This window comes from Streptomyces sp. CA-181903 (assembly GCF_050937075.1).
Taxonomy (GTDB): domain Bacteria; phylum Actinomycetota; class Actinomycetes; order Streptomycetales; family Streptomycetaceae; genus Streptomyces.
On sequence record NZ_JBNJLY010000001.1, the window covers coordinates 3,264,445 to 3,322,115 of the forward strand.

Consider the following 57,671-nt stretch of genomic DNA (forward strand, 5'->3'; position numbering starts at 1 on the left):
GGCACGATCCGATGGGCGGACTCGTGGCGCACGCCGTGATGGACGTCCAGAACGGCGTCGGGGCGCAGCCGCGCCGGCCCGCGGCAGCGGCCGTGGCCGGCGGCGGGAACGGCGGTTCGGGCCGCCGGACGGCGGCCGTCCGCAGCGGTGTGGCACCTGCTGAAACCGTTCCTCAGCAAGCGGCCCACCACGGCGGGGTGATGGCGCGCGCGGCGGCCTCGTGACGCCGCGGCAGGACTCGGGAGCACCGGACGGGCGACGCGGCGTACGGCGGCGACACCCGGCACGGTGAACGCCGGGCGGCGGTGGCCGCCGGCACGACCACCGACGGCCACCGCGACCCCGGTCGGCGCGTCCCAGCCATCGCGTCCCGGCCGGCGTGATCCCGGTCGGCGGACGGCGGCAGACACCGCGTCACCTCATGTGCGCGCCGGCGCGGAGCACACCCGCACCGGCGTCACCGGGTCCGGTCGCTTCCCTACCGGTGGGCATCCGCCGTGACGGAGCCGCCACCACGCCGTAAGGCCGCCGTGGCGGAGCCGCACCAGCCGTAAGGTCGCCGTACCGACGCCGCCGCCACGCCGTGAGGTCGCCGTGGCGACATCGCGACCGCGCCGCAGCGGCACCGCACCGCCGCCCGACCGGGCCGCACGGCACCGGCGGCGCGGCGGAGCGGTCAACTCCGGTCACGGAGACGGCGATCACGGTGAGGTGACGGCCCCGACGCAGGGCTGACCGCACCATCGGGCACGCCGCGCACAGGCGTCACGCACGAGCGCAACGCACCACACCCCCCGGCCGCGGAACCGGAAGGGACCGCGGCCGCCGCGGGGGCCACGGGGCGGCAACCCCCCGGACCCCACAGGGAACGCCGAAACGGAATCGCGGCCTACGGCGTGACCGACCGCCCCGGCGCACCCCGGGGCACAGTGGGCGCACCGCCGGACGCTTCCGGCGGGGATGTCGCCGTCGTGACCACGGTCACCGTGAGCGAGATCCTGTGTCGGCGTTTTCCAGCGCCGCCCCGGCCGGTGGTGGCAGGCTGCGGGAGCAGGAGACAGCAGCATGACGGAGCCGGAGGTGCGTCCCGTGGCGTCCAGTGTCAATCCCACCGTAAGGCGGCGCCGCTTGGGGCAGGAGCTGCGCAAGCTCCGTGAGCTCAAGGGGATGACGGCGGAGGAGGTCGCCGAACGGCTGCTGGTGTCGCAGTCGAAGATCAGCCGGCTGGAGAACGGCCGCCGCAGCATCAGCCAGCGCGACGTCCGCGACCTCTGCGGGGTGTACGGGGTCGAGGACCACCGCATCGTCGATTCGCTGATGCAGATGGCCAAGGAGTCGCGCCAGCAGGGCTGGTGGCACGCGTTCGGCGACATCCCGTACAGCGTCTACATCGGCCTGGAGACGGACGCGGCCTCGCTGCGCATCTACGAGGCGTCGCTCGTCCCCGGCCTGCTCCAGACGCCCGGTTACGCCGGCGCCGTCACCGAGGGTTCCTGGCCGGAGGCCACGGCGGCGGAGGTCGAACGCCGGGTGCAGGTACGGATGCGGCGGCAGGAGCGCATCAGCGACCCCGACAACCCGCTGCGCCTGTGGGCGGTCATCGACGAGGCGGCGCTGCGCCGGGTGGTGGGCAGCCGGGCCGTGATGTGCGAACAGCTGGAGCACCTGGTGGAGTTCAGTCTCCAGCCGCACATCACCGTGCAGGTGCTGCCGTACGACGTGGGCGCGCACCCGGGCATGTACGGCAAGTTCTGCATCCTGGAGTTCCACGACCCGCAGGACGCGAGCACGGTGTACCTGGAGGGGATCACCAGCGACCTCTACCTGGAGAAGCCGAACGACGTCCAGGCGTACAGCGTGATGTACGAGCATTTGCGGATGCAGGCACTGAACGCCGAGCACTCACGGCAGTTCATGCTCCGCGTCGCGGAGGAGTACCGGGCCGCCGACGGCGCCCGCGCGTAGCCCCTGCCGCAACCCCCGCCACGCGGGAGGCGGAACGGTACACCTGCCGCCACCTCCGCGGAAGGGGTGCCTGGAATATGCCATCCGGTCGGGTGAACAGCCAGCTCAGCATCTGATGTTGGCGCGTACCGTCGATTCCACCTCGGGAAACCGGCGTTTCTGACCACAGGCAGTACTCACAGGCAACGGAGCAACACCATGGCCATTCAGCAGGGCAAGTCCACCTGGCGGAAGTCCTCCTACTCGCTGGCGCACGGCGACTGTGTGGAGGTCGCCTCCCCCCTTCCCCGCGCCATCGCCGTCCGCGACTCCAAGGACCCGCAGAGCCCGGTGCTCGGTTTCACCCCCGAGGCGTGGAGCGCGTTCACCGCGACGGTCACGGACGGCGAGTGAGGCGACGCGTGGCCTGACCGCCCGAGGGCGTGGCGGCGCGCGAGGCCCGGCCCGGTGCCGGGCGGCACCCGGGGGCCACACCCCTCCGAGGTCCTCGGGTGCTCGCCGCCGTCGTGCCGCGGGCCGGGCCATGCGCGGTCATCGCCCGGCCGGCCCCCGCTCGACGCCCGGCCGGCGTTCGCTCAAGGCTCACTCAACGCCCGCTCAGTGCGCGCTCAATGCGCGGCGGCCGGACGGACCGTCTGCATGATCTTGTCGATCTGCGCCTCGGACAGCGCGTCCGGGACGCCCTGGTCCGCGTAGATCACCCAGCCGTGGAAAGTGCCGTCCGGCAGCTTCTGCGCGATGCTCTTCACGATCGCGGTGGGCGGCACACAGGCGCTCGGCCGGTGGGTCACCTTGACCTTCGCGGTGGCGGTGTAGCCCTCGATGCCGTTGTGCTTCCACGGCGTCGCCTGGCCGACCTCGATCTTCGGCTTGTTGGCGCCGGTGCCGCCGTAGGCCATGACGCCCCAGTTCCCCGCCCAGTTACGGGCGTTGGTCTGGAGGTCGCCGTCCTTGCCGCCGCCGGTGGTGCCGACGGTGGCGAGCTGGCCCTTGCCGGCCTCGCCGAAGGTGTCGGGGTTGGGATTCGACGAGCAGCCGCCCTCATGGAAGTCGGCGGTGCCCGACATGGCGACGACCGGCTTGCCGTCGGCGGTGTACGAGATCATCGTGTCGCCGGGCAGGACCTTCCACTTCTCGCCCTTGCCGGGGACGTCGTAGGCGAAGCCGTGCCGCTCGTAGACCTGCGTCTGCCAGCCCGCGGGGGCCTTCCCGCCGCCGTCCGCGGCGGGCGCCGAAGCCGACGCCGACGCCTGCGGGGCGGACGGGTCCTTGGGCGCGGTGGACGCCGCCCCCTTGGCCTCCTCCTTCTTGTCCTTGTCGTCGTTCCCGGACCCGCCCTTGACCGCGAACGCGATGCCGCCGCCGATGACCGCCAGGGCGACGACGCCGCCGACGATGGCGAGCACCTTCTTGTTCCCGCGTCGCGGCGGCGGTGTGGGCGCGGGCATGGGTGCCATGCCGGGCCCCGCGCCGTACGGGCCGGGCGCCCCGCCCCCGTACGGCCCCGGAGCGCCGCCGGGCACCGGGCCGGGCGGGGGCGGTACGGAACCGTGGGCCGGTGGCGGGGGCGGTACGGAGCCGTGACCCGGTGGCGGCGCCGGTACGGCCGGCTGGCCGCCGACCATCGTCGGCTGGGCATGGCCCGTGCCCTCCGGGCCCCAGGTGGGCGGCGGGCCTCCGAAGCCGCCGCCCTGCGGGGCTTGCGGGGGCGGGGGCCCTGGTGGTGCGGCTGCTGGGGCTGGTGGGGGTTCTGGGGCGTAGACATGCGGCACACCCTATGCGCGGGAGTGTTGCCGTCCGATCGAGTGTGTGCGACAGGTCGGCAACACGCGGGGGCCCCTGCGGGGGGCTGTGCCCCGGTCCCTCCCCCAGAGGGGGCACCCCCATTCACCGTTTCTTGCGGGGGCAAGCCCCCGCACCCCCGAAGCGCCCTGCGGGCGCTGTCCTCAATCGCCGGACGGGCTGTGGGGCGTCCCCAACACCGGCAGCAGCCGCGGCAGATGCCCGTCCGAAGCCGCCGCGGCGGCCCGCCGCTCCTCCGGCACCTCCCCGTAAAGCGTCGTCCGCGCCCGCGACGGCCGCCCCGCCTCGTCCGCGATGGCGACGAGGTCGCGCACCGAGCGGTACGAGCCGTACGAGGAGCCCGCCATCCGCGAGATGGTCTCCTCCATCAGCGTGCCCCCCAGATCGTTGGCACCCGACCGCAGCATTTCGGCGGCGCCCTCGGTGCCCAGTTTCACCCAGCTCGTCTGGATGTTGGTGATGTGGGGGTGGAGCAGCACCCGGGCCATGGCCGTCACCGCCCGGTTGTCCCGCATCGTCGGCCCGGGGCGGGCGATGCCGGCGAGGTAGACGGGGGCGTTGGTGTGGATGAAGGGCAGGGTCACGAACTCCGTGAAGCCGCCCGTCTCCTTCTGGATCTCCACCAGCTTCCGGAAGTGGCCGAGCCAGTGCCGGGGCTGGTCCACGTGCCCGTACATCATCGTGGACGAGCTGCGGATGCCGAGCGAGTGGGCGGTGGTGACGACCTCCACCCAGTCCTTCGTCGGCAGCTTGCCCTTGGTGAGCACCCAGCGGACCTCGTCGTCGAGGATCTCGGCGGCCGTGCCGGGGATGCTGTCGAGGCCGGCCTCCTTGGCAGCGGCGAGCCAGTCGCGGATCGAAAGCCCGGTCCGGGAGGCGCCGTTGACGACCTCCATCGGCGAGAAGGCGTGCACGTGCATCCCAGGCACCCGCTCCTTCACCGCCCGCGCGATGTCGAAGTAGGCGGTGCCGGGCAGGTCGGGGTGGATGCCGCCCTGCATGCAGACCTCGACGGCGCCGACCTCCCACGCCTGCTGGGCGCGGTCCGCGACCTGGTCCAGCGAGAGCGTGTAGGCGTCGGCGTCGGTGCGGCGCTGCGCGAAGGCGCAGAAGCGGCAGCCGGTGTAGCAGACGTTGGTGAAGTTGATGTTGCGCGTGACGATGTAGGTGACGTCGTCGCCGACCGTCGCCCGCCGCAGGTCGTCGGCGATGCCGCAGAGGGCGTCCAGGGCAGGCCCGTCGGCGTGCAGGAGCGCGAGTGCTTCGGCGTCCGTCAGGCGCGTGGGGTCGTCCGCGGCCTGCCGCAGCGCCGCGCGGACGTCGCCGTCCAGCCGCTCGGGCACCATGCCGGGGGCCGCCGCCTCGCGGAGCGCCTCCCAGTCGCCGTACACCTCGTCGAAGTCGGCGCGCCGGTCGCCGGTGCGGCCCTCGCTGTCGATGGTGCGGTGGAGGTCGGTGCGGCCGGTGGGGACGAACACCTCCTCCGGCTCCTGCCAGGGGCGGCCCTCCACGACGGCGTCTTCACGTGCCAGCCCGGTCTCCGGGTCGGCCAGCGCGCGCACGTGCGGGAGGATGCGCGGGTCCAGCCACGGTTCTCCGCGCCGGATGAACTCCGGGTAGACGGCGAGACGTTCCTTCAGTTCGAAGCCCTCGGCGGCGGACCGCGCGGCGAGCTCGTCGATCTGCGGCCAGGGCCGCTCGGGGTTGACGTGGTCGGGGGTGAGCGGCGAGACGCCGCCCCAGTCGTCGACGCCCGCCCGGATCAGCCGGCCGAACTCCTCGTCCACCAGGTTCGGCGGCGCCTGGAGGCAGGCGGAGGGGCCCATGATGTGCCGGGCGACGGCGACCGTGGCCACGAGGTCGTCCAGTTCGGCGTCGGGCATCCCGCGCATCGCCGTGTCCGGCTTGGCGCGGAAGTTCTGCAGGATGAGCTCCTGGATGCCGTGGTACGCGCGGGAGACGCGGCGGAGCGCGAACAGCGAGTCGGCGCGCTCCTCCACCGTCTCCCCGATCCCCAGCAGCAGTCCGCTGGTGAGCGGTACGGAGCTGCGGCCCGCGTCCTCCAGGTGCCGCAGCCGGACGGCGGGTTCCTTGTCGGGCGAGCCGTGGTGCGGGCCGCCCGGCTCGCTCCACAGCCGCTCCGCGGTGGTCTCCAGCATCAGGCCCATGGACGGTGAGACGGGCTTGAGCCGCTGGAAGTCGGTCCAGGACATGACGCCCGGGTTGAGGTGGGGCAGCAGCCCGGTCTCCTCCAGGATGCGGATGGAGATCGCCCGGACGTAGGCGAGGGTGTCGTCGTAGCCGTGCGCGTCCAGCCACTCGCGCGCCTCGGGCCAGCGGTCCTCGGGCTTGTCGCCGAGGGTGATCAGGACTTCCTTGCAGCCCATCGCGGCGCCCCGGCGGGCGACGGCCAGCACCTCGTCCGGGGACATGAACATCCCCTCGCCCGCCCGGCGCAGCTTGCCGGGGACGGTGGCGAAGGTGCAGTAGTGGCAGCGGTCGCGGCAGAGGCGGGTGAGGGGGATGAAGACGCTCTTGGAGTAGGTGATGACCCCGGGCCGCCCGGCGGCCTCCAGCCCCGCGTCCCGGACGCGGGCGGCCGAGGCGCACAGGTCCTCCAGGTCGTCCCCGCGCGCCTGGAGCAGCACGGCCGCCTCGGTGACGTCCAGCGCGACGCCGTCCCGGGCCCGTTTGAGCGCGCGTCGCATCGCGTTGGCGGTCGGCGGTGACGAGACGGGCCGTTGTGCGCTCGAAGTCATCCCCCGAGCATACGAGGGCGGTGCGGTGCGGCCAGGGGGCATTCCGCCAGGGATTTTGTGCCGATGCTCACGGTCCGTGAGGTAGGGGTTCGCCCCGGTCCCGCCCTTTCTCCCCCAGCTACCGCCGGGAGGTGCCCCCAGTTTCTTGCGGGGGCGAGCCCCCGCACCCCCGGACGGGCTGACTGTCCAGCCCGTCCGGCGATTGAGGACGAGCGGCGAAGCCGCGACAAGGGGGTCTGGGGCACAGCCCCAGGAAGCGGCGAAGGGGAGGGACCGGGGCACCCCACCCCTCACAAGAACTCCGCATGCGCGTCCAGCGCCCGCAGTACCTCCCCCTCCCCCGCCGCCGGCAGCCCCACCACGACTTCCTCGATGCCCAGCTCGGCGAGGTGCGCGAGCTTGCCCGCCGACGGATGGACGGCGTACGGCACCACGGCCGGCTCCCCCGGCCGGCCCGCGTCCGCCCACGCCTGCCGCAGCCGGGGCAGCGCCTCGCGCAGCCCGCCGGCGCCGATGGGCAGCCAGCCGTCCGCGTACTCCGCGACGGCCGCGAACAGCCCGGGCCCGGCGGACCCGCCGATCAGCGTCCTCGGCCCGACGAGCGGCGGCGCGCCGACCCGCTGCCGCGCCGGCAGCAGCGGCTTGGGGTATGCCCAACTGGCCCGCACGGACGCGAACTCGCCCTCGTACGCCGTCGGTTCCTCCTGCCACAGCGCCCGCATCAGCGCCATCCGGTCCCTGACCAGCCGACGCCGCGTCCGCCACTCGACGCCGTGGTCAGCGGCCTCCTCGACGTTCCAGCCGTAGCCGATGCCGAGGGTGAAGCGGCCGCCGCTGAGGTGGTCCAGGGTGGCGGCCTGCTTGGCGAGGACGACGGGGTCCTGCTGGGCGACGAGGGCGACGCCCGTCCCCACGGTGATCCGGTGGGTGACGGCGGCGGCCTGCGCCAGCGCGACGAACGGGTCGTAGGCCCGCCCGTACTCGCGCGGCAGCGGGTCGCCCATGGGCGCGGGCGTCGTCCGCTCGACCGGGATGTGGGTGTGCTGGGGCAGGTAGAGACCCGAGAAGCCGCGTTGTTCGAGCTCTCGGGCGAGCCGGACCGGGGTGATCGTCTCGTCCGTGAGGAAGACCGTGGTCGCGATCCGCATGCGGGAGAACCTCCGTCTGTCGCCTGTACCCACGGTAATCCCTGGGCGGCCGCGCGTGACCCATGTCGAACGGGCGACACACGACCGTCATCCGCCGTCCGTCGCACCGTCCGTTCCGCGGGGCGCGCGGGTGGCGTAGAACGGTGGGATCCGGTCCGCGGAGGGCGGGCCCGGGGCGGGGCGCGGGCCCGGGGCAGGGCGCGGGGACGGGGCGGGGCGCGGGGACGGCACGGCACGAGGTCTGCACGGCACGACGACTGCACGGCACGAGGTCTGCACGGCGTGAGGACTGCACGGCACGAGACGACGGCACCGGAGGTCTTGCGTGGAGCGGCGGATGGGACGACGGGGTGTCCTGAAACTGACGGCTGTCGCGGGGGCGGCGGGTGCCCTTACGCTCGACGGCGTGACGTTCGCTCACGCCGCCGGCCCACCGGGGCGCGGCGGTGACGGCACGACGGAGACGCGCAAGGTGACCGGCAGCCTGCCGGCCGGCGCGCCCGACTTCGTCCACCTCCCCGTGGAAGTACCGCGCGGCGTCCGCGAGATCGCGGTCTCGTACACCTACGACCGGCCGCCCGTCCCGCCCGGGGTGCCGGGCAACGCCTGCGACATCGGGATCTTCGACGAGCGCGGCACCGGCCCCGACGGCTTCCGGGGCTGGTCGGGCGGCGCCCGTACGGAGTTCGCGATCAGCGCCGAACGGGCCACCCCCGGCTATCTGCCCGGTCCCGTCCGGCCCGGCACCTGGCACGTCGTCCTCGGCCCGTACACGGTGGCGCCGGCGGGGATGACGTACGAGGTGACGGTGACCCTCCGGTACGGTCCGCCGGGAACCACGCCGAAGCCGGTCTACCCGCCGCGGCGGGCGAAGGGCCGCGGCCGGGCCTGGTACCGCGGCGACGGGCACCTGCACAGCGTCCACTCGGACGGCCTCCGCACCCCGGCCGCGATCGCGGCGGCGGCCCGCGCCGCCGGGCTCGACTGGATCGTCACCACCGAGCACAACACCACGTCCGGCCACGCCGCCTGGCAGGGCCTGTGGGGCGACGACCTGCTGATCCTCACCGGCGAGGAGGTCACCACCCGCAACGGCCACGTCCTGGCCCTGGGCACCGACCCCGGTACGTTCGTCGACTGGCGTTACCGCGTCCGGGACGACGCGTTCGGCCGGCACGCGCGGGCGATCCGGCGCGCCAGCGGCCTGGTCGTCCCGGCGCACCCGTACGGCACGTGCGTCGGCTGCTCCTGGAAGTTCGGCTACGAGCACGCGGACGCCGTGGAGGTGTGGAACGGCCCGTTCACCCCGGACGACGAGATGGCCGTCGCCACCTGGGACGCCCTGCTCGCCGGCGCGGCCCGGGAGGGCGGCCGGTGGCTGCCCGCCATGGGGAACAGCGACGCCCACCGCGAGCCGCAGACCGTCGGCCTCCCCCAGACGGTCGTCCTCGCCGACGAGCTGTCCCACGACGCCGTCCTGGCGGGCATCCGGGCGGGGCGGAGCTGGATCGCCGAGTCCTCGGCGATCGGCCTCTCCTTCGCCGCCACGACCGGCGGCGGCGCCCACGCGGGCATCGGCGGCCGCCTCCCGGCCGGGTCCGGCACCGAGGTGACGGTCCGCCTGGCGGTCACCGGGGCGCCGGCGGGCTGCACGGCGGCGTTCGTGACGGACCAGGGCACGGTGCTGTCCGTACCGCTCCCGGCGGACGGCCGGGTGGAATGGCGGACGACGCCGGCGCGGGCCGCGTACGTACGGGCGGAGGTCCGCCGCCCGGCCACGGTGCGGGAGTTGCCGGGGTGATGGTGGCGATGACCAATCCGGTGTTCTTGGGGCGGGTTGGGCGCTGAGGGGTGCAGGGGGTGAGGTGAGTGTTGAGGGGTGGGAGGGAGGTGGGGGGTGGAGTGGGGAGGGTTGCGCGTGTGGCACGGAGATGGGCGAGTCGAGCGCTGAGACGCCGACACGGGCGAACCGAGCGCGCGGGAGCGGACCGTACGCGGGACGGTCGAACGCCGGTAAGGAACGGACCGTACGCGGGACGGCCGAACGCCCGGTAGGAACGGACCGTACGCGGGGCGGTCGAACGACCGGTAAGGAGCGGACCGCGCGAGCGGCCGGCACCGGTTCGGCAGGGGCGGACGAGCCGACCGGGACGCGTGCGGCGAGCGGCGGCTCCACCGCAACCCCCGCTTCACCGGCGGTGATTACCACCCGCATCAACACGCTCACCCTGCACCCGCGCCACATCCGGCCCACCAGTCAAACGGAATCCCGCCCGCATCTCTCGGCCGGGCGGGGGCGGCGTGTTAGCGTGCACGGCACGTCAAGCACGCGGCGTCGTTCACCCTTTTCGGAAGAAGCGGCTCCGTGCCGTGCTCAACGAAGGGGGATCGGTGAACGGCGACCCGTTCGCGGACTTGCACCAGGCCCGGGAGCACATCCTGGGCATCCAACGGCTGATGGCGGACATGCGGGAACAGGTACCGCGGGAGGTCACCGGCAGTGACCCCCAAGGCGCCGTCACCGTGAGGCTCGCCGGCGACGGACTGCCCGAGCGCGTCGCCTTCGCCACGGACTGGCAGCGGCGGCAGGCGCCCGACGCCCTGGACGCCGCCGTCACCGCGGCCTACGAATCCGCGCTGCGGGAACGGCTGGAGGGCTGGTCGCGGTCGCTGGAGGGCACGGACTGGGAGCGCCGGGCCGAACGGCTCGACGCCGCCTCACCGTTCACCGCCGCCGCCCCCGGGGGCGCGGCGGAATCCGCCGGGGCGCCGCCCGAGTTGCCGGAGCTCGACCTCCGGCACGTCCTCCCGCGCCGCCTCGACGAGGTGGCCGAGGAGATGCTGTCCCTGTTCGACCTGGACGCGATCACCGGGCCGGCCGCGGCCGAGCCGGAGACGTTCACCGGCAGGTCGGCCGGCGGTCAGGTGTCCGTCACCGTGGCCCAGGGTTCGCTGGTCTCCTGTTCCGTGGACCCCGCGTGGGCGGACGGCCGGTCCGCCGTGCGGCTGAACCAGGCGCTCGCCGAGGCCCTGGCCGACGCCCGCGACCGCCTCGCCGCCGGGGCCTCGCGGGGGCCGTCCGCACCTCAGTTGGACGGCCTGTTCAAGGAGGCCATGGCCATCCTCGCCGATCCGGCGCGGTTCGCCGACTGAACCGGCTGGGCCGACCGGGTCGGCTGGGCCGACCCGCCAACCGGCCAACCGGCCAACCGGGCCGACTGAACCGGCGCAGCCGACCGCGCCGTCCAGCCGGACCGAACCGTCCGCGCCGACCAACCGGCCGCGCCATCCAGCCGGCCGAGCCGGCTTCGGTCGCGCGCGGATCCGTCCCGACCGGCCGCGTCCGCAGCGGCCGAACACCACCGGAGGCAGCAGCCCATGGGCGACACCGACCTCAAGGTCATCACCGACGGCATCCGCACCGACGCGCGGATGTGGGACAAGCAGAGCACCACGCTGGCCGGCATCCACAACACCGTGGAGGGCCTGCGTATGACCCGTCTGGAGGCCGGCCTGTTCCAGATCCTCGTCTCCGCCTATATGGACGCGGTGAACCAGATCTCCTCCCGGACCTCCGAGGGCCGGGACCGCACGAAGGAGGTCGCGGACGCGCTGGCGGTCAACGCCCGCGCGTACGACGACCACGAGGTGGAGACCACGAAGAGCGTCACCAAGGCGTACTGAACCACGGCACGGGCACAGCGGCACAGCGGCACAGCGGACACGGCAGTACGCCTGGCACGGCAAGCGCAACAGGCATGGCAGGCACGGCAAGCACGGCAACAACAGGGGGAATCGTGGCATTCAACGCCGCGCAGTACACGGCGACCGTCGACAAGCTGAACTCCGGGCTGACCACCCTGACGGCGAAGCTCAACCAGGTGGGCCCGAAAGCGGAGTCGACCGCCAACAAGTGGTACGTACCCGAGATCATCGGCAAGGCGCTGATCTGGTGCGCCAACAAGCTGATCGAACTGGGCAAGTGGATCCTGAACAAGATCGGTGAGCTCCTCAAGGGGCCGCCGTCCCCGTCACCGCCTTCAAGGACGCGTACACCTGGCAGCACGACGTCCGCGGGCACGCCACCGACGTGGCCGGCAACGTCGCCGCCGACGCGCTCCGGGCCCCCAAGCAGTGGAAGGGCGAGGGCGCGACCGCCTACACCTCGGCCGTGAAGCTCCAGCCCACGGCGGCGACGCAGATCGCCACCAGCGCCGACAAGATCGCCACGGCGCTCACCCTCTCCGCCGTCGCGGGCCTCGCCTTCTACGTGGCCCTCGGCGTCATCCTGGTGAAGTTCATCGCCGCCATCATCGCCGCCATCGCCGCGCTCGGCTCGGTGGTGTTCTCGGCGGCCGGCGCGGCCATCATCGTGGAGGAGGCCGGCGTCAACACCGCCCTCATCATCACCGCCGTCACCACGCTCGTCGCCGCGCTCGGCGCCCAGGCGCAGCAGATGACGGCCGTGGAGGGCGAGGCGAAGGACAACCGGGCGTTCCCGGGCGGGCAGTGGCCGGTGGCGACGGCCTGAACGGCTAGGGTCCGAGCGACCGCGCTGCGGAGCGGCGGCCGCGGCCGCCCTGTTCAGCACCGCACGACACAGGAGGCACTCCGCCCATGCACCTTCCCCGCCTGGCCCTGTGGTGCGGCGCGGCCGTCGCCTTCGTCCTGGCCGTCGTCGCCTACGCCGCCCACGCCTTCTGGGCCCTCGCCCTCTGCGCCGCGCTCGGCACCGTCCTCGCCGGCACGGCGGAGGCGTACGCGGACCGCCGCAGGCGACGCGACTGGTACACCCGGACCTTCGCCTCCTTCGACGAACTCCGCGCCGCCGTCGACGCCCCCGCCCTGCGCCGGATCCGCGACGAGCGGGGCGTGGCGGCGGCGGTACGGGCGGTCCGGGGCACATACCCGTCGCTGCCGCTGGCGGAGGCGGCGCGGCTGGTCAAGACGCTGTGAGGGCCGCCGCCCCCGTTTCTCGGCCCCTCTCAGACTCTCCGGCCCGAGAGCCGCAGGAAGCGGCGCACCCACAGCACGGCCAGGGCCACCGGCAGGGCGACGACGGGCACGGACCAGGGCAGCACTCCGAACGCCGTCAGGGCGCAGCAGGCGGGGAGGGCGAGGAGGAGAAGCGGAAGGAGGGGGACCAAGGCGCGGACGTGCGCGCTGAAATCCCTTTCATGGACGCGGACTTGACGACGCCTACCGGCACGGCGGCTCATCCGTCCACTCCCCGCCGGGCGGCGTCCAGATAGGCGGACAGGTCACGCCAGTCGTCCGCCGGGGCGTCCGGGTCGCCGGACAGGGCGGCGGGGTCCGCGTCCCACGCCCGCCGCACCCCCGCCGAGACCTCGCGGTCGCCGCCGGTGAACAGCGTGCTCAGCTCGTCCATGCGGGCGGCCAGCCGCCGCACCCGGGCATCGGCCGGCGGCACCCCGTCCACGCGCAGCCGCTCCGCGCGGCGGTAGAGCTCGGGCCACTCGACCTCCAGCAGATAGTGCGCGGCGGGGCCGAGACCGGCGGCGCGAGTGCCCAGGACGTCGATGCCGTCGGCGTCCACGTGCCGCCGGAGCACCCGCTCGCCGTGGCCGGCGGCGCCGCCGGTCGCGCGCAGGGCGTCGAGCAGCGGACCGATCGGGGACGGCGGCCGGCCCGGTCCGTCCGCGACCCCGGGCCCGTCCGGCGCACCCTCCGGCCCTTCCAGCGCGTCCCCGGGCCCTTCCAGCGCGTCCCGCAGCCGGGCGAGCCGCTGCCGCAGGGTGCCGAGCCGCGCGAGTGACGCCTCCACCTCGGCCAGGTGGTCCCGGACGACGCGGGCGGGGTCGACGCCGGAGTCGAGGCACAGGCCGATGGTCTCCAGGCCCAGACCGAGGCCGCGCAGCGCGAGCACCTGGTAGAGGCGGACGACGTCGGTCTCCGTGTACTCCCGGTGGCCGCCGGCGGTGCGCCGGGACGGGCTCAGCAGCCCGATGTCGTCCCAGTGGTGGAGGGTGCGCACGGTCAAGCCACTGGCCTCGGCCAGTGGGCCCACGCGCCAGGTCGTGGAAGGGGAAGCGATCACCGCTCCACCTTGCCTCCTCACGGGACGTGAGGTTCAAGCCGCGCTGCCGAAAGGCGGAGTCCGGCGTGCCGCGGGCCCGGCCCCGAAAGAGTGGTGACGGCCGGAACCAGCGGCCGACAAGCGGAGTTCGCGATGCGAGGCGCCAGGAAGCACGGGAACGGCGGAGGACGCGGGCGCGGCGGCGCCGCCGGGCGACGGCGCCGGGTGGTGGCCGCGGCGCCCACGGTGGCCACCGCGTGCGCCGCCGTTTCCTGGTCCGGCCCCACCGACCGTTCCCGTCCGCGACGTCACCCGTCCGGCCCACGCCGTTCGCCGCCCACCGCCGTGCGCGCCTACGTTCATGAGGACGGGCCGGACGTGCCGGGCATGCCGGCTGGGACGGCCGGGACGTCCGAGGACCGACGAACCGAGGAGAGCGCCATGGCCGGTCTCATGCGGAAGGGTTTCGACGCCCCGGAGGAGGTCCGGCCGTTCGAGGACGGCAAGGGGCGGCTGGAGCTGGTGAGCCTGAGCACCGGGCCGGTGGGCCGGGCGACGTTCGAGCCGGGGTGGCGGTGGTCCACGCACGTCGGGCCGATCGCCGGCACCGACAGCTGCCAGGCCGCGCACACGTCGTACGTCGTGTCGGGCCGCCTCAAGGTCGTGATGGACGACGGGCAGGAGGAGGAGTTCGGCCCCGGCGACGTCATGTCCTGCCCGCCGGGCCACGACGCCTGGGTCGTGGGCGACGAGGCGTGCGTGCTCGTCGACTGGCAGGGGTTCACGGACTACGCGAAGCGGTGACGGGGGACGGTGACACGGCACGCCGACATCGGCCGGTGACGCGGGCCGACGGCGCGGGACGGCGACGTCAGGCGGGACGCACGGCAGTGACGCGGCACGACGACACCAGACGCTGACCTACAGCAGCGGCACGGCACAACAACACCAGACGCCGGCACACGGCAGCGACGCGGCACGACAACGCCGGACACTGACACACAGCAGCGACGCGGCACGACAACGTCGGCCGGTGACACGGTGCGACGACGCACCAACCCCCTCCACTCCGCCCTCCACTCCCCCACGCGCCCCACACACCCCACCCTCCCCCTGCGACTCTCGTCACCCTCCGGTTCCGGCCCCCTGGAGCATCCGACGGCGACATCCAGCCGTACGACGCGTCCCGCGAAAGCCCCCGAAACCGCTCCGCGCCACCAAGCGAACCGGCACCCGGCTCCGCCACGCCCCCGCCGAGGCACCACCGGTCCGGCCCCGCCGTACGGCCTAAGCCCCTGCCCACGGCGGGAGTTGACGAGTCCGACCCTCCCCGCTCTCCCTGTTCACGTCGCTGCCGGCCCGCGCCCCACCCCCCGTACCCCCGCCCGCCGCGACGGCGGCCCGGCGGACTCCGTGCCTCCGCCGGAGCGCCGCGCGGCCCCCGGACTCCCCCCGCCGGGGCCCGTCCACAGCGTTTGAAGGCCCTGTGGAGAGGGCCGGACCGGTGCTGACGCCGGGGCCCCGGACAGGGCAGACTGGCCGGTGCCACCGAGCAGGACGAGCAGGGGGTCACGATGGCCGGCGACACAGGGCACGGACAGCGACTGCGCTTCGCCGTGCTCGGGCCCGTCCGCGCCTGGCGCGGCGGCGAGGAACTGCGGACCGGTTCGCCCCAGCAACGGGCCCTGCTCGCCGCACTGCTGCTGCGCGGCGGCCGGACGGCCACGGCCGCGGAGCTCGTGGACGCGCTCTGGGGCGACGACCCCCCGCACGCGGCGCTCGCCGCGCTGCGCACCTACGCGTCCCGGCTCCGCAAGGCGTTCGGTCCGGACGCGGACGTGCTGGCGAGCGAGGCGGGCGGGTACGCGCTCCGGGCGGGTGTGGGCTGCCTGGACATCGACTCCGCGGAACGCCTCGCCGCCGAGGCCGAGAAGGCCCGCGCCGCGGGCAACGGCACCCGGGCCAGGGCGCTCATCAGCGAGGCCCTGGCCGTCTGGGACGGCGAGCCGCTCGCGCACGTCCCCGGCCCGTACGCCGACACCCAGCGCGCCCGCCTGGAGGAGTGGCGGCTCGGCCTGGTGGAGACCCGGCTCGACCTGGACCTGGAGCTCGGCCACCACGCGGAGGCGGTGTCGGAGCTGACCGCGCTCACCGCCGCGCACCCGCTGCGCGAGCGGCTGCGCGAACTCCTGATGCTGGCCCTGTACCGCAGCGGCCGGCAGGCCGAGGCGCTGGCCGTGTACACCGACACCCGGCGGCTGCTCGACGACGAACTGGGCGTCGAGCCGTGCGCGGAGCTCTCCGAGCTCCAGCAGCGCATCCTGCGCGGCGACGCCGACCTCGCGCCGCACCCGTCGGGCGACCGCGGCGGCACGGGCCCGTCGTTCGTCCGGCCCGCCCAGCTCCCGGCCACCGTCCCCGACTTCACCGGCCGGGACGCGTTCGTCCAAGAGCTCAGCCACCAGCTGGCGACGGCCGAGGGGCGGGTGATGGCGGTGTCCGCGGTGGCGGGCATCGGGGGCGTCGGCAAGACGACGCTGGCGGTGCACGTCGCGCACGCGGCCCGCGAGCACTTCCCCGACGGGCAGCTGTACGTCGACCTCCAGGGCACCGGACCCGTCGTCGCCGAACCCGAGGCCGTCCTCGGCGCGTTCCTGCGCGCCCTCGGCGTCGCCGACTCGGCGATACCCGAGGGCCTCCAGGAGCGCTCCGCCCTCTTCCGCTCCACCCTCGACGGCCGCCGCGTCCTCGCCCTCCTCGACAACGCGCGCGACGCCGCCCAGATCCGCCCGCTGCTCCCGGGCACGGAGGGCTGCGCGGCCCTCGTCACCAGCCGCACCCGCATGGTCGACCTGGCCGGCGCGCACCTCGTGGACCTGGACGTGATGAGCCCCGAGGAGGCCCTCGTCCTGTTCACCCGCATCGTCGGCACCGAACGCGTCGCCGCCGAACGCGACGCGGCCATGGACACCGTCGCCGCCTGCGGCTTCCTGCCGCTCGCCATCCGCATCGCGGCGTCCCGCCTCGCCGCCCGCCGCACCTGGACGGTCTCCGTCCTCGCCCGCAAGCTCGGCGACGAACGCCGCCGCCTCGACGAACTCCGCGCCGGCGACCTCGCCGTCAAGGCCACCTTCGAACTCGGCTACGGCCAGCTCGAACCGGCCCAGGCCCGCGCCTTCCGCCTCCTCGGCCTCCCCGACGGCCCGGACATCTCCCTCCCGGCCGCCGCGGCCGTCCTCGACCTGGACGTCGACACCACGGAAGAACTCCTCGAAACCCTCGTCGACGCCTCCCTCCTCGAATCCGCCGCCCCCGGCCGCTACCGCTTCCACGACCTCCTCCGCCTCTACGCCCGCTCCTGCGCCGAACGCGACGAACAGCCCCCGGCGGAGCGCGAGGCGGCGATGTCGCGGCTGCTCGACTTCTACCTGTCGACGGCGGCGGGGGTGTACGTGCTGGAGCGGCCGGGGGAGCAGTTACTGAAACACCTGACACCCACCCGTCACCCCGGCCTTGTCTTCACCGACAGCGAGAGGGCGAGCGACTGGCTGTACGCCGAGGCACCCTCGCTTCTGGCATGCGCATGGCAATACGCCGACAGTCGCGGCGACTCCCTGCGCCGCGCGGTCGATCTGCTGCGGGCGGCCAAGGACCTGACCGAGTCGGGGGCCCACTCGCGGCAGTACCGCCAAGTGGCCACCGCCCTGCTCTCTGCCGCGCAGGCCGCCGGCGACACCTGGGCCGAGGGGCGCGCGCGTACCGTGCTGGCGCACGTCCACAGCCTCGCCGGGCAGTTCGACGCCGCGGACGAGCAGGCCATGCACGCCGTCCGGCTGGGGCTCGCCAACGACGACGCCCTGCCCTGCTGCTACGCCTCGAACATCCGCGGCATCACGGCCGTCTACCAGCACCGCCTGGAAGACGCCGAGCGGTACATCGAGCAGGCCCTGGAGTGGTTCCGCAAGGACGGCAACCGGCCCGGCGAGGCCAGCGCCCTGAGCAACCTCTCACGGGTCCACGCCGACACCGGGCGCACCGGCACGGCCGTCGGGCTCGCCGAGCAGAGCCTGGCCATCTACCGCGAGACGAACGGGACCTGGCGCATCGCGAACGCCCTCTACACGTACGCCTTGATCCTCGCCACGGCGGGGAACCACGCGCACGCCCTGCGCGTGTACATGGAGGCGCTCGAAATCTTCCGTACCCACCGCCAGCGCATGTGGGAAGGCTGGACGCTCTACCGCATGGCCGAGCTGTACTGCGAGACCGGGGACTCCGCGCGCGGCGCGTCCCATGCCGAACAGGCGCTGGTCCAGGTGCGGGGGATCGGAGGCGAGTGGCGGCGGGGCAGCATCCTGGCGGTGCTCGGCCGGTGCCTCGCCGCGCTCGGGCAGCCGGAACGCGCCCGCGCGTGCTGGACGGAGGCGCTGGCGATCTTCCGGCAGCGAGGTGCCCGTACGGAAGCCGCGGAGGTGCACCGGCTGCTCGACAACGTGTCCGCCTGAAGCCTCCGGCGCCCTCGCGGGCCGGCGGACGCGGCACAGCGCACCGAACGGCGTCTCAGCTGGCCGTTCATCGATCGTTTATCCGGGTGCGCCACTCTTATTGCATCGATCCGTCGCGTCGGGGGGCAGGCGGGTCGTAGCAAGGGTTAGGCCTCACTTTCGGAGACATCCGAAACCCCGCCCGTCCGGCAGCCCTCGGGGGAGTTGCCGGGCGGGCTCTTCAGTCCTCCGTTGCACCACTACGACTCGCACCTCATCACGGAGTTGAGAACCATGACCGATCAGAACAACCTCGCGCACGTCCCACCAGCCCCACAGGACGAGCACGTGGGCACCCCTGCCACCGTGACCGCGTCCGTCACCGCCACGGGGGACAAGGGCAAGGGCGCGCCGGTCGTCGTGCAGGACGAGCACGTGGGCTCCGAGCCCGTCTGAGCGCACCACTGGACCACAGGACGCCGGTACCGGGCACCCGCCCGGCCGGCACGGGGGTTCCGGCTCCGGAAGGACGGAGCCCCCGCTCCTGAAGAGAACGGGTCCGCGGCTCCCCGGGGGACATGAGGGCAGCCGTGGTCCGCGGCGGAGGAGCCGGTGTCGGCGGCGCGGAGGGGGATTCGCCGGCACCGGCTCCTGTGGCGAGCGAACGGGCAGCGATGCCCGGCCCGCCGGCCACATCCGCTGTCACACGCCGCGGCGGCGCGGATGCCACACCACCACCCATAGGAGACACGATGACCCGCTCCATATCGCACCGGCTCCGCGCAGCCGCGATCGTCCTGACTGCCGCGGGCGCGCTCACCGGGCTGGGGTCACTCGCCGCATCGGCCGACGAGCACGTCGCCGGCACCGCGAGCGTCCGGTCGGCGGGGGTGGGGAAGTACGTCGACATCGCGCAGGACGAGCACCTGGGCAGCACCGACGTCTGACACGTCTCACTTCCGTGTGCCGCGCCGTCCCGTCTCGTCACGCCGCCCTCGGTCGCCCGACAGGCGTGCCGCCTCCGTGCGGCAGGCGTGCGCACGGCCCGGGTGCCCCACCCGGTCCAGGGCGTCCGCCAGGACGGAGAGCACTTCGCCTTCCTTGTGGTCCGTGCCCAAGAGCCTCAACAACGAGAGGGCCAGCTCCGCATGGCGTGCGGCCTGGGCCGGGAGCCCACCGAGGAGATGTGCTCGGGCGATACGCCAATGGGACCAGGCCTGCCAGCGCGTCTTCCGGGATTCTCGGAAAATGTCCAGAGCGGCCGTGAGGTCGTGGACGGCTTCCCCGAACCGGTCCAGTTCGATAAGGGCGCAGCCCCGTGTGTAAAGGCTGTTGGCACGACGCCATGAAGGGCTGCCTGGCTCGCTGTGAATGGCCAGAGCCTGCTCCGCCAGAGTCAACGCGAGGGCACCGTCGCCGCTTTGGGAATGGGCGATCGAGAGGTTGTTGAGAACACTGGCCTCGCCGGGGCGGTCTCCTTCCGCGCGGAATGCGTCCAGCGCTTCCGCGAACCACCGCAGGTGCTCGCCGGAAGTCCCGCGGTAATGCCAGATGATGCCCCGCACATTCGCCGCGCGGGATCGGGTCAGCATGTCCCCTTCCGAGAGGGAAAGCGCGATGGACCGGTCCGCGTGCTCCGCCGCCGCGTCGAAGTCTCCCTTGATCGATAAATGACCGGCGATCACCAGGCGGACCCGCCCCTCGGCGAAAGCGTCCTGTTCCTTGAGAGCGGCTTCGAGGGCAACCATGGCCGTCTCCTCATAAGCGCGTTGTCCCGGACCGGACTCGGATATGTCCCGTGCCGTGTAAAGAAGGTCCACCGCTCTTCTCAGGGTGGCGCCCCGAGCCAGTGACCGGACACACGACAAGAGGCAGTCCGTCTCGGTGATGAGCCACTCCGCCGCGGTCGCCAGATCCGCGGGGGCCGAGTCGGGCACCGGTGCCGCGGCCACGTGATCACCCAGGCGGTCCCCCGGCCGTCCCAGCAGGTACACGTGCAGGGCCATCCCCTGGTAGAAGTCCAGCAGCCGGGAGAGCGCCGCCGTGCGCTCCGCCGCCGGTTCGTCCCGCTCGGCCCGGGCCCGGGCGTACAGCCGCACCAGGTCGTGGAAGTGGTAGCGCCCCGCCTTGGCGGACACCAGCAGCGAGGCGTCGACGAGGGACTCCAGCACGGCTTCCGCGGCATGCGCCGACAGCTTCAGCAGGGCGGCTGCCGCGGCCAGGGAGACGTCCGGGCCGTCGGCCAGGGCGAGCAGGCGGAACGCGCGGGCCTGCGCGGCGTCGAGGTGGGCGTACGACATGCCGAAGGCCGCGGCGACGGCCATGTCGCCCACGTGCAGCTCGTCCAGCCGGCGGTGCTCGTCGCCGAGGCGGCCGGCGAGGAAGCCGATGTCCCAGGTGGGGCGGGAGGCCAGCCGTGCGGCGGCGATGCGCAGGGCGAGGGGCAGCCGGCCGCAGGCGGCCACCACGTCCCACGCCTCGGTGCGCTCCGCCGCGGTCCGTGCCTCGCCGACGATACGGGTGAAGAGGCCGAACGCCTCGCCGTGCCCCATGACGTCCAGGTCGACGAGGTGCGCGTCCTCCAGGTCGACGAGACGGGCACGGCTGGTCACGAGCACCGCGCTCTTCTCGGCACCCGGCAGCAGCGGCCGCACCTGCGCGGCGTCCCGTGCGTTGTCGAGCAGGACCAGTACGCGACGGCGGGCCAGCAGGGACCGGTAGAGCGCCGCCCTCTCGTCCATGCCGCCGGGGATGGCCGCGTCGGGCATCCCGAGGGCGCGGAGGAAGGCCCCGAGCACCGTGTGGGGATCCGCCGGATCGTTCCCGGCGCCGCGGAGGTCGGTGTGGAGCTGCCCGTCGGGAAAGCACTCGCGCACGCCCCGCGCGGCGTACAGCGCCAGGGCCGTCTTCCCCACGCCGCCCACGCCGGAGACGGCGCACAAGCCGGTCCCGTCCGCGGCGGTCAGGTGTTTCCTGATCTCGGCCGCCACCGGCTCGCGGCCGGTGAAGTGCGCTGTGACCGCCGGAAGTTGCGCCGGCCGGACATGCGGTACGACCTCCGAGGGCCCCCTGGGTCCGGGTCCGGCCGGCTCGGGGCCGGCGGCGAGCACGCGGCGACGCAGCTCTGTCAGCCCCGGCCCCGGCTCGACACCCAGTTCCCCGACGAGGAGGCGCCGGGCGTCGGTGAAGACCGCCAGCGCCTCGCACCGGCGGCCGCTGCGGTGGAGGGCGAGCATCAAGAGCTCGCGGAACCGCTCGCGGTAGGGGTGCTCGGCCACGAGGAGCGTCAACTCGGAGACGGTGTCGGCGCATCGGCCCGCTGCGACGTCCAGTTCCAGGCGGGACTCCAGGAGCGTGAGCCTCCACTCCTCCAGCCGGGCGCGCTGCGCCGCGGCGTACGGTCCCGGCACGCCCGCCAGCGTCTCGCCCGTCCATGCGGACAGCGCGGCGGTGAACAGCTCGCGTGCCTCGGCCGGCTTTCCGGCGCGGCCCGCGCGCCGGGCCGCGGCGGCCGCCTCCTCGGCGCGGTGGAGGTCGACGAGCCCGCGCCGGACGGGCAGCGAGTAGCCCCCCGAATCGCTGAGCAGCACCGACGTCCGGCCCAGTACTTTGCGCAGCCCCGACGCGTGGGTCCGGAGCGCCGTGACGGCGGACGGAGGAGGGTGCGCGCCCCAGAGGTCACCGACGAGCTCCGCCGGGGTGGCGCTGCGGCCGTCCCGCAGCAGGAGCGCGGCCAGCAGGGCGCACCGCTGCGGCGGGCCGACGGGCGCCCACGCGGCGCCCCGGCGGTACCGGACCGGGCCGAGTACCGCCAGCAGGGGCCCGTCGTCCCGGCCGCTCTCCGCATCACCGGCCACGGACTCGGCCGGGGAACCGTACGCCACGGGCGGCGCCGCCGCGTCCTCGCTCCTCACGGCCGCGGCATGCAGCGCCCGCGCTCTTCGCCACAGCCGCTCCTTCGCGCGGGCGTCGGGCACCTCGCCGTCGAGCACCTTCCGCAGGAGCGGAAGGGGAATCGTCCGGGCCCCGGATCGGTACTCGCCCCAGGCCGTTTTGCCCGCCGCGTATCGGGCGGCCAATTGGCGTACCGTCAGGTGATCGGTGGCGCTCCTCAACAGTGCGGCGAGTTCATTGGCTTCCGTGCTCCTTCCCTTCGGACCTTCCTGCGGGCGCCCGGGCCTTCCCACCTTCCGCCTCCTTGGGGCGACTGTCCTGGGGCACATCTGCATTGTCCGTCAATCGAACACCGATGACATGCGGTTGAGCACATTCGTACTGGCGGACAAAAGCCTGTCCGGCGAGAGTCCTGTCCGGCCGTCCACCGACCGCAGAAAGGAGTCACGCCGTGCGGCATTCCGCAGCACACTTCCCGATCGGCGCCGCGGCCTTCACCATTCTGCTCACCCTCTGCTCGAGGGCGAGCGGAGGCCGGCGCCGTCGTCTCAGGACGCTGCGCCGGGCCCCCAGGTGGTTATGAACTGCACCGTACTACCGCGCAGTTGACATCGCCTTCCTATATTGGCCGGCGATCTTGCCTCTCGCGACGCGAGAATCCGGGCGCCGCTCACCGGCAGACCGAAAACCCCACGTGCTCGTCACTGCCGCTACCGCGTACGGCCTCGCACCGCACGGCATTCTTCGTCATCCTGTTCCACCGCATCATGCTGCCCCCGCTCCAGTTGCACGCCGGGCCCTGGCATCCCGCGTCCGCCCACACCGAAGTCGCCTGTCCGCGCAGGCGTGAGGAGGGGATGCGAGACGTCGGCCCGGAACCGATGACCAGTACCCCCATCATGAGGGCCACCACTGACATCGGTCCTCTCCATTAAGCCGAGCAGGAAGGAGTCCCATGGACCAAAGCCGTCACGGGACACGGTTTCACGGGGCATAACGATGAAGACCCCCGGAGAACACCGGTGCCGGGACGGCACGCCGGCACCATGCCCGGTTCATGCGGGCGCCCGGCACACCCTCGCTTCCCCGCGGCGTCGCCGGGCGCCCGGAGTACGGCAGTACCGCCGCGCCGTACCGGGTGGACCGACGGCGGGTGGGGCCGCCCCCATGGAAGGGCCGACCCCACCCGCCGATCCGTAAGCCGCGTGCCGGAGCGGCGCTCACCTCACCGCCGCGCCTGCCCCGTCCCCTTCGCCGCGTCCAGGGCGTAGACGCAGCGGTCCTTGCTGCAGGCGTAGACCACGCCACCGGACGCCAGGGGGGTGCCGGTGATCTCGCCGCCGGTGGCGAGTTTCCAGCGGAGTTGGCCGCCGGTGGCGTCGAGGGCGTAGAGGCAGTGGTCGGCGGAGCCGAAGTGGACGCGGCCGTCGGCGACGACGGGGGAGCCGACGATGTCGCCGCCGGCGGCGAAGCGCCAGCGGGGGGTGCCGGTGACGGCGTCGAGGGTGTAGAGGGCGCCGCCGCTGCCGAGGTGGACGAGGCCGTTGGAGACGAGGACGGGCTCGGTGGACTGGCGGGCCTCGGTGGCGATGCGCCAGCGCTCCTGGCCGCCGGCGGCGTCGAGGGCGTAGACGGTGCCGAGGTAGTCGGCCGCGTAGACGCCGCCGTTGCCGACGGCGGGCGGGCTGAGGAAGACCGCGGGGGCCTCGAAGCGCCAGCGGACGTCGCCGCGGGCGGTGTCGACGGCGAGCAGGCGGGTGCCGGCGGCGACGTAGACGACGCCGTCGGGGGCGACGTGCAGCCGGACGGGGACGCCGCCGCAGGAGCCGGTGTCGCCGACGGGGTAGCTCCAGCGCTCGGTGCCGGAGCGGGCGTCGAGGGCGCGCAGCCGGGCGTCGGACCAGAGGAAGACCGTGCCGTCCTGGACGACCGGACCGCAGTCGGGGGTCTCGAAGTCGGTCTGGAGGCCGGAGGTCTCCCAGAGGAGTTCGCCGGTGGCCGCCTCCCATGCCTGGGCGCCGCCGCCGCGGGTGCCGGTGACGACCGTGCCCCGGTCGACGCCGAGCGAGTACACCCAACCGTCGGTGGACAGCCGCCAGCGCTCGCCGCCGTCGGCGGCGTCGAGGGCGTAGAGCGTCGGGCCGTCGGAGGCGTGTATGCGGCCGTCGGCGACGGACATGGCCCAGGCGACGTCGCGCGTCTTGAACTGCCGCCGCCCGCTGGCCACATCGAGCGCGTGCACCTCGAAGGAGGTGACGTACACCAGGTCGCCGGCGACGACGGGCGTGCCCCAGACGTCGTTGGACATCCGGAACCGCCACGGCCGCCAACGGGCCGGGTCCACCGTGGCGTTGGGGACCGGGTCGGGTGCCGCGGGGGCCGCGGTGCCGCCGGGCGGGCGGACCCAGCCGGTGGCGGTGCCGGCCGCCGAGGGCGCGTACGGCTCGCGGGCGTCGGCGACGCGCGGTCCGGGGCCGATCGGCAGCTGCGCGCCGGAGAGCCGTACCGAGCCGTCGTCGGCGTAGGCGGGCGCGGGCGCGGCGGCGTGCCGGCCCTGCGCCGGGGCCGGGACGGGCGCGGAGACGGGGACGGGAACGGGCGCGGGGGCCACGGCCGACGCCCCGCGCGGGTCGGGCGCCCCGGCGGGCCGCCCGTGCTGCGGGCCCGTCGCCCGGGCGTCGCTCCAGCTCGGCGGCTGGGCGGCGCGGGACGGGTCGTACGGGGGCTCGGCCGGCGGCCGGGCCGGGGGCGGCGGGACGGCGGAACGGCCGGAGCGCCCCCGGGCGGGGGGCGCGGCGGGCCGCTGTCCGGCGCGGCGGCGCTCGATGAGCGAGACGGCGTCGGGCGGCAGCCAGGCGGACGCCGTGCCGCTGTCGTCGCCCCCGCCGGAGGCGAAGAGGTGCGGGCCGAGCTGGGCCTGGAGGTCGGCCGGGCTGGGCCGGTGCTCGGCCGCCATCTGCATGCAGGAGTCGATGAGCGGGCGCAGCTCGTCGGGCAGGCCGGAGAGGTCCGGGCCCTCCCGGAGCAGCATGAAGACCGTCTCGACCGGGTTCGCGCCGTGGAAGGGGGCGTGGCCGGTGGCGGCGAAGACGAGGGTGGAGCCGAGCGAGAAGACGTCGCTGGCGCCGGTGACGCTGCGCGAGTCCCTGGCCTGTTCGGGGGACATGTACGCGGGCGTGCCGACGGCCACGTTGGTCATGGTCAGCCGGGTGTTGGAGACGCCGGAGGCGATGCCGAAGTCGATGACGCGCGGCCCGTCCTCGACCACCAGCACGTTGGACGGCTTGAGGTCGCGGTGGACGAGCCCGGCGCCGTGGATGGACTGGAGCGCCTCCGCGATGCCGGCCGCCAGCCAGCGCACCGCCTGGGCCGGGAGCGGCCCGCACTCGTTGATGATCTCTTCCAGGGAGGGCGCGGGGACGTACGCGGTGGCCAGCCAGGGCACGGCGGCGCGCGGGTCGGCGTCCACGACGGCGGCCGTGTAGAAGCCGCTGACCGCCCGGGCCGCTTCCACCTCACGGGTGAAGCGGACGCGGAAGAGCTGGTCCTCGGCCAGTTCCGTACGGACCGTCTTGATCGCGACCCGTCGGCCCGACGCCGAGCGGGCGAGATAGACCAGTCCCATGCCGCCGGCCCCGAGCCGGCCGAGCACCTCGAACGGGCCGATCCGTCTCGGGTCGTGCTGTGTGAGCTGCTCCAACTGGCCTGCCACCTCCCCGTGGGGGCTCGAAAGGATTGTTCCGGCCCCGTGCAGCGTCTCACCGCGAATTATCCCGGGGTACGCCCTCTGATTCTCCCTGGCCGGGGCGGTGGTGGCGAACCCGGGTCGTGCTTCGGCGTGTCCATGCCGAAAGCGGAAGTTCCGCCCCCGCGCCGTCGGCCTTTCCCATCCGTCACAGGGGACCGGGAAGCCTCTCCACACACAGCAGCACCAGGCGTTTCGGGCAGCTCACGGCCCCACCCGGCCCCTCAGTCCTCGCCCGCCCGCGCCGGATCGACGACCGCGAAGTCCGCCCCCTGATCGTCGGTCAGCACGGCGAACCGCCCGTACGCCGAGTCCCGCGCCTCACGCCGGATGCGGCCGCCCAGCCGCCGGGCCGCGCGGCACGCCTCGTCGCAGTCGGCGACGACGAAGTAGACGAGGAAGTGGGCCGGCATCGCCGCCGGGAAGGACGCCTCGTCCATGACGGCCCGCCCGCCGACCGCGTGCTCCGGCGCGAGCGGCTCCCCGGCGGGCGTCCAGACGGCGTAGTCGAACCCGGCAGCCTCCCCTGACTCTCCTGACTCCCCCGACTCCCCCAGGTCGTGTGCCGTGAGCCCGAAGACCCGCTCGTAGAAGGCGTCGACGGCCGCCGGCGCCCGCGTGTACACCTCCGCCCAGCCGTACGCGCCGGGGGCGCCGCGCTTGCCGAACCCCCGGTGCGCGGCGGCCTGCCAGACGCCGAACACGGCCCCGCCCGGGTCCGCGGCGAGCAGCAGCGTGCCGTACCCACCCGCCCGGGACGGCCCGGTGACGACCTGTCCGCCCTCCGCCCGGATCCGCTCGGCGGTGGCCTCGGCGTCGGGCGAGGAGAAGTAGACGCACCAGGCCGTGGGCATCCGCCCGTCCGGCTTGGGCGCGAGGGCCGCGACCTCCGCGCCCTCGTGCAAGGCCCGCGCGTACGGCCCCGCCTCCGGGTCTCCCTCCTCGAAGGTCCAGCCGAAGAGCCCGCCGTAGAAGCGCTTGCCCGCCTCGACGTCGGGCAGGGTCACGTCCGCCCAGCACGGCGTGGTCCGCGGGGCTCCGTCCGTAGCTGCGCCCATGGCGCCCGCTCCCTTCCTTCCGCACCGCACCGGTCCGGCCCGCGCGGGCCGGCCGGCCGCGCGGGGTGTCGCACCGGCCACGGTAGCGACGGACGCCCGGTCCCGCGCGGCCGCCGCCGGGAGCCGGTACACGGCACACCTGGCCCGCGCCCGCGCCCCCGTACGGACGAGCCGGTCCCGCCGACGTGGCCACCGGACGGGCCCGTACGGCCCCGGCACCACCCCCGTCACCACCCCTGGCGTCGGCCCGGCCCGGCCTCCCGGGCGGCCCCCGCCACCCCTCGCCCGAAGGCCGGATCCACGACTTGTCGATAAGACAATTCACCGGTACGGGCCAATCCGCGACCGCCCGTTAATTGGCCCCGGAAACGCCCCTGACCTGCTTATCCACCCCTATTCACACCCCCGCCCCCATTTGCATGCGACCGAATCGCGCTCCGATCACCCCTCGGTAAGCTGACGGCATGACAGGACAAGTACGCACCGTCGACGGCCGGGTGGCCGGCCGCCGAGGACAGGCGACGCGACAGAAGCTGCTCGACTGCCTCGGAGAAATGCTCAGCTCCTCCCCCTACCGCGACGTCAAGGTCATCGACGTCGCCCGGCGGGCCGGCACCTCGCCCGCGACCTTCTACCAGTACTTCCCGGACGTCGAGGGCGCCGTTCTGGAACTCGCCGAGGAAGTGGCGCGGGAAGGGACGGGTCTCAGGGAACTCGTGGCCGGCCGTTCCTGGGCGGGCAAGGCGGGCCGGCAGGCCGCCGAGGAATTGGTGGACGGATTCCTCGCCTTCTGGCGGCGGAACGACGCGATCCTGCGCGTGATCGACCTGGGCGCGGCCGAGGGGGACAAGCGGTTCGCCAAGATCCGTATGCGGATCCTCAACGCCGTGACCGACTCCCTCACCGAATCCGTGAAGGATCTCCAGGCCAAGAACAAGGTGGACAAGGACGTCAGCGCCGCCGCCGTGGCCGGCTCGCTGGTCGTGATGCTGGCGGGCGTCGCCTCCCATCAGAAGGGCTTCCAGGGCTGGGGCGTCAAGCAGGCCGACCTCAAGCCCAACCTGGCGCTCCTGGTGCACCTGGGCATCACCGGCAAGAAGCCCGCGCGGTAACCGCACGGCGCACACCCGTCCTGTCAGCAACGGCGGCGGGTCACCGGGGCACGGCCAGCCCGCCCGGTGACCCGCCGTTCGCGCGTCCGAGGGCCGGTCACGGCCCGGACCCCACGGGCCCGCGGCCGAGCGCCCGCGCCCACGCGCCCACGCGCCCGCCCCCACCCCGCGAAGCCGCGCGTCCTCAGCCCTTGGTCCCGTGCATCTTCTTCAGCATGTAGCGCTTGCCCGATCCCTGCTTGCCGATCTCGTGGAAGATCCGCGGCTCCTTCGCCGTGCCGGCGACGCTCCAGTTCTTCTCGTACCGCCCGCAGCCGTCGATCTTCAGCCCGACCCCGACGACCGCCCCGCTCTCCTTGACCGGGGTCCAGCTGCCGGAGCCGTTGCAGTCCTGGATCCGGTCGTGGCCCATGCCGTCCCAGTCGAACGTGTCGAGCCCGTCGGCGACCGCGCTGCCGTCCTCCTTCAGCCGGACGGTGCCGCCCCGGCCGTCGTTCCAGACGCCGGCGATGTCGGAGCGGCGCAGCTTCGGCGGCTCGTAGACGGTGGCGAGCCCGGTCCCGTACGCGGTCGCGCCGATCGCGCCGACGAGCAGCCAGGCGAGGACGCCGTCCCTGGCCACCCGGCGGGCCACGCTCCCCGGGCGGTCCTCCCGCACCCGGCGGGCGGCGCGGCGTGCCGCGAGGGCGGGCGGCAGCAGGCCGACGGTGAGGGCGCCCCACCAGATCAGGTACTTGAGGGGGTGGGCCGGCGCGAGGGCGCCGAGCGCCGCCACGGCACCGAAGACGATCACCAGCGCGGCGGCCACCGCCGGCACCGCGCCGACCGTCCACCAGCGGCCCTCGGGCCGGCCTGCGCGCGCGGCGGCGCGGCGGGAGAGCTCCAGCGCGGGCATCACGGCCGCCGCCGTCACGAACCCGCTGAGCAGCACGATGAGCAGCAGCGCGCCGAGCGCCACGGCGACGGCGAGGGCGGGGGCGGTGGGCAGCCCCTGGTGCTCCCGCGACAGCAGGACGAGCACGCCGACGCTGGCCGCGACGACGACCTCGGCGCAGAGCGCGGCCATCGAGGCGCAGAACGCGGCGCCGAAACCGTCCGGGTGGCGGGGCGCGCGCGCCCGGCCGGACGCGTCCTTCCGCTCCGCGCGGTCCGACGGTTCCTTCAGCTCGGTGCGGTCCGACGAACCCTCCGGCTCGGTGCGGTCCGACGAGCCCTCCGGCTCCGCGCGGTCCGACGAACCCTTCCGCTCCGTCCGGTCCGATGCATCCGGCCGCTCCGCGCGCTCCCGGCCTCCGGCGTCGTCCACCCCGGCGGAGTCGTCGGGTGCGGCCGCCGGCGCCTCGTCCGGTATCGCGCCCGGCTCAGCTTGCTGTGTCATATCCGCCCCTCTCTCCAAGAATGATTCCCTCAGAGGCCAAGAGGTTCCCTGGCAAAGGGTCGTTACCGCGAAATGCCCGTTTTGCTCCGAGTGCCGGCCCGAGCCCCGGCGGCCGCCTCACCCCGAGGCGGCCGGGAAGCCGTTCCACCGAGAAGGACCGCACCGGCCCCCACTCGGACGGCAATCGCCCCGAATCTGTGACGCGGTTCACCCCTGGAGGTTTCGACGGACGGATACGGGCCATCCGCGAGACGAGCCGGCGGCGGCGCCTCGATGCGCACCCCGAGCACGGCACCGCACGCCGCCGCCGCCCAGCTCCGGCGCCTGAGCCCTGTCGTCGCGCCGGACCGCGACCCGTACTCGCCAAGTCGTCCGGGGTCACCTGGGCGTCTCGACGTCCCCTCGCAACGAATCGCTTCATCCAAGGGTGATCAGGTGAACACTTCCCGTCAACACCTGGTCTGGACTTTGCCTCCTACGCCCCATTTGTGAGGGCGTGTTGTGGCTCGAAAGCACCGTTCCAGCGGGGCGGCGTCCGCGTCGGGACGGGACTCCGGTCGATCTCGCACCAGATGCGCTTGCCCGAACCCTCCTGCTGCCAGCCCCAGCGGTCGGCCAGTCCGTCCACCAACTCCAGGCCCCGGCCGCCCGTGTCGTCACCCCTGGCACACCGCCGGCGCGGCGGCCGGGCGCTGATGTCCGCGACCTCGACGCGAACCGTGCCGGCGCCGCAGCCCCCGCCGCGAGACCCGCGACGCCCGGGACTCCCGGGGCGCCGGGGACCCCCGGGAAGAACATCCGCAGCACGGCCGGACAGCCCGTGTGCACCACGGCGTTGGTCACCAGCTCGGAGATCAGCAGGATCAGCGTCTCGGCCAGCGGCTCGTCGAGCCCTATCCCGGACTTCGCCAGCCGCGACCGCGCCCATCTGCGGGCCCGCCCCACCTCCGCGGGGTCGACCCCGACCTCCATCTGCATTTGAAGCACCTGCACCGCTCACACCATCCGAACCGGCGGACACAACGCCTCGCGTCTCCAGGGAATCACGCAGTGTGACCCCCCTCCCGTACAGCATGGTTGACCCACAGTTACCCCAACAACCACTTCAGGGATATTCCGGCGCAAAGAAGTATCTGCGCCACACGGCGTGCGAAGCACACCACGCGAACTCGAACACGGGGGAATCGCGACCTCCATGCCGATACGAGCACGGACATTCCAGGGAGAGTACCCGAGGCGAACCCTACTCCGATGCGTGACGAGTTCCACGGAGAACACAACTCGATATCAACACAGCGTGATCATTCCGAACGCGCCACCCGGGTATTTCCCGTTCCCGATTACGGTGTGCATTTCCGTCGCTCAGAATTTCGCCCGAGCGAATTTCCGGACCGTTACCACCCGTGTTCGGCCTACGGGCCCTTCCGGACGCGACAACGCCCCCGACGGCCGGATCACCGCGGCTCCCGGCGTTCGATTCCCCCGCCTTCCGTGCCCGACGTCGCACCCCTATGCGACACGCAGACGCAAATCCTGTGCACGCAGGGCGAGATGACGCTATGTCAGCCAGCGCCCGCCCGATACGTGGCGGTCGCCTGGTCGAAGAAGCCGTCCACCGAGCGCTGCCCGTCCATCGGCCCCAGCACCTGGATCACGTGGTAGCGCCCGTCGAGGATGACCGCCGAGTTGCGGACGTACACCTGGCGCCCGCTGTCGTCGTTCCAGTTGAACGTCCCCTCGGCGCCGGCCGTCCGGCCCACGTCCACCCGCCGCAGCCCGGAGGAGGCGGACCAGGAGGACGACCGGAAGGCGGCGAGCTCCGGTTCCTTCTCCTCCTGGTAGGCCATCGGATCGGCCCCGAACTCGGACACCTTGTCCCGTCCCGGCACCACGATGAGCTCGAAGTCCCCGTCCGCGTAGACGACCTGGCCGCGCTCGTTGTCGCCCCGGCGCTGCCACTCCCGGGCCACGGCGACGGTGAACCCCTTGGGGTCGCGGCGCAGGGTGAAGCCCCTGGCCACGCCGCCGGTTTCGGCGGTCGCCTGGTCCTCCCGGGGCGCGCCCGAGCGGCCGGCCGCGCCACCGGGCGCCGGGGCCGCGCTCAGCGCGTCGGCCGTCCGCCGCGTGCCCTGCCCGGCGCCCGCGCTCTCCGAGGCGCGCGGCATGAACAGCAGCGCGTAGAGGACCGCGCCGATGAGCAGCAGCAGGACGGCCCCCAACAGGAGCCGGCCGAGCCGGTGGGCGGGCGGGGCCGCGTAGACGTGCTGCTCCTGGAGGTGTCCCGTGGCGGCGACGCCGCCGGGCACCTGTGGTCTGCCGCGGTCGGCCCGCTTGTGCCGGCCGTGCGCCGCGGGCGCGGCGGCCCCGCGTCCCCGGCGGCGGCGCACCAGTTCGCCGCGGCGGCGGACGATGGGCAGCCGGCCGCCGCTCCTGCCGGCGGGCGCCGCCGCCGGATCGCCGGGCAGGGGCGGCGGCACGGTGACCGTACGGCTGCCGACGTCCGGCTCGGGGGCGGACCGGATCAGGGACCGCAGCCAGCCGCGCAGCTCCTCGAAGTCCGGCCGCTCCTCCGGGTCCTTGCGCATCAGGGACTCGACGACCGGGCGCAGGGCGCCGCACTCCTCGGCGTAGGCCGGGGGTTCGGAGCAGACGATCCGGACGAGCTCGGCGGCGCTCTCCTCGGGGTACGGCGCGTGGCCCTGCACCGCGCGGAACAGCAGGGCGCCCAGCGCCCAGAGGTCGGCGGCCGGGCCGACGGGCGGGGCCAGCTGCCAGTCCTCCCGCACCGGCCACGCCTGTTCGGGCGCCCAGCGCTCGGTGACCGGCCCCACGACGAGCATCCGCGCCTGCCGGGCCCGCTCGGCGGCGAGCGCCCCGGCGGAGCCGGCCGGCCTCCCCCACGAGGAAGGGGCCGTGGCACCGGCGGACGGCGGGGTCTCGCCCGCCCCTTCGGCAGGCGCGGCGGATTCCGGCGCCGCGCCGCCCACCAGCGCGTCGGCGCTCCAGGGCGCGGTGGTGCCGGGGCCGGGGCGGTGCCGCTGGCGGCGCTGCCGCCGCCCCAGGTGGAGGCGCTCGTCGGGGGCCGCCCGGCGCGGGCGGCCGCGAGGGTGCCCGCCCGGTACGCGGCGATGGCGTCGGCGCGCGGACCGCGCCGGGCGCCGTGCGGGACGGGCCGCCCGTCACCGGGGGCCCGCCACCCCCGGGCGCGCCCCTCGTGGATCCGCCGCCGGGCTCCGTGGCACCGGCCCCCGGGCCCGTACCGCCGCCCGTGCCGGTACGGCCGGTTCCGGCCCCCGGGCCCCCGCTCTCGTCCGCCCCCGAGTCCCCCGCGGGCACCGGGTCGTAGCCGCAGAGCGCCTCCTCCGCCGCGCCCGCCGCCAGGCCGGTCAGGACGGCCCGGCCGTCCTCGCAGATGAGGACCGTGCGGGTGGTGATGTTCCGGTGGGTCCAGCCCTGGGCGTGCAGGGCGCGCAGGGCCGTGAGCACGTCGGCGGCGACCTCGGCCGCCCGGTGCGGGGAGAGGGTGCGCTCGGCGAGTACGGCGGCGAGCGGGCGGGCCGGGACGAGTTCGCTGACGATCCAGAGGCTGCCCGCCTCGGCGAAGACGTGGAAGACCTGGTCGAGGCGGGGGTGGTCGGGGATCCGGGCGGCGGCCGTCGCGGCGTCCAGCGCGCGGCGCACCGCCGGGTCCGAGGCCCCGGCGACCGTCCGGCCGGGCTGCCGGCCCGGCCCGGTCTTGCCCGTGCCCGGCCGCGCGGGCGGCACGGGCCCGCCCTCGACGAGCTCCGCTTCGACCACCTCCGGCAGCGGGATCTGCCGGACCAGCACCTCTTGGCCGCTGTACGTGTCGAACGCGCGCGTCTCGACCAGCTCGAACGCGTCGGACGGAGGCAGCGGAAGGCGGTACCGGTCGGCGAGCACCCGGCCCGCATAGTCGTCCACGACGCCTCCCCAAAGCGCGCGATCCCTGCACCCGACGCCCGATCCGGCCGCTGCCGAGGGGCACTTGGCGGTGCCGCGCGGCTGCGTTCCGTCCCCGGCCCTTCACGATACGTGCCGAACGCGCCGCGGCGGGCGCGTACCGCTCAGATCGTCGGACCTGATGAACCCCACCGAACGCCCGCTGCCCATCCGGCTGTTCGGGCTCCGTACACAACACCGGTCACCGGTCCGGACCTTCCCGCCCCAGCCCGCCGTTCACCCCGGCGCCGGCGGCGGTCACAGGCCCGCTCCCCACCAGAGGCGGGACGCCGGCTTCCTACTTCTGGACGGCGAGGGCGATGACCGTCCCGATGACCGCCAGGAGGACCACCGCCACCACCAGGAGCAGCACGCGCTTCTGCACCGGGGGACGCATCCGCACCAGCGTCTCGGTGTAGGCGCCGCCCGTCGGTTCCGGCTCGGTGCGTGCCGTGGCCGCGGAGCCGGAGGGCGTCGCGTCGCGCAGCGGCCGGAAGGCGCTGCCGGACGTCTCGCCGCTCCCCTGGGCCCTTCCGGCGCCTCTGGGACCCCGGGAACCCGCCGCGCCCGGGGAACCCAAGCCCCCGCCGGACCGCTCGGTGGACGCGGAGGACGCCGAGGCGGTGGCGGGCTTCCGCGCCGCCTTCCCCGACGCGGGCCGCTCGGGCCGCGCCGTCCGCTCGGTCCGCTCGCCGCCGGCGGCACCGCCGGCCCTGTCGGCGCCCTTCGCCGGCGTGGGCCCGGCGAGGCCCTTGGGGACGGCGATGGCCTGCGTGGCGTCCGTGGCCGGCGTCCGGGCGGGCAGCCGCTCGTCGGGCGCGTTGACCGCCTCCGTCAGCAGCGCCCGCGCGCCCGCCTCGTCCAGCCGCTTCTGCGGGTCCTTGGCGAGCAGCCCGTACATGACACCCTCCAGCGGACCCGCGTTCTTCGGCGGGCCCAGCGGCTCGGTCATGACGGCGGTCAGGGTGGCGATGGCCGACCCCTTGTCGTACGGCGGGGCGCCCTCGACGGCCGCGTAGAGCAGGCCGCCCAGCGACCACAGGTCGGCCGGCGGGCCGGGCTTCTGGCCGCGCGCCCGCTCCGGGGATATGTACGAGGGGGCGCCGACGAGCATGCCCGTCGAGGTGACGGAGGGGTCGCCCTCGACCTGGGCGATGCCGAAGTCGGTGAGGACGACGCGGCCGTCGTCGGCGATGAGCACGTTGGACGGCTTCACGTCGCGGTGCAGGATGCCCTGGAGGTGCGCCGCGCGCAGCACGTCGAGGACGGCCAGGCCGACCTCGGCGGCGCGCCGCCACTTCAGCGGCCCGTCCTCGCGGATGACGTCGGCGAGCGAGCGGCCCTCGATGAGCTCCATGACGATCCAGGGGCGGTCGTCCTCGTGCACCACGTCGAAGACGGTGACGGCGCCGGCGCTGCGGATCCGGGCGATCGCCTTGGCCTCGCGGAGGGTGCGGGTGATGAGGCGGCGCTTCTCGTCCTCGTCGATGTTGGCGGGGAAGCGCAGTTCCTTGACGGCGACGACGCGTCCCAGCGTCTCGTCGGTGGCCCGCCAGACCGTGCCCATGCCACCCCGGCCGAGCACGTCGCCGAGGCGGTAGCGCCCGGCGAGGAGGCGCCCGGTCGTGCCCTGCGTCTGCTCCGCGTCCGACATGCGTCCCCTCTGGCATTCAGCTCTGCGACCAACCGACCCCGGCCGAGGGACCATTGTCTCTCATCCGCCGACCAGAGGAAGGCCAGGGTCCGGGCGACCATGGATGATGAGCGCATGCCGACGCGCAGTGCCTTCTCGCGCCTCACGGCGGCCATGACCGCGCTGTGCTGCACCGTCACGGCCCTGACGACGGCGTGCGATGGCGACCCTGCCCGCTCCCCTGTACAGGACATCGTTGCACGAGGACCGGTTCCCGGCGCCGCCGAGCTGTCACAAGATGCTCACGGTGTCTCCCGGTTCACCACCGCCGGGGTGGCGGACCTGCGCACCGGACGGCGCATCCGCCGCACGGACCGCTTCCGGGCCGGCAGCATCACCAAGACCGTCGTCGCGACGGTCGTCCTCCAACTGGCGGCCGAGGGGCGGCTGCGGCTGGACGCCCCGGTCGCCGGGCTGCTGCCGCGCCCGGCCGCGGCCTGGCTGCGCCGGGCGGGAAGCCGGGCGGAAAGCAGCACAGGAAACGGACGGAACGTCACGATCCGCCAACTCCTCACCCATACCAGTGGTCTGTACTCCTATACGGACGACGCGGCGTTGCTCCGCTCCTCCTTCGGCGCGGGGTTCGCCGGTCACCGTTTCGAGACGCACCCGCCCGAGGCATTGGTACGGACCGCCCTCGGCCACCGCCCGTACGCCCCGCCCGGCGCCCGCTACCACTACTCGAACACCGACTACGTACTCCTCGGTATGGCCATCCGTCAGGTGACGGGCCGTTCCTACGCCACCGAGGTACGCAGCCGCGTCATCCGGCGGCTCGGCCTCACCGGCACCAGCCTGCCCGGCACCCGCGTCACCCTGCCCGAGCCGCACGGCCGCGCCTACTCCCCCACGCCCCGGGGCGGACCGGCGGACGTCACCGACCTCAACCCGTCGGTCGCGGGCGCGGCGGGCGAGCTCGTCTCCACCCTCCCGGACCTCGACCGCTTCCTCGCCGCCCTGCTGAGCGGCGAGCTCCTCCCCGCCGGCGCCCTCCGCCTGATGCGCGACACGGGCGCCTCGCGCGGCCGGTACGGCATGGGCCTCTTCCCGGTGCGCCTGCCGTGCGGGGTGACGCTGTGGGGGCACAACGGCGAGATCAACGGCTCGTACGCGGGCATGATGGGGACGGCGGACGGGCGGCACGTCCTCACCTACCGGGCCAACTCGGACGCGGGCGTGGACGCGGCGGCGGAGGAGCGCCTGCTGAGCGCGGAGTTCTGCTGACGGACGCGCCCGCCCGCACCCGCTCACGCCAGCGGCTGGATCTCCGGCGCCCCCAGCCGCGCCGCGTCCGCCGTCCGGTCGTCGGGCTGGAGCTGCGACTCCCGTTCCGCCTCCACCCGCTTCTCGTAGTGCGCGATCTCCTTCTCCACCTGCTCCACGTCCCAGCCCAGCACCGGCGCCATCAGCTCGGCCGCCTCCCGGGCGCACCGCGTGCCCCGGTCGAAGGTCTCGATGGAGATGCGGGTGCGCCGGGTGAGGACGTCGTCGAGGTGACGGGCGCCCTCGTGGGACGCGGCGTAGACGACCTCGGCGCGCAGGTAGTCCTCGGCGCCGCCGAGCGGCCGGCCGAGGGAGGGGTCGGCGGTCACCAGGTCGAGGACCTCGCCGACCAGCGAGCCGTACCGGTTGAGCAGGTGCTCGACCCGGGCGACGTGCAGACCCGTGCGCCGGGCCAGTTGCGCGCGGCCGTTCCACAGCGCCCGGTAGCCCTCGGCGCCGGCGAGCGGCACGTCCTCGGTGACGCAGTCGGCGACCTTCTCCGCGAGCCCGTGCACCGCCTCGTCCACCGCGTCCTTGGCCATCACCCGGTAGGTGGTGTACTTCCCGCCCGCCACCACGACCAGCCCCGGCACGGGGTGCGCCACGGTGTGCTCGCGGGACAGCTTGCTGGTCGCGTCCGACTCCCCGGCCAGCAGCGGGCGCAGCCCGGCGTAGACGCCCTGCACGTCGTCCCGGGTGAGGGGGACGGCGAGCACCGAGTTGACGTGCTCCAGCAGGTAGTCGATGTCGGCGCTGGACGCGGCGGGGTGGGCCTTGTCGAGGTCCCAGTCGGTGTCCGTGGTGCCGATGATCCAGTGGCGTCCCCAGGGGATGACGAAGAGGACGCTCTTCTCGGTGCGCAGGATGAGCCCGGTGGTGGAGTGGATGCGGTCCTTGGGGACGACGAGATGGATGCCCTTGGACGCCCGGACGTGGAACTGCCCGCGCTCGGCGATGAGCTGCTGCGTGTCATCCGTCCACACCCCGGTCGCGTTGACGACCTGCCGGGCCCGCACCTCGTACTCGCCGCCCTGCTCCAGGTCGCGCACCCGCGCCCCGACGACCCGTTCGCCCTCGCGCAGGAAGCCCACGACCCGCGCCCGGTTGGCGACGGCGGCGCCGTACGCGGCGGCGGTACGCACCAGGGTGGTGACGTAGCGGGCGTCGTCCATCTGGGCGTCGTAGTACTGGAGGGCGCCGACCAGGGCGTCCTTGCGCAGGCAGGGCGCCACGCGCAGGGCGTGCTTCCGGGTGAGGTGCCGGTGGACGGGTAGCCCGCGGCCGTGGCCGGAGGAGACGGACATCGCGTCGTAGAGCGCCACGCCGGAGCCCGCGTAGAGCCGCTCCCAGCCGCGGTGCTGGAGCGGATAGAGGAACGGCACGGGCTTGACGAGGTGCGGGGCGAGCCGCTGGAGCAGCAGACCGCGTTCCTTGAGCGCCTCGCGCACGAGGGCGAAGTCGAGCATCTCCAGATAGCGCAGGCCGCCGTGGATGAGCTTGCTGGACCGGCTGGAGGTGCCGGCGGCCCAGTCCCGGGCCTCGACCAGCCCGGTGGCCAGGCCGCGCGTGGCGGCGTCCAGCGCGGTGCCCGCGCCGACGACGCCGGCGCCGACCACCAGGATGTCGAGTTCCCGTTCCGCCATCCGGGCGAGTGCCTCGCCGCGCTCGGCCGGCCCGAGTGTCGCTGTCCTCACCGCTGCCTCCCGCTGCCGCGTCCGCTGCGTGTGCTCTGTCCTGCCGGGCGCCCGTCGGGTCCCGCACCGGGCGCCACCGGCCCGTACGCCGGTCGTGCGCCGAACCGTACGCCCGTCCCGCGGGCGGCCCACCGGCGCCACCTCCGATGCTGCACCAGATCCGGCGCCCCGGCTGTGCCGGATACCCGGACGGGCCCGACTCACCCCACGTCACGCCGGGCTCTTGACCCGCCTCCCGCCACAGCCGTGACACGAACGGCCGACGCCCGGCGCGACAATGCCCGGAATATGTCGTATATCCCCTTAACCTGATCTACGACATCGTCCTACGTCATCCGACATTCGGGGATCGGTCCGGCGTCCCCGCCCGCAGGACCCCACGGCTCCTCACCGGGAAGGACCGCTCGCACATGCCCGCAGATCTCGCCGTCATCGGCCTCGGCCACCTCGGCCTACCGCTCGCCCAGGCCGCCACCGCCGCCTCCCTGGTCACCATCGGCTACGACCCCGACCCGCACACCGTCACCGAACTGCGCGCCGGCCGGCCGCCCGCCGAGGACGGCGGCACCCTCACCGCCGCCGAGCTCCGCCGGATGCTGGCCGCCGGCTTCCGCGCCACGACGGAGGACGCCGAGCTCGGCCGGGTGCGCACGGCCGTCATCTGCGCCCCCACCCGGCTCGGCGAGAACCGGGCGCTGGACCTCGGGGCCGTCGAGGACGCCGCCCGCGCCCTCGCGGCCCGGCTCCGGCCGCACACCACCGTCCTCCTGGAGTCCGCGGTCCACCCGGGCGCCACCGAGGACGTCGTGCGCCCCCTGCTGGAAGCGGGCTCCGGCCTGCGCGCCGGCCGCGACTTCCACCTCGCCTACTGCCCCGGCCGCGCCGACCCCGGCAACCGGGACCGCGGCGTCGCCCGCGTCCCCAAGGTCGTCGGCGGCCTGACCCCCGCCTGCACCGAGGCCGCCGCCGCCTTCTACGGCCGCTTCTGCGAGAAGATCGTCCGCGCCCGGGGCCCCGCGAAGCCGAGACCGTCCGCATGTGGGAGACCAACTACCGGCACGTCAACATCGCGTTCGCCAACGAGATGGCCGTCTTCTGCCACGACATCGGCGTCGACCTCTGGGACGTCGTCCGCTGCGCCGAGACCAAACCCTTCGGCTTCCAGGCGTTCCGCCCCGGCCCCGGCGTCGGCGGCCACGGCACCCCCGTCGACCCCAACTACCTCTCCTACCAAGGCCGCAGCCTCGGCTACCCGCTCCGCATGGTCGAACTGGCGCAGGAGGTCAACGGCCGCATGCCGCGCTACGTCACCCAGCGCTGCGCCGCCCTCCTCAACGAACACGGCAAGTCCGCCCGCGGCGCCCGCGTCCTCCTCCTCGGCGTCGGCTACAAGGCCGACATCGGCGACCAGGAGGGCTCCCCCGCCCGCGAGATCGCCTGCCGCCTGATGGAACTCGGCGCGCAGATCGGCTTCCACGACCCGTACGTGCCGCAGTGGCGGGTCATGGGACGGCCGGTGCCCCGGGTGGACTGCCTGTACGAGGCGGCGGCCGCGGCCGACCTCACGGTGCTCCTCCAGCACCACCGGACGTACGACTTGCAGGGCTTGGCCGTGAAGGCGCAGCTCCTGCTGGACACGCGGGGCGCGAGCCCGGCGGGGGCGGCGCACCGGCTGTGAAACCGCGCTGCGCGCGGTTGTCCTCAAACGCCGGACGGGCTGATCACCCAGCCCGTCCGGCGTTTGAGGACAGCGCCCGCAGGGCGCTTCGGGGGTGCGGGGGCGCAGCCCCTGCAAGAAACGGGAAGGGGCGGGGCTGGGGCTACAACCGCCCGCTGGCGGGCAACCGCGGCTGAGCGTCGAGCAGAGTCCGCAACTTGGCGAAATCCTCGACACACCGCCCCGTCCCGACAGCGACGCAGTCAAGCGGCTCATCCGCGACCAGGACCGGAATATCGAGCTCCCGACTCAACCGCACATCCAGCCCCCGCAACAACGCACCCCCACCCGTCAGCACGATCCCCGGTCCATGATGTCCCCCGACAACTCCGGCGGCGTCTCGTCCAGCGTCTGCCGCACCGCCATCACGATCGCGTCCACCGGCTCGCTCAGCGCGTGCCGGATCTCGTCGGCGGTCAGCTCCAGCGTCTTCGGGAGACCGCTCACCTGGTCCCGCCCCCGGATGGCGAACCGGTCGGGGGGCAGCAGCCCCTGCGTCTCCTCGGGGTCGCCGCCCCCGTCGGCCTCCGGGTGCTTCTCCAACTGCCGCGCGACGGCCGCGAGTCCGGCGGCCGTCCACTTCCCGGTGGGCGCCGCGGAGCCGATGCTCAGCTTGATCTCCTCGGCGGTGCGCTCACCGATCGCGAGCGCGTACTCCTTCTTCACATAGGAGATGATCGCCGCGTCCATCGCGTCGCCGGCCGTCCGCACGGACCGCGCGGTGACGATGCCGCCCAGGGAGATCACGGCGACCTCGGTCGTGCCGCCGCCGATGTCGACGACCATGCAGCCGGTGGGCTCGCTGACCGGCAGGCCCGCGCCGATCGCCGCCGCCATGGGCTCCTCGACGAGGTGCACGGCGCGCGCCCCGGCCTGGGAGGCGGCCTCGATGACGGCCCGGCGCTCCACGCCCGTGATGCCCGACGGCACGCACACCACGACCCGCGGCCGGGAGAACCGCCGGTTCCCGGTGACCTTCTTGATGAAGTGCCGCAGCATCCGCTCGGCTACCTCGAAGTCGGCTATGACGCCGTCGCGCATCGGGCGGATGGCCACGATGTTCGACGGGGTGCGGCCGATGGTCTCCTTCGCCTCGGAACCCACGGACAGCACACTGCCGTCATCAGCGTTGACGGCCACGACCGAAGGCTCGTTGAGCACCACTCCCTTCCCCCGCACGTACACCAGCGTGTTGGCGGTGCCGAGGTCGATGCCCATGTCCCTGCCGCTGAACGACTTACTTTGCGCCATAAGTCGCCAGTATTCACCATCACCGAACCTTTATACGGAGTTGACGGCGGAGACCGGCCGCCCGACCGGCCGCCCGGAAGGCCCGGAAGACGCCGAAGGGCCCGGCCGCCGAAACGGCCCGGGCCCTCCTGCCGCGAAAAGACGGAGCGTCAGCGGTTGTCGTGCTGCGACGGCGCGACCGTCACCTCGACCCGCTGGAACTCCTTGAGCTCGCTGTAGCCCGTGGTCGCCATCGCCCGGCGCAGCGCGCCGAAGAAGTTCATCGACCCGTCGGGGGTGTGCGAGGGGCCGAGGAGGATCTCCTCGGTGGTGCCCACGGCGCCCAGGTTCATCCGCTTGCCGCGCGGCACGTCCTCGTGGACGGCCTCCATGCCCCAGTGGTGGCCGCGGCCCGGCGCGTCGGTGGCGCGGGCGAGCGGGGAGCCCATCATCACGGCGTCGGCGCCGCAGGCGATGGCCTTGGGCAGGTCGCCGGACCAGCCCACGCCGCCGTCGGCGATGACGTGCACGTAACGGCCGCCGGACTCGTCCATGTAGTCGCGGCGGGCGGCGGCCACGTCGGCGACCGCGGTCGCCATCGGGACCTGGATGCCCAGCACGTTGCGGGTGGTGTGCGCGGCGCCGCCGCCGAAGCCGACGAGGACGCCGGCCGCGCCGGTGCGCATCAGGTGCAGGGCGGCGGTGTACGTGGCGCAGCCGCCGACGATCACCGGCACGTCGAGCTCGTAGATGAACTGCTTGAGGTTCAGCGGCTCGGCGGCGCCGGAGACGTGCTCGGCGGAGACGGTGGTGCCGCGGATGACGAAGATGTCCACACCGGCGTCGACGACGGCCTTCGAGAACTGCGCGGTGCGCTGCGGGGAGAGCGCGGCGGCGGTCACGACACCGGAGTCGCGGACCTCCTTGATGCGCTGCCCGATCAGCTCTTCCTTGATCGGCGCGGCGTAGATCTCCTGCATGCGCTTGGTGGCGGCGTGCTCGTCCAGCTCGGCGATCTCCGCGAGCAGCGGCTCCGGGTCCTCGTACCGGGTCCACAGGCCCTCGAGGTTGAGCACGCCGAGGCCGCCCAGCTCACCGATGCGGATGGCCGTCTCGGGGGAGACGACGGAGTCCATCGGCGCGGCCAGGAACGGCAGCTCGAACCGGTAGGCGTCGATCTGCCAGGCGATCGAGACCTCCTTCGGGTCACGGGTGCGCCGGCTGGGGACGACGGCGATGTCGTCGAACGCGTACGCCCGGCGCCCGCGCTTGCCGCGCCCGATCTCGATCTCAGTCACGTGTGTGGCCTTTCCTTCTACGACTGCCGCACTCCAGTATCACCGACGCGGCCGACTCGGCCCGTACGGCGTCCGGGGGTGCGGGGGCGGAGCCCCCGCAGGAAACGGGAAGGGGCGGGGCGGGGACAGAACCCCACCCCGCCCCCACGGGTTCACCGCCGCGAGTAGTTCGGCGCCTCGACCGTCATCTGGATGTCGTGCGGGTGGCTCTCCTTGAGCCCCGCCGAGGTGATCCGCACGAAGGTGCCCTTGTCCTTGAGCTCCTGCACATTGGCGGATCCCACATACCCCATGGACGCCCGGAGTCCACCGATCAGCTGGTGGGCGACGGAGGACAGCGGACCGCGGTAGGGCACCTGGCCCTCGATGCCCTCGGGGACCAGCTTGTCCTCGGAGAGGACGTTGTCCTGGAAGTAGCGGTCCTTGGAGAAGGACTTCGCCTGGCCGCGCGACTGCATGGCGCCGAGCGAGCCCATGCCCCGGTAGGACTTGAACTGCTTGCCGTTGATGAAGACCATCTCGCCCGGCGACTCCTCGCAGCCCGCGAGCAGCGAGCCGAGCATCACCGTGTCGGCACCGGCGGCGATGGCCTTGGCGATGTCGCCGGAGTACTGCAGGCCGCCGTCGCCGATAAGCGGGACGCCCGCCGCGTGGCACGCCTGCGCGGCCTCGTAGATGGCGGTGACCTGCGGGACGCCGATGCCGGCGACCACGCGGGTGGTGCAGATCGAGCCGGGGCCGACGCCGACCTTGACGCCGTCCACACCGGCGTCGATCAGCGCCTGGGCGCCGTCGCGGGTGGCGACGTTGCCGCCGACGACGTCCACGCTGATGTTGGACTTCACCTTGGCGATCATGTCGAGGATGCCGCGGCTGTGCCCGTGGGCGCTGTCGACGACGAGGAAGTCCGCGCCGGCCTCGACGAGCGCCTGGGCCCGCTCGTACGCCTCGGCGCCGACGCCGACCGCCGCGCCGACGACCAGCCGGCCCTCGGCGTCCTTGGCGGCGTTGGGGTACTGCTCGGCCTTGACGAAGTCCTTGACCGTGATGAGGCCCTTGAGCACACCGGCGTCGTCCACCAGCGGCAGCTTCTCGATCTTGTGACGGCGGAGCAGCTCCATGGCGTCCTCGCCGGAGATGCCGACCTTGCCGGTGACCAGCGGCATCGGCGTCATGACCTCGCGCACGGCCCGGCTGCGGTCCGTCTCGAAGGCCATGTCGCGGTTGGTGACGATGCCGAGCAGCTTGCCCGCCGGGTCGGTGACCGGCACACCGCTGATGCGGAAGCGGGCGCACAGCGCGTCGGCCTCGGCCAGGGTGGCGTCCGGGCGGACGGTGATCGGGTCGGTCACCATGCCGGACTCGGAGCGCTTGACCAGGTCGACCTGGTTGGCCTGGTCCTCGATGGACAGGTTCCGGTGGAGCACGCCCGCGCCGCCCTGGCGGGCCATGGCGATGGCCATCCGGGCCTCGGTGACCTTGTCCATGGCGGCGGAGAGCAGCGGGATGTTCACCCGGACGTTGCGGGAGACGCGGGAGGAGGTGTCGACCGCGTTCGGCAGCACCTCGGAGGCGCCCGGCAGCAGCAGGACGTCGTCGTAGGTCAGACCGAGCATCGCGAACTTCGCGGGCATCCCGGCGGCGTGGTCAGTCATGACACCTTCCCAAATACAGAGTTCGGCGGGCGGGCCGGGCGGGGCCGTCACCACCGGCGGCTGTCGCCGCGGGACCCGGAACCCCCTTGCCTCAGCGAGGACTCCCATGCTAACGGCCACCGAAGGTGTCCCATTCCACGATCGGTGAGGATCGCGTCACTTGGATTTTCCTACCAAGGGCCGGTGCCTCACTGCTCGGCGAGCGCCCGCAGCCTGCTCAGCGCCCGGTGCTGCGCGACCCGGACCGCGCCCGGCGACATGCCCAGCATCTGCCCGGTCTCCTCCGCGGTCAGACCCACGGCGACCCGGAGCAGCACCAGCTCGCGCTGGTTCTCCGGGAGGTTGGCGAGCAGCTTCTTGGCCCACTCCGCGTCGCTGCTGAGCAGCGCCCGCTCCTCGGGACCGAGGGAGTCGTCGGGCTGCTCGGGCATCTCGTCGGAGGGGACGGCCGTGCTCCCGGGGTGGCGCATGGCCGCCCGCTGGAGGTCGGCGACCTTGTGCGCGGCGATGGCCACGACGAACGCCTCGAAGGGCCGGCCGGTGTCCCGGTAGCGGGGCAGCGCGCAGAGCACGGCGAGACAGACCTCCTGGGCGAGGTCGTCCACAAAGTGCCGGGCGTCGCCGGGCAGCCGCGACAGCCGGGTGCGGCAGTAGCGCAGCGCCAGCGGGTGCACCAGGGCGAGCAGGTCGTGGGTGGCGCGCCGGTCGCCCTCGACGGCCCGGGTGACGAGGGCGCCGATCTCGCCCGGCCCCGCCGCCGCTCCGGACGACGCCGTACCGGCGGGCGTTCCCGAGGGTGCGCCGGCGGCCGGGCCCGCGCCGGGGCCCGTCGGGGGTGCTGCGGCCGGACCCGTGGCGAGGAACGGCCCCGGGGTCTCGTCGTCGCGCATCGGTCCATGGTGCCTGGGTGTCCGACGATCCACGGCACCGCCTTCATAGTTGTGCGTCGAACCGTTACGCGTCGGTGTCCTCGCACTCACGTCTCGCGTCGCCCCCTTCCGGGTATACCCGCCCCGCGCCCACGACTCCGCCGATAGCTTGGGCCCGTGCCGTATGACGTCCGGCCGTACGACAACGGGCTGCGCCTGTCCGTCATGAGGTCTCTTCTGGCCGAGCGAGAAGAGCCGGCCTCTGGCGGGGAGGAGTCACACCTCAAGGATGCGGCATCCGTCGGGCTTTCGGCGCCGGGCGTCGGCGCCGCGGGGTCGCCGTGCGCGTCACCCGGCACCGCGCCGGTCCCGGAACGCCCGTCCGCGCGGTGTCCGTCCGGTCCTCTCGGCTACGGCCCCGCCGACACCGGCCGTCGTCGCCCGAGGTGTGACCACGCGCCGCGACCGCGCGGCGCCGCGTACCCGCTCCGCCGCTAGCGGACCAGGCCCCAGCGGAAGCCGAGCGCCACGGCGTGCGCCCGGTCGGAGGCGCCCAGCTTCTTGAACAGCCGCCGGGCGTGCGTCTTCACGGTGTCCTCGGAGAGGAAGAGCTCGCGGCCGATCTCGGCGTTCGACCGCCCGTGGCTCATGCCCTCCAGCACCTGGATCTCCCGGGCGGTGAGGGTGGGCGCCGCGCCCATCTCGGCCGAGCGCAGCCGGCGGGGGGCGAGCCGCCAGGTGGGGTCGGCGAGCGCCTGGGTCACCGTGGCCCGCAGCTCGGCGCGCGAGGCGTCCTTGTGCAGGTAGCCGCGGGCGCCGGCGGCGACCGCGAGCGCCACCCCGTCCAGGTCCTCGGCGACCGTGAGCATGATGATCCGGGCGCCCGGGTCGGCGGAGAGCAGCCGGCGCACCGTCTCGACGCCGCCCAGTCCGGGCATGCGTACGTCCATCAGAATGAGGTCCGAACGATCGGCGCCCCAGCGGCGGAGGACTTCCTCGCCGTTGGCCGCCGTCGTCACGCGCTCGACGCCGGGCACGGTCGCCACCGCACGCCGGAGCGCCTCTCGGGCAAGCGGGGAGTCGTCGCAGACGAGGACGGATGTCATGGCCGTCCTCCGCAGCTGATGCGCGTCACCTTGAGCCTCCAGGCTGGTACTGATCGTCACCTGCGCGATTGGCGAGACGCCTGCTGAGCAGACCACCGCGGACCATCTCGGACACCTGCCCGACCGCTGCATTCGCCAACCGCCTCCGCACTCTCAACGACGGTCACCCGAAAGAGTTACGGGCTTGGTCGGCCGTGTTCGGCACTCTACGTGAGGGCCCGGATACGGAGCAGGGCGCACGGGGGCGCTCGTCAGATCGTTCGAGTCGTGCCCCATTTGCCCGCTTGGAGCCGTTTTTCTTCACATTCGTGGACAACTGTGGCTAGATTCGCAATGAGTCATATTTTCATCTGCTCATAGGGATCCTGACGGGCCCGCCGGTTCCACCGCGGTCCCACCACCGTCGCATCGATGCGCTTCGATCCGTTTCGAGGGGACACGCAATGGCAGATTTCTCCCGGCTCCCCGGCCCCAACGCCGACCTGTGGGACTGGCAGCTGCTGGCCGCCTGCCGCGGCGTCGACAGCTCGCTGTTCTTCCACCCGGAGGGTGAGCGCGGCGCCGCCCGCAGCGCCCGCGAGGCCTCGGCGAAAGAGGTCTGCATGCGCTGCCCGGTGCGCGCGGAGTGCGCGGCGCACGCGCTGGCGGTCCGGGAACCCTACGGGGTGTGGGGCGGACTCACCGAGGACGAACGCGAGGAACTCATGGGCCGGGCGCGACAGCGGCCGGTGCCGGCGGGCGGCACGAGTCCGATGAGCGCGTGAGGCCGGCGGGGCGGCCGAACGGACACCCTCCGGAACCACCCGGCTCCCGGAGCCCCCAGGGGCACCGGCCGCCCCGTGGCGGAGGGTGAGGCATGCCCCCGTCCGGTCACGCAGCGTGTTCGGCCCGCGGAGCCCCGGGACCGCGCCCGCCGGCCCGCGCTCAGCGGCGCGCCGCCGCCGCCAGCCGGTCGAGCATCTCCGCGACGGCCGGCACCCGCGCCAGGTCGGGCAGCGTCAGGGCCACGATCTCCCGCTCCACGGCCGGCTCCACCGGCACCGTCCTGGCGCCCCGGTGGCGTACCGACTCCACCGCGAGCTCCGGCATCACGGCCACCCCGAGACCGGCGCCGACCAGACCGAAGACCGCCGGGTAGTCGTCGGTCGCGAAGTCGATCCGCGGGGTGAAGCCCGCGTTCTCGCAGATCTCCACCAGGTGCCGGCGGCAGCGCGGGCAGCCCGCGATCCACGGCTCGCCGGCGAACTCGTCGATGCCGATCCGCTCCGCGTCCGCCAGCGGGTGTCCCTCGGGGACCACGCCGACGAGCCGGTCGGTGAGCAGCGGCCGGACGACGAGGTCGTCCTTGCCCCAGCCCCCGTCGGCCTCCGCGTCCGCGCCGGCCGGAGAGCCCGGGCCGCGCGTCTCGGGGTAGCGGAAGGCCAGCGCGATCTCGCAGTCGCCGGCCCGCAGCATCTCCACCGAGCGCGGCGGCTCGGCCTCCTCCAGGGAGATCTGGATGCCGGGGCGGGCGGCGCGCATCCCGGCGAGGGCGGTGGGGACCAGCGTCGAGCTGCCGCTGGGGAAGGAGACGAGCCGCACCCGGCCGGCGCGCAGCCCGGCGATGGCGGCGATCTCCTCCTCGGCCGCGGTGAGCCCGGCGAGGATGCCGGCGGCGTGCCGGACGAGCGCCCGGCCCGCCTCGGTGAGGCGCGTCTCCCGGCCGGTGCGGACGAGCAGCGGAGTGCCCGCGGACTGCTCCAGGGCCTTCATCTGCTGGCTGACGGCCGGCTGGGTGCAGCCCAGCTCACGGGCGGCGGCGGAGAACGAACCGGTGGTGGCCACGGCGCGCAGCACGCGCAGGTGGCGGGCCTCGATCATAGAAAAAGCATAAGCGGCGCTTGGAGGAGACCGGAAATACCGTTTAGGGCCTTTGGGGCGGCCGGGAGGTGGACGGGTGCGGCGGCCGGGGCGGCCGTGGGCCGGCGCCCACCGCCTAACCTCGTCGGATGCGCATCCTCTCCGTCAACGTCGGCCGTCCCCGGACCGCCGCCGACCGCTCCCTGCCGGGCAGCGCCTTCGCGGCCGGCCTCGCCTCCGGCATCGACAAGCGGCCCGTGCCCGGACCGGTGGCGGTGGCCGCGCCCGGACCCAAGGGCGCGGCCGGCAGCGGGCTCGCCGGTGACGCGGTCGTCTCGTGGAAGCACCACGGCGGGAACGACCAGGCGGTGTACGCCTTCGCCCGGGAGGACCTCGACCGCTGGGAGCGGGAGTTGGGCCGGACGCTGCCGGACGGGTCGTTCGGCGAGAACCTCACCACGTCCGGGGTGGACGTGAGCGGCGCCCGGATCGGGGAGCGGTGGCGGGTCGGCGACCGGCTGCTGCTGGAGGTCACCTCGCCGCGTATCCCGTGCCGGACGTTCGCGGACTGGCTGGGCGAGCGGGGCTGGATGCGGCGGTTCACGGAGGAGGCCGCCCCGGGCGCGTACCTGCGGGTGCTCGAACCGGGGGAGGTCCGTGCGGGTGATCCCGTCACCGTCGTCCACCGCCCCGGTCACGAGGTCAGCGTCGCCTTCGCCTTCCGCGCCCGGACGACCGAACGGGCGCTGCTGCCCCGCGTTCTGGCGGCCGGCGACGGGTTGCACCCCGACCTGCGGGCGAAGGCCGAGCGGTACGTGGCGTCGCCACCGGCCGCCGAGGAGGTACCGGCCTGACGGAGGGCAAGCCGCCACGCGGTGTCGCCGGGCACTAACGTTCCCGTATGACGACTGCACTGATCACGGGAGCGACGGCCGGCATCGGCGCGGCCTTCGCGCGACGGCTGGCCGCCGAGGGTCACCACCTGGTGCTGGTGGCCCGCGACGAGAAGCGGCTGGGCGAGCAGGCGACCGAACTCCACGACCGGCACCGGGTGGAGGTGGAGGTGCTGCGGGCCGACCTCTCGACGGAGGACGGCATCGCCGCCGTCGAGGAACGGCTCTCGGACCGCAAGCAGCCCGTCGATCTGCTGGTCAACAACGCCGGGTTCGGCAACAAGGGCCGCTTCCTGGAGGTCACCGTCCAGGACGAGCTCACCATGCTCAAGGTGCACTGCGAGGCGGTGCTGCGGCTGACCATGGCGGCCACGCGCGGGATGCGGGAGCGGCGGCGCGGCGGGGTGATCAACGTGGCGTCCGTCGCCGCGTTCGTGCCGCGCGGGACGTACGGGGCGAGCAAGGCGTGGGTGGTGCAGTTCACCCAGGGCGCGGCGCGGGACCTGGCGGGCAGCGGGGTGCGGCTGATGGCGCTGTGCCCGGGCTTCGTCCGGACGGAGTTCCACGCGCGGGCCGGGATGGGGACGGACAACATCCCGGGCTGGATGTGGCTGGACGCCGACCGGCTGGTGGACGCGGCGCTGAAGGACCTGGCGCGCGGGAAGTCCCTGTCGGTGCCCGACCCGCGGTACAAGGCGCTGACGGGTCTGTCGAAGCTGATGCCGCGCGGGGCGGTCGCCCGGGTGTCGTCCTCGACGGGCCGCAGGTACGGGCCCAACTGACGCGCCGCGGGCCTGACATGCCGGAGGCCCGGCACCCCCGCGGGCGGGGGTGCCGGGCCTCGGCGGTGCTGCCGGTGCCTCGGCGGTGCTGCCGGTGCCTCGGTGGGCGTGGCCTCAGTGGGAGTGGCCGTGACCGTGGCCGTGACCGGCCTCGGGCTCCTCTTCCTTCTTCTCGACGACCAGGGTCTCGGTCGTGAGCAGCAGGGAGGCGATGGAGGCGGCGTTCTCCAGGGCGGAGCGGGTGACCTTCACCGGGTCGATGACGCCGGCGGCGACCAGGTCGCCGTACTCGCCGGTCGCGGCGTTGAAGCCCTGGCCCTTGTCGAGCTCGGCGACCTTGGAGGTGATGACGTAGCCCTCCAGGCCGGCGTTCTCGGCGATCCAGCGCAGCGGCTCGACGGCGGCGCGGCGGACGACCGCGACACCGGTGGCCTCGTCGCCGGTCTTGCCCAGGTTGTCGTCCAGCACCTTGACGGCGTGGACCAGGGCGGAGCCACCACCGGAGACGATGCCCTCCTCGACCGCGGCGCGGGTCGCGGAGATGGCGTCCTCCAGACGGTGCTTCTTCTCCTTGAGCTCGACCTCGGTGGCCGCGCCGACGCGGATGACGCACACGCCGCCGGCGAGCTTGGCGAGGCGCTCCTGGAGCTTCTCGCGGTCCCAGTCCGAGTCGGTGGTCTCGATCTCGGCCTTGATCTGGGCCACGCGGCCGGCGACCTCGTCCGAGTTGCCGCCGCCGTCGACGATGGTGGTGTCGTCCTTGGTGATGGTCACGCGGCGGGCGGAGCCGAGCACGTCCAGGCCGACCTGGTCGAGCTTGAGGCCGACCTCCTCGGCGACGACGGTGGCACCGGTGAGGGTGGCCATGTCGCCCAGCATCGCCTTGCGGCGGTCGCCGAAGCCGGGGGCCTTGACGGCGACGGCGTTGAACGTGCCGCGGATCTTGTTGACGACGAGGGTGGAGAGGGCCTCGCCCTCGACGTCCTCGGCGATGATCAGCAGCGGCTTGGAGCCACCGGCCTGGATGACCTTCTCCAGCAGCGGGAGCAGGTCGGCGATGGCGGAGATCTTGCCCTGGTGGATCAGGATGTACGGGTCGTCGAGGACGGCCTCCATACGCTCCTGGTCGGTGACCATGTAGGGCGAGAGGTAGCCCTTGTCGAAGGCCATGCCCTCGGTGAAGTCGAGCTCCAGGCCGAAGGTGTTGGACTCCTCGACGGTGATGACGCCGTCCTTGCCGACCTTGTCCATCGCCTCGGCGATGAGCTCGCCGACCTGCTTGTCCTGGGCGGACAGCGCGGCCACGGCGGCGATGTCGGACTTGGAGTCGATCGGACGCGAGGTCGCGAGCAGCTCGTCGGAGACGGCCTTGACCGCGGCGTCGATGCCCTTCTTCAGGGCGGCCGGGGAGGCGCCGGCGGCGACGTTGCGCAGACCCTCGCGGACCAGCGCCTGGGCCAGCACGGTCGCGGTGGTGGTGCCGTCACCCGCGATGTCGTTGGTCTTGGTCGCCACCTCCTTGACGAGCTGGGCGCCCAGGTTCTCGTACGCGTCCTCCAGCTCGACCTCGCGCGCGATGGTGACGCCGTCGTTGGTGATGGTGGGGGCGCCGAACTTCTTGTCGATGACGACGTTGCGGCCCTTGGGGCCGATCGTCACCTTGACCGTGTCGGCAAGCTTGTTGACGCCGCGCTCGAGGGCGCGACGGGCGTCCTCGTCGAACTTCAGGGTCTTCGCCATGGGTTACGTATCCTTCGCCGTGTCTCTCAAACGAACTGCGCCCCCGGCGCCCGGTTGTTGGACGCGGGTACCAGGGGCACAGAACAAAAGCCTCGAGAATTCGAAAGCTTCGGGGTGAACTACTTCTCGATGATCGCGAGCACGTCGCGGGCCGAGAGGACGAGGTACTCGTCGCCGTTGTACTTCACCTCGGTGCCGCCGTACTTGCTGTAGAGCACGACGTCGCCGACCTTGACGTCGAGCGGCAGGCGCTCGCCGTTCTCGAATCGGCCCGGGCCCACGGCGAGGACGGCGCCCTCCTGGGGCTTCTCCTTCGCGGTGTCCGGGATGACCAGGCCAGAGGCCGTGGTCTGCTCGGCGTCCAGCGGCTGGACCACAATGCGGTCCTCAAGCGGCTTGATGGCAACCTTGGAGCTGGCGGTCGTCACGATCCGACCTCCCCCTTCGGAGATCTCACGGGGTCAATTGTCTGAGGTGGCGACCAGGTGGATCCGTCGTCGCGGGTGCCGGACCTGCCCGTCGCTGTGTTTGGCACTCGCCGGTGGAGAGTGCCAACGGAGCCGAGACTATGACGCGCTTAGCACTCGGTCAAGCGGAGTGCCAATTTGCGGGCGCGCGCCGGGGGCTTCCGGGCGCGTCGCGCGCCCCTTGGGGCGGGTGTCGGACCGCTGTCAGACGTAGTCCTCCAGCCGCGCCACGGTGAACCCCTGCCGCTGGACGCTGCGCACCATGTTGGCGACCATCCGCGTCATGGTCGTGCCCTTGAGCTCGGCGGGACCGCGGAAATGCGCGAGCACGATGTCGCCGGGACGAAGCTTCCCCGCTTCGGCGTACCTCATGTCATTGATCTGCATGGTGGCCTCCCACAGCACGACGGCCTTGATCCCGCAGGAGCCGGCCGCCGCCAGGGTGGCGTCGTTGTAGTTGCCGTACGGCGGACGGAACAGCTCCGGCCGCTTGCCGAACCGCTTCTTCAGCGTCTCCTGCTGCCCGCAGATCTCCCGCTTCTGCGCCTCGGGGGAGAGGGTGCGCAGGTTGGGGTGGGTGAGCGTGTGGTTGTGCACGCCGTTGCCCAGGGCGCGCAGCTCGTCGAAGTAGCCGTAGCCGCGCCCGGCGCGCGCCGCGCTGTCCGTCAGGAACATGCTGAACGGCAGCTTGAGGTCCTTGGCCATGCGCAGGAACGCCGGGTCCTTCTCGGCGCCGTCGTCGAAGGTCAGGAAGACGACCTTGTCCTTGGTCGGCACCCGCCGGACGATCTGCGGCGTTCCGCCCTTGTGCTGCTCGGTGAGCCGGGTGGCGGGCGGGGCCGGAGGCGGGGCGAGCGGCTTGTCGAGCCCCCAGCGGCGGTACGCGGCGGGGTCGGGGGCGGGGGGCTCCGCTTCTCCTTGGGCTGCTCCGCGGCCTTCGCGGTGCCGGTGGCCGTCCCGCCGCTCCCGTCCTTCCTGCCGTCCGACCCGGAGGAGCACCCGGAGAGCAGCAGGGCGGCGGCGCAGAGCGGGACGAGGGAGAGGCGGGCGGAGCTGCGGAGGCGGCTGCGTATGCGGCGTATTCGGCTGCGGTTTCGGCTGCTGTTTCGGCCGGTTCCAGGCGGAGTCACAAGAACGATTCTTGTTCATTCATTCGAGTGATCGCACTGCGGAGGGGGCGGGGTGAGTGGTGCACGAGAATGGAACCGTGCCCGCCCCGAACACCGATACCAGCGCCCCCGCCGCCGTCGACGGCTTCACCGCCCTCCTCACCGACGAGGGCCGGCGGCTCCTGGAGGAGCTGCGCGACCACGACCCGGCCCGGGAGCTGGCCGTCGCGACCCGGCTGCGCCGCGACCACCCCGCCGACCTGGTCTCCGCCGCCCTCGGGCAGGCGCGGCTGCGGCAGCGGGCGGTGGCGAAGTTCGGTACCGAGGACGCGTACCGCATGTACTTCACGCCGAACGGCGTCGAACAGGCCACCCGCGCCTCCGTCGCCACCTACCGGGCCCGCCGCTTCGCGGACCTCGGCGTACGCCGCCTGGCCGACCTGTGCTGCGGCATCGGCGGCGACGCCATCGCCCTGGCCCGGGCCGGCGTCTCCGTCCTCGCCGTCGACCGTGACCCGCTGACCTGCGCCGTGGCCCGCGCCAACGCGGCGGCCCTGGGCCTGTCGGACCTGATCGAGGTGCGCTGCGCGGACGTGGCCGAGGTCGGGGTCTCCGGGTACGACGCGGTCTTCGTCGACCCGGCGCGGCGCGGCGGCCGGGGCCGCATCTTCGACCCCGAGGCGTACTCCCCTCCCCTGTCCTGGGCCGTCGAGACGGCCCGCACGGCCCCGCACACCGCCCTGAAGATCGCTCCGGGCGTCCCGCACGAGGCGATCCCCGAGGACGCCGAGGCGGAGTGGATCTCGGACGGCGGCGACGTGAAGGAAGCCGTCCTGTGGTTCGGCACCACCCCGGGCACCCGCCGCGCGACCCTCCTCCCGTCCGGCACCACCCTGACCGGCACCGGCCTCCCCGACCCCGCCGTCCGCCCGGTCGGCCGCTACCTCTACGAACCGGACGGCGCCGTCATCCGCGCCCACCTCGTCGCGGACGTCGCGGCCGACGTCGCGGGCGGCCTGATCGACGAGACGATCGCCTACGTCACCTCCGACGAGCTCCACCCCACCCCCTACGCCTCCGCGTACGAGATCACCGACGTCCTCCCCTTCAACCTCAAGAAGCTCAAGGCCCTCGTCCGCGAGCGCGGCATCGGCGTGGCCGTCATCAAGAAGCGGGGCTCGGCGGTGGAGCCGGAGGAACTGCGCAAGAAGCTGAAGCTCGAAGGAGTGAACTCTTGTGTGATCGTCCTTACGCGGGTGGCGGGGCCCCGACGATGCTGCTGGGGCAGGAGATCCGGGCGTAGCACCGGCCGTGGGCGGCCGGCCGACGAGGACCAGGAAGGGCGGCGATGGACACCCATCCCCTCACCGAGCCGGTGGTGGACGAGCCGCGTGGGCAAGGCCCCGGTGAACAGGACCCCGTCGATCTGCTGATCGCGTTCGAGGAGGCGTCCGAGGCGCCGATCCGGCCGGAGTACCTGGAGGGGACGGTGATCGTGCCACCGCCGCCGGACTACGGCCACGGCAAGGCACGGCTCACGCTCTCCCACTGGTTGTACTCGGCCGGGGTCCGGTGGGCGGGCACGGGAATGGGCTTCCGCGACGGCGGGGACGGCGACGGCGGGACCCGCACCCTGGTCATCCCCGACTTCTACGTTCTGAGGCACCCGCCCACCGAGCAGGACGAGGCGCACTACAAGGCCCACAGGGGCTGGTACCCGATGCACCTGCTCGCCCTCGTCGGCGAGGTGACGTCCGACCACCACGAGACGGACACCGGGCCCAAGTACCGCGGTTACGCCGCCGCGGAGATCCCGGTCTACGTGCTCGTCAACCGGGAGGACGGGCGGGTGTACGTCCACTCCGAGCCCGGCGAGGACCCCCGGCGCCCGGGCCGGAGCCGCTATCGGACCACCACGAGCACCGAGTTCGGCGGCACGCTCACGCTCCCCGGCCCCTATCCCCCGCTGGACACCTCCGTCCTGCTTCCCGCACTGTGACGCGAGACCCGGAAGGGCCACCCGGGCCCCCGGCGGAACGGAGGCGCCGTGCGTAAGACCCCTCGCCCGTCCCGCCCCGTCGACCACGAACCCGTCGACCACGAGCTCGTCGACCACGAGCTCGTCGACCACGAGCTCGTCGAGGCGGCCGCCCGCGTCGTCCGGGAGCACGCCTCCGGCGAGGAGCACACCGTGGCCGCCGCGGGCCGTACGGACGACGGGCGTGTCGTCACCGCCCTGAACGTCCACCACTTCACCGGCGGCCCCTGCGCCGAGCTCGTCGTGATCGGCGCCGCGGCGGCCCAGGGCGCCCGCTCCCTGACGGCGATCGTCGCCGTGGGCGGGGACGGCCGTGACATCCTCCCGCCGTGCGGCCGGTGCCGGCAGGTGCTGCTCGACTGCTACCCGGCCGTCGAGGTGATCGTCGACGACGGACGGCCGCGGTCCGTCCCGGTCACCGACCTCCTCCCCGGCGCGTACGTCAACGCGGAACACCAGTAGCGGCCTCAACAGCCGTAGCGGCCCATGCCGTTGCGGCCACTCGCCCCCGATCCCTGGAGTCGACCCGCTCGCCTGATACAGCAGAGGTGCCCGTATCCGCAGGGGGTTCCGGGATGGGTGTCGTCCTGCCCGACAGGCCGGCCTTCGTCCTCGACCTGATCGGCGTCTCCTGGCCGAACGTCGACGAGGACGACTACCGGGGCCCGCCGCACAGCGCGAAAGTCTGCCTGGCTTCCGCCGGACCGGCGGACCTACCGGAAGGACCGGTACTGAGAGGCACGTGACCGGCCGTCGGTGGCAGGCCCTCACCGCCAGAGCCGGGGCCGCCGGCACCGCGTCCCGACGCAGACGGTCACGGGTTCCGCGACCGCCACCGCGCCGCCTTCGCCCGGGCCTCCTCCAGCGTCAGGCCGGCGACCTGCGCCAGCGGGACGTCCTTCAGCGGGCAGTCCGCGTAGTGGGCGTCCCGTTCGCTCGGGGCGGCGTCGCACGCGGGGCACTGGCGTGGGGGCATGGTGCTCCTTGTCGGTGGGTCGGTCGTATTCCGGCGGGCCGACAGGCCGTCGCTCTCAGCCGCTCTCAGCGCCGCGGTACGGCGCGCAGGGAGCGCAGCGCCCAGCCCAGGAGCACGGCCGCAACCGGGGCGGCCGTCGTCGCCGCGGCGCACCAGCGCCACGCGGGCGCCGCCGCGTGTGCCGGCGGGGCCAAGGCCAGGCTGCTGCCCGCGGCCAGGCACAGGAGTCCGGCCGAGTAGCAGAAGTCCGCCCGGCCGGCCAGCCTGGCCCACGTGGCGTAGTGCTCCCGCTGGTCCTGGATCAGCTCCACGTGCCGGTCGTCGGGCATCTCCGACAGCGGGCCCCACCACGCCTCGACGTCGCCGCGCGAGTAGAGGTACTGGCGGGAGCGGACTCCCCAGACCACCGCCATGACCATGAAGAGCGCGGTCAGGGCGAGGGCGAACAGCGTGGGGTCCGGCCAGCGGAACTTCTCCCGGTCCGTGATGACGAGGCCCAGCAGCGTGATGCCCGCGCCGCCCAGGAGGGGTGCCGCGGTCGTGTACTGCCCCTCGCGCGCGGCCGACCAGCCCAGTGGCGCGGGCTTGCGCCAGGAAGGATTCACGCTGCCCCCTCGACACCCGGAAAAGGTACAGCGCGGCGGCTCGGGGCGGAATGCCGCGAACCGGCCACCGGGAGCGGGCCGTTGGCGCGGCGGGCGCGTGAGTGCGTGACGCGCCCGCCGCGGGCGGGCGCTAGGCGTCGTACAGGTTCTGCTTGCTCAACTCGTGCACGTGGTCGTGGGAGTGGGAGTGAGCGTGACCGTGCCCGTGCTCGTGCGAATGGCCATGGTCGTGTTCGGCCGTCTCCTCGTGCGTGCTCGGGATGTGCGGCTCCGTCACCGGCAGGGACGAGTCCGCCGGGAGGTCCCAGGAGGAGGCGGCGCGGCCTCGGGCGACCATTTCGGCGCCGAGGGCCGCGACCATCGCGCCGTTGTCGGTGCAGAGCTTGGGGCGGGGGACGCGCAGGGTGATGCCGGCGTCCTCGCAGCGGCGTTCGGCCATGGCGCGCAGGCGGGTGTTCGCGGCGACGCCGCCGCCGATCATCAGGTGGTCGACGCCGTGGTCCTTGCAGGCGCGGACGGCCTTGCGGGTGAGGACGTCCACCACGGCCTCCTGGAAGGAGGCGGCGACGTCCGCCACCGGCACCGTCTCGCCCGCCGCGCGCTTCGCCTCGATCCAGCGGGCGACGGCGGTCTTGAGGCCGGAGAAGGAGAAGTCGTAGATCGGGTCGCGGGGACCGGTGAGGCCGCGGGGGAAGCGGATGGCCTCGGGGTCGCCCTCGCGGGCGTAGCGGTCGATGACCGGGCCGCCCGGGAAGCCCAGGTTGAGCACGCGGGCCACCTTGTCGAACGCCTCACCCGCCGCGTCGTCGATGGTCGAGCCGAGGGGGCGGACGTCGGAGGTGATGTCCGGGGCGAGGAGGAGGGACGAGTGGCCGCCGCTGACCAGCAGGGCCATCGTCGGCTCGGGCAGGGCACCGTGCTCCAGCTGGTCGACGCAGATGTGCGACGCGAGGTGGTTGACGCCGTAGAGCGGCTTGCCGAGGGCGTACGCGTACGCCTTCGCCGCCGAGACGCCGACGAGGAGGGCGCCCGCGAGGCCGGGGCCCGCGGTGACGGCGATGCCGTCGAGGTCCTTGGCGGAGACGCCGGCCTCCTTCAGCGCCCGCTGGATGGTGGGGACCATCGCCTCCAGGTGGGCCCTGGAGGCCACCTCGGGGACGACGCCGCCGAACCGCGCGTGCTCGTCCACGCTGGAGGCGACCGCGTCGGCGAGCAGGGTGTGACCGCGGACGATGCCGACGCCCGTCTCGTCGCACGAGGTCTCGATGCCGAGGACGAGTGGTTCGTCAGTCAGTGGAGCCATGGGTCATTCCCTCTTGCACAGCGTTGATGTCCGCGGCGGGGCCGCCGTCGG

Annotated in this window: 43 protein-coding genes and 6 pseudogenes (2 of these 49 only partly in view); 23 read left to right on the plus strand and 26 right to left on the minus strand. The window is 73.7% G+C overall.

The window, feature by feature from the left end; genetic code table 11:
* The 3 genes from ACQEVS_RS14460 to ACQEVS_RS14470 form a co-directional block, all read left to right on the plus strand.
* A protein-coding gene (locus ACQEVS_RS14460) for a GOLPH3/VPS74 family protein (RefSeq protein ID WP_433020309.1) crosses the window boundary here: on the plus strand, positions 1-224 show its 3' end. It extends 562 nt beyond the left edge of the window; only the last 224 of its 786 coding nucleotides appear in the window; the start codon falls outside the window, past its left edge; it ends in the stop codon at positions 222-224.
* Positions 225-1,089: 865 nt separating this feature from the next.
* Complete coding sequence (locus tag ACQEVS_RS14465; RefSeq protein ID WP_040891976.1) at positions 1,090-1,965, plus strand: helix-turn-helix domain-containing protein; 876 nt, start codon at positions 1,090-1,092, stop codon at positions 1,963-1,965.
* 198 nt (positions 1,966-2,163) lie between these two features.
* Positions 2,164-2,358, plus strand: coding sequence for a DUF397 domain-containing protein (locus ACQEVS_RS14470; protein WP_398272672.1), 195 nt, complete (start codon positions 2,164-2,166; stop codon positions 2,356-2,358).
* A 215-nt stretch (positions 2,359-2,573) separates the two neighbouring features.
* Here the strand turns inward: ACQEVS_RS14470 and ACQEVS_RS14475 are convergent, their stop codons facing one another.
* The 3 genes from ACQEVS_RS14475 to ACQEVS_RS14485 all read right to left on the minus strand — a co-directional run bounded on the left by ACQEVS_RS14475 (position 2,574) and on the right by ACQEVS_RS14485 (position 7,675).
* Positions 2,574-3,422 (minus strand): hypothetical protein, encoded by an 849-nt coding sequence (locus tag ACQEVS_RS14475; protein ID WP_433020313.1) that lies wholly within the window; start codon positions 3,420-3,422, stop codon positions 2,574-2,576.
* A 489-nt stretch (positions 3,423-3,911) separates the two neighbouring features.
* Positions 3,912-6,527: a bifunctional FO biosynthesis protein CofGH gene (locus ACQEVS_RS14480; protein WP_433020316.1), complete on the minus strand. Its 2,616-nt coding sequence runs from the start codon at positions 6,525-6,527 to the stop codon at positions 3,912-3,914.
* Between the two features lie 290 nt (positions 6,528-6,817).
* Positions 6,818-7,675, minus strand: coding sequence for a TIGR03619 family F420-dependent LLM class oxidoreductase (locus tag ACQEVS_RS14485; RefSeq protein ID WP_433020319.1), 858 nt, complete (start codon positions 7,673-7,675; stop codon positions 6,818-6,820).
* A 337-nt stretch (positions 7,676-8,012) separates the two neighbouring features.
* Between ACQEVS_RS14485 and ACQEVS_RS14490 the strand changes: the two are divergent.
* The 6 genes and pseudogenes from ACQEVS_RS14490 to ACQEVS_RS14515 all read left to right on the plus strand — a co-directional run bounded on the left by ACQEVS_RS14490 (position 8,013) and on the right by ACQEVS_RS14515 (position 12,631).
* Positions 8,013-9,523: pseudogene (locus ACQEVS_RS14490) on the plus strand (CehA/McbA family metallohydrolase).
* A 543-nt stretch (positions 9,524-10,066) separates the two neighbouring features.
* Positions 10,067-10,828: a hypothetical protein gene (locus tag ACQEVS_RS14495; RefSeq protein ID WP_433020322.1), complete on the plus strand. Its 762-nt coding sequence runs from the start codon at positions 10,067-10,069 to the stop codon at positions 10,826-10,828.
* 225 nt (positions 10,829-11,053) lie between these two features.
* Complete coding sequence (locus tag ACQEVS_RS14500) at positions 11,054-11,359, plus strand: hypothetical protein (protein ID WP_433020325.1); 306 nt, start codon at positions 11,054-11,056, stop codon at positions 11,357-11,359.
* 113 nt (positions 11,360-11,472) lie between these two features.
* Positions 11,473-11,850, plus strand: coding sequence for a hypothetical protein (locus tag ACQEVS_RS14505; RefSeq protein ID WP_433020328.1), 378 nt, complete (start codon positions 11,473-11,475; stop codon positions 11,848-11,850).
* On the plus strand, positions 11,766-12,206 hold the full coding sequence (locus ACQEVS_RS14510) for a hypothetical protein (protein ID WP_433020331.1): 441 nt from the start codon (positions 11,766-11,768) through the stop codon (positions 12,204-12,206). The genes ACQEVS_RS14505 and ACQEVS_RS14510 overlap by 85 nt, the downstream gene beginning before the upstream one ends.
* A gap of 86 nt (positions 12,207-12,292) precedes the next feature.
* Entirely contained in the window at positions 12,293-12,631 is a 339-nt protein-coding gene (locus ACQEVS_RS14515; RefSeq protein ID WP_004952073.1) for a hypothetical protein, read from the plus strand.
* A gap of 29 nt (positions 12,632-12,660) precedes the next feature.
* Here the strand turns inward: ACQEVS_RS14515 and ACQEVS_RS14520 are convergent, their stop codons facing one another.
* Positions 12,661-12,822: a hypothetical protein gene (locus ACQEVS_RS14520; protein ID WP_433020334.1), complete on the minus strand. Its 162-nt coding sequence runs from the start codon at positions 12,820-12,822 to the stop codon at positions 12,661-12,663.
* A 68-nt stretch (positions 12,823-12,890) separates the two neighbouring features.
* Positions 12,891-13,733 (minus strand): MerR family transcriptional regulator, encoded by an 843-nt coding sequence (locus ACQEVS_RS14525; protein ID WP_433020337.1) that lies wholly within the window; start codon positions 13,731-13,733, stop codon positions 12,891-12,893.
* Between the two features lie 420 nt (positions 13,734-14,153).
* Between ACQEVS_RS14525 and ACQEVS_RS14530 the strand changes: the two genes are divergently transcribed.
* The 4 genes from ACQEVS_RS14530 to ACQEVS_RS14545 all read left to right on the plus strand — a co-directional run bounded on the left by ACQEVS_RS14530 (position 14,154) and on the right by ACQEVS_RS14545 (position 19,143).
* Positions 14,154-14,516 carry a cupin domain-containing protein gene (locus ACQEVS_RS14530; protein ID WP_433020340.1) on the plus strand — a complete coding sequence of 121 codons (363 nt, stop codon included), beginning with the start codon at positions 14,154-14,156 and terminating at the stop codon, positions 14,514-14,516.
* 770 nt (positions 14,517-15,286) lie between these two features.
* On the plus strand, positions 15,287-18,217 hold the full coding sequence (locus tag ACQEVS_RS14535) for a BTAD domain-containing putative transcriptional regulator (protein ID WP_433020343.1): 2,931 nt from the start codon (positions 15,287-15,289) through the stop codon (positions 18,215-18,217).
* Between the two features lie 273 nt (positions 18,218-18,490).
* Positions 18,491-18,652, plus strand: a complete 162-nt coding sequence (locus ACQEVS_RS14540) for a hypothetical protein (RefSeq protein WP_433020346.1) — start codon at positions 18,491-18,493, stop codon at positions 18,650-18,652.
* Positions 18,653-18,948: 296 nt separating this feature from the next.
* Positions 18,949-19,143 carry a hypothetical protein gene (locus ACQEVS_RS14545; RefSeq protein WP_433020349.1) on the plus strand — a complete coding sequence of 65 codons (195 nt, stop codon included), beginning with the start codon at positions 18,949-18,951 and terminating at the stop codon, positions 19,141-19,143.
* 6 nt (positions 19,144-19,149) lie between these two features.
* On the opposite strand, the gene ACQEVS_RS14550 is transcribed toward ACQEVS_RS14545, so the two are convergent.
* The 3 genes from ACQEVS_RS14550 to ACQEVS_RS14560 all read right to left on the minus strand — a co-directional run bounded on the left by ACQEVS_RS14550 (position 19,150) and on the right by ACQEVS_RS14560 (position 26,893).
* On the minus strand, positions 19,150-22,275 hold the full coding sequence (locus ACQEVS_RS14550) for a BTAD domain-containing putative transcriptional regulator (RefSeq protein ID WP_433020352.1): 3,126 nt from the start codon (positions 22,273-22,275) through the stop codon (positions 19,150-19,152).
* A 1,040-nt stretch (positions 22,276-23,315) separates the two neighbouring features.
* Positions 23,316-25,790 carry a PQQ-binding-like beta-propeller repeat protein gene (locus ACQEVS_RS14555; RefSeq protein WP_433020355.1) on the minus strand — a complete coding sequence of 825 codons (2,475 nt, stop codon included), beginning with the start codon at positions 25,788-25,790 and terminating at the stop codon, positions 23,316-23,318.
* A 269-nt stretch (positions 25,791-26,059) separates the two neighbouring features.
* Entirely contained in the window at positions 26,060-26,893 is an 834-nt protein-coding gene (locus ACQEVS_RS14560) for a VOC family protein (protein ID WP_433020358.1), read from the minus strand.
* A 464-nt stretch (positions 26,894-27,357) separates the two neighbouring features.
* Here ACQEVS_RS14560 and ACQEVS_RS14565 point away from each other — a divergent pair, with 464 nt between their 5' ends.
* Positions 27,358-28,005 (plus strand): TetR family transcriptional regulator, encoded by a 648-nt coding sequence (locus ACQEVS_RS14565; RefSeq protein ID WP_433020361.1) that lies wholly within the window; start codon positions 27,358-27,360, stop codon positions 28,003-28,005.
* A 184-nt stretch (positions 28,006-28,189) separates the two neighbouring features.
* Here the strand turns inward: ACQEVS_RS14565 and ACQEVS_RS14570 are convergent, their stop codons facing one another.
* The 4 genes and pseudogenes from ACQEVS_RS14570 to ACQEVS_RS14585 all read right to left on the minus strand — a co-directional run bounded on the left by ACQEVS_RS14570 (position 28,190) and on the right by ACQEVS_RS14585 (position 34,997).
* Positions 28,190-29,383 carry a hypothetical protein gene (locus tag ACQEVS_RS14570; RefSeq protein ID WP_433020364.1) on the minus strand — a complete coding sequence of 398 codons (1,194 nt, stop codon included), beginning with the start codon at positions 29,381-29,383 and terminating at the stop codon, positions 28,190-28,192.
* A gap of 475 nt (positions 29,384-29,858) precedes the next feature.
* Positions 29,859-30,376: pseudogene (locus ACQEVS_RS14575) on the minus strand (ATP-binding protein).
* Between the two features lie 569 nt (positions 30,377-30,945).
* Positions 30,946-33,325, minus strand: a pseudogene (locus tag ACQEVS_RS14580) (protein kinase).
* Between the two features lie 316 nt (positions 33,326-33,641).
* Positions 33,642-34,997 carry a serine/threonine-protein kinase gene (locus ACQEVS_RS14585; RefSeq protein WP_433020367.1) on the minus strand — a complete coding sequence of 452 codons (1,356 nt, stop codon included), beginning with the start codon at positions 34,995-34,997 and terminating at the stop codon, positions 33,642-33,644.
* A gap of 114 nt (positions 34,998-35,111) precedes the next feature.
* Between ACQEVS_RS14585 and ACQEVS_RS14590 the strand changes: the two genes are divergently transcribed.
* Positions 35,112-36,260 (plus strand): serine hydrolase domain-containing protein, encoded by a 1,149-nt coding sequence (locus ACQEVS_RS14590; protein WP_433020370.1) that lies wholly within the window; start codon positions 35,112-35,114, stop codon positions 36,258-36,260.
* Between the two features lie 23 nt (positions 36,261-36,283).
* Here ACQEVS_RS14590 and ACQEVS_RS14595 read toward each other — a convergent pair whose 3' ends face one another.
* The gene (locus tag ACQEVS_RS14595; protein WP_433020373.1) at positions 36,284-37,993 is read right to left on the minus strand and encodes a glycerol-3-phosphate dehydrogenase/oxidase; all 1,710 of its coding nucleotides are present in this window, start codon (positions 37,991-37,993) and stop codon (positions 36,284-36,286) included.
* Between the two features lie 410 nt (positions 37,994-38,403).
* Here ACQEVS_RS14595 and ACQEVS_RS14600 point away from each other — a divergent pair.
* Positions 38,404-39,671: pseudogene (locus tag ACQEVS_RS14600) on the plus strand (nucleotide sugar dehydrogenase).
* A 142-nt stretch (positions 39,672-39,813) separates the two neighbouring features.
* Here the strand turns inward: ACQEVS_RS14600 and ACQEVS_RS14605 are convergent.
* The 5 genes and pseudogenes from ACQEVS_RS14605 to ACQEVS_RS14625 form a co-directional block, all read right to left on the minus strand.
* A pseudogene (locus ACQEVS_RS14605) lies at positions 39,814-40,961 on the minus strand (rod shape-determining protein).
* Positions 40,962-41,110: 149 nt separating this feature from the next.
* A complete protein-coding gene (locus ACQEVS_RS14610; protein WP_004955655.1) occupies positions 41,111-42,238 on the minus strand; it encodes a GuaB3 family IMP dehydrogenase-related protein in 1,128 nt (375 codons plus the stop codon).
* 152 nt (positions 42,239-42,390) lie between these two features.
* Positions 42,391-43,893 carry an IMP dehydrogenase gene (gene guaB, locus ACQEVS_RS14615; protein WP_433020378.1) on the minus strand — a complete coding sequence of 501 codons (1,503 nt, stop codon included), beginning with the start codon at positions 43,891-43,893 and terminating at the stop codon, positions 42,391-42,393.
* A gap of 188 nt (positions 43,894-44,081) precedes the next feature.
* The gene (locus ACQEVS_RS14620; protein ID WP_433020381.1) at positions 44,082-44,783 is read right to left on the minus strand and encodes a sigma-70 family RNA polymerase sigma factor; all 702 of its coding nucleotides are present in this window, start codon (positions 44,781-44,783) and stop codon (positions 44,082-44,084) included.
* A 473-nt stretch (positions 44,784-45,256) separates the two neighbouring features.
* Complete coding sequence (locus tag ACQEVS_RS14625) at positions 45,257-45,868, minus strand: response regulator transcription factor (RefSeq protein WP_003948568.1); 612 nt, start codon at positions 45,866-45,868, stop codon at positions 45,257-45,259.
* Positions 45,869-46,311: 443 nt separating this feature from the next.
* Between ACQEVS_RS14625 and ACQEVS_RS14630 the strand changes: the two genes are divergently transcribed.
* Complete coding sequence (locus tag ACQEVS_RS14630; protein ID WP_398272733.1) at positions 46,312-46,632, plus strand: WhiB family transcriptional regulator; 321 nt, start codon at positions 46,312-46,314, stop codon at positions 46,630-46,632.
* Between the two features lie 160 nt (positions 46,633-46,792).
* Here ACQEVS_RS14630 and ACQEVS_RS14635 read toward each other — a convergent pair whose 3' ends face one another.
* On the minus strand, positions 46,793-47,728 hold the full coding sequence (locus tag ACQEVS_RS14635) for a LysR family transcriptional regulator (protein WP_433020385.1): 936 nt from the start codon (positions 47,726-47,728) through the stop codon (positions 46,793-46,795).
* Between the two features lie 128 nt (positions 47,729-47,856).
* On the opposite strand from ACQEVS_RS14635, the gene ACQEVS_RS14640 reads away from it, so the two are divergent.
* Together ACQEVS_RS14640 and ACQEVS_RS14645 are read left to right on the plus strand one after the other, a co-directional pair.
* On the plus strand, positions 47,857-48,561 hold the full coding sequence (locus ACQEVS_RS14640; RefSeq protein WP_433020388.1) for an MOSC domain-containing protein: 705 nt from the start codon (positions 47,857-47,859) through the stop codon (positions 48,559-48,561).
* A gap of 47 nt (positions 48,562-48,608) precedes the next feature.
* Positions 48,609-49,382 (plus strand): SDR family NAD(P)-dependent oxidoreductase, encoded by a 774-nt coding sequence (locus ACQEVS_RS14645; RefSeq protein ID WP_185942518.1) that lies wholly within the window; start codon positions 48,609-48,611, stop codon positions 49,380-49,382.
* A 114-nt stretch (positions 49,383-49,496) separates the two neighbouring features.
* Here ACQEVS_RS14645 and groL read toward each other — a convergent pair whose 3' ends face one another.
* From groL to ACQEVS_RS14660, 3 genes are all read right to left on the minus strand, one after another.
* A complete protein-coding gene (gene groL / locus ACQEVS_RS14650) occupies positions 49,497-51,122 on the minus strand; it encodes a chaperonin GroEL (RefSeq protein WP_433020392.1) in 1,626 nt (541 codons plus the stop codon).
* A 119-nt stretch (positions 51,123-51,241) separates the two neighbouring features.
* Complete coding sequence (gene groES / locus ACQEVS_RS14655; protein ID WP_004955293.1) at positions 51,242-51,550, minus strand: co-chaperone GroES; 309 nt, start codon at positions 51,548-51,550, stop codon at positions 51,242-51,244.
* A gap of 243 nt (positions 51,551-51,793) precedes the next feature.
* Positions 51,794-52,588 (minus strand): polysaccharide deacetylase family protein, encoded by a 795-nt coding sequence (locus ACQEVS_RS14660; protein WP_433020396.1) that lies wholly within the window; start codon positions 52,586-52,588, stop codon positions 51,794-51,796.
* 208 nt (positions 52,589-52,796) lie between these two features.
* Here ACQEVS_RS14660 and ACQEVS_RS14665 point away from each other — a divergent pair.
* From ACQEVS_RS14665 to ACQEVS_RS14680, 4 genes and pseudogenes are all read left to right on the plus strand, one after another.
* A pseudogene (locus ACQEVS_RS14665) lies at positions 52,797-54,001 on the plus strand (THUMP-like domain-containing protein).
* Positions 54,002-54,046: 45 nt separating this feature from the next.
* On the plus strand, positions 54,047-54,697 hold the full coding sequence (locus ACQEVS_RS14670; RefSeq protein WP_433020399.1) for a Uma2 family endonuclease: 651 nt from the start codon (positions 54,047-54,049) through the stop codon (positions 54,695-54,697).
* 48 nt (positions 54,698-54,745) lie between these two features.
* Positions 54,746-55,198: a cytidine deaminase family protein gene (locus tag ACQEVS_RS14675; protein ID WP_433020402.1), complete on the plus strand. Its 453-nt coding sequence runs from the start codon at positions 54,746-54,748 to the stop codon at positions 55,196-55,198.
* Positions 55,199-55,311: 113 nt separating this feature from the next.
* On the plus strand, positions 55,312-55,482 hold the full coding sequence (locus tag ACQEVS_RS14680) for a hypothetical protein (protein WP_433020405.1): 171 nt from the start codon (positions 55,312-55,314) through the stop codon (positions 55,480-55,482).
* A 68-nt stretch (positions 55,483-55,550) separates the two neighbouring features.
* Here ACQEVS_RS14680 and ACQEVS_RS14685 read toward each other — a convergent pair whose 3' ends face one another.
* The 4 genes from ACQEVS_RS14685 to rimI all read right to left on the minus strand — a co-directional run.
* A complete protein-coding gene (locus tag ACQEVS_RS14685) occupies positions 55,551-55,712 on the minus strand; it encodes a hypothetical protein (RefSeq protein WP_433020408.1) in 162 nt (53 codons plus the stop codon).
* A gap of 65 nt (positions 55,713-55,777) precedes the next feature.
* The gene (locus ACQEVS_RS14690) at positions 55,778-56,317 is read right to left on the minus strand and encodes a hypothetical protein (RefSeq protein ID WP_433020411.1); all 540 of its coding nucleotides are present in this window, start codon (positions 56,315-56,317) and stop codon (positions 55,778-55,780) included.
* Between the two features lie 130 nt (positions 56,318-56,447).
* On the minus strand, positions 56,448-57,620 hold the full coding sequence (gene tsaD / locus ACQEVS_RS14695) for a tRNA (adenosine(37)-N6)-threonylcarbamoyltransferase complex transferase subunit TsaD (RefSeq protein ID WP_433020414.1): 1,173 nt from the start codon (positions 57,618-57,620) through the stop codon (positions 56,448-56,450).
* On the minus strand, positions 57,604-57,671 hold the 3' end of the coding sequence (gene rimI, locus ACQEVS_RS14700) for a ribosomal protein S18-alanine N-acetyltransferase (protein ID WP_433020417.1). 595 nt of this gene lie beyond the right edge of the window; only the last 68 of its 663 coding nucleotides appear in the window; its start codon lies beyond the right edge, outside the window; the stop codon is at positions 57,604-57,606. The genes tsaD and rimI overlap by 17 nt, the downstream gene beginning before the upstream one ends.

What these genes read in the sequence shown, in the direction of transcription:
- ACQEVS_RS14570 (WP_433020364.1), bottom strand. Translation starts at nt 29,383, where the DNA reads ATGACACAGCAAGCTGAGCCGGGCGCGATACCGGACGAGGCGCCGGCG.
- ACQEVS_RS14640 (WP_433020388.1), top strand. Translation starts at nt 47,857, where the DNA reads ATGCGCATCCTCTCCGTCAACGTCGGCCGTCCCCGGACCGCCGCCGAC.
- ACQEVS_RS14470 (WP_398272672.1), top strand. Translation starts at nt 2,164, where the DNA reads ATGGCCATTCAGCAGGGCAAGTCCACCTGGCGGAAGTCCTCCTACTCG.
- ACQEVS_RS14480 (WP_433020316.1), bottom strand. Translation starts at nt 6,527, where the DNA reads ATGACTTCGAGCGCACAACGGCCCGTCTCGTCACCGCCGACCGCCAAC.
- ACQEVS_RS14515 (WP_004952073.1), top strand. Translation starts at nt 12,293, where the DNA reads ATGCACCTTCCCCGCCTGGCCCTGTGGTGCGGCGCGGCCGTCGCCTTC.
- ACQEVS_RS14565 (WP_433020361.1), top strand. Translation starts at nt 27,358, where the DNA reads ATGACAGGACAAGTACGCACCGTCGACGGCCGGGTGGCCGGCCGCCGA.
- ACQEVS_RS14560 (WP_433020358.1), bottom strand. Translation starts at nt 26,893, where the DNA reads ATGGGCGCAGCTACGGACGGAGCCCCGCGGACCACGCCGTGCTGGGCG.
- ACQEVS_RS14585 (WP_433020367.1), bottom strand. Translation starts at nt 34,997, where the DNA reads ATGTCGGACGCGGAGCAGACGCAGGGCACGACCGGGCGCCTCCTCGCC.
- ACQEVS_RS14685 (WP_433020408.1), bottom strand. Translation starts at nt 55,712, where the DNA reads ATGCCCCCACGCCAGTGCCCCGCGTGCGACGCCGCCCCGAGCGAACGG.
- ACQEVS_RS14620 (WP_433020381.1), bottom strand. Translation starts at nt 44,783, where the DNA reads ATGCGCGACGACGAGACCCCGGGGCCGTTCCTCGCCACGGGTCCGGCC.
- ACQEVS_RS14590 (WP_433020370.1), top strand. Translation starts at nt 35,112, where the DNA reads ATGCCGACGCGCAGTGCCTTCTCGCGCCTCACGGCGGCCATGACCGCG.
- ACQEVS_RS14535 (WP_433020343.1), top strand. Translation starts at nt 15,287, where the DNA reads ATGGCCGGCGACACAGGGCACGGACAGCGACTGCGCTTCGCCGTGCTC.
- ACQEVS_RS14630 (WP_398272733.1), top strand. Translation starts at nt 46,312, where the DNA reads ATGGCAGATTTCTCCCGGCTCCCCGGCCCCAACGCCGACCTGTGGGAC.
- ACQEVS_RS14500 (WP_433020325.1), top strand. Translation starts at nt 11,054, where the DNA reads ATGGGCGACACCGACCTCAAGGTCATCACCGACGGCATCCGCACCGAC.
- ACQEVS_RS14645 (WP_185942518.1), top strand. Translation starts at nt 48,609, where the DNA reads ATGACGACTGCACTGATCACGGGAGCGACGGCCGGCATCGGCGCGGCC.
- guaB (WP_433020378.1), bottom strand. Translation starts at nt 43,893, where the DNA reads ATGACTGACCACGCCGCCGGGATGCCCGCGAAGTTCGCGATGCTCGGT.
- tsaD (WP_433020414.1), bottom strand. Translation starts at nt 57,620, where the DNA reads ATGGCTCCACTGACTGACGAACCACTCGTCCTCGGCATCGAGACCTCG.
- ACQEVS_RS14540 (WP_433020346.1), top strand. Translation starts at nt 18,491, where the DNA reads ATGACCGATCAGAACAACCTCGCGCACGTCCCACCAGCCCCACAGGAC.
- ACQEVS_RS14475 (WP_433020313.1), bottom strand. Translation starts at nt 3,422, where the DNA reads ATGGCACCCATGCCCGCGCCCACACCGCCGCCGCGACGCGGGAACAAG.
- ACQEVS_RS14545 (WP_433020349.1), top strand. Translation starts at nt 18,949, where the DNA reads ATGACCCGCTCCATATCGCACCGGCTCCGCGCAGCCGCGATCGTCCTG.
- ACQEVS_RS14670 (WP_433020399.1), top strand. Translation starts at nt 54,047, where the DNA reads ATGGACACCCATCCCCTCACCGAGCCGGTGGTGGACGAGCCGCGTGGG.
- groL (WP_433020392.1), bottom strand. Translation starts at nt 51,122, where the DNA reads ATGGCGAAGACCCTGAAGTTCGACGAGGACGCCCGTCGCGCCCTCGAG.
- ACQEVS_RS14530 (WP_433020340.1), top strand. Translation starts at nt 14,154, where the DNA reads ATGGCCGGTCTCATGCGGAAGGGTTTCGACGCCCCGGAGGAGGTCCGG.
- ACQEVS_RS14485 (WP_433020319.1), bottom strand. Translation starts at nt 7,675, where the DNA reads ATGCGGATCGCGACCACGGTCTTCCTCACGGACGAGACGATCACCCCG.
- ACQEVS_RS14680 (WP_433020405.1), top strand. Translation starts at nt 55,312, where the DNA reads ATGGGTGTCGTCCTGCCCGACAGGCCGGCCTTCGTCCTCGACCTGATC.
- ACQEVS_RS14635 (WP_433020385.1), bottom strand. Translation starts at nt 47,728, where the DNA reads ATGATCGAGGCCCGCCACCTGCGCGTGCTGCGCGCCGTGGCCACCACC.
- ACQEVS_RS14625 (WP_003948568.1), bottom strand. Translation starts at nt 45,868, where the DNA reads ATGACATCCGTCCTCGTCTGCGACGACTCCCCGCTTGCCCGAGAGGCG.